The sequence below is a fragment of the Candidatus Amarolinea dominans genome, assembly GCA_016719785.1.
GTDB classification, from domain to species: Bacteria; Chloroflexota; Anaerolineae; order SSC4; family Amarolineaceae; genus Amarolinea; species Amarolinea dominans.
In genome coordinates this window covers 115,344-173,014 of sequence record JADJYJ010000010.1, presented here as the reverse complement: position 1 = coordinate 173,014, position 57,671 = coordinate 115,344, and the positions used below count along the sequence as shown (strand labels likewise).

Sequence of the window (57,671 nt, the reverse complement as noted above, 5' to 3'; positions counted from 1 at the left end):
GAGACGCGGCCAGGGCCAACAAAAACAGCGGGGCCGCCATGCTGGCAATCACATGCACGGGTGGAAACAGCCAGGGCGCCACGTTCGTCTGCAGCACGGCTTCACCCACGGCCAGGGCCAGCAAAAACAGCAAAACGAGCCACCACGGGCTGGGCAGATGCGCCGCGCTGGACGCCGCGCCGCTGTAGCGCCGCCAGCCAACCCAGGCTAACACCGATCCCGCGCCGCCGCTGACTGCCAGCACTGCCATCGCCACCGTGTTGATCTGCAAGAGATCGTAACGGGCATCTGGCGAAACCACCGGCAGCCCCAGGTAGAAAAGCCCGGCCAAAAGCCCCAGCATCGCCAATCCCAGGCCGACTACGATCAGCGCAATGGACACAAATCGCTGCATAAAAAACCCTCACCCTCCGCGCGCCCAAAGTTGGCATCCCCGCTTGCCAGATGCCAACTTCTCGCAAATGAACATCCGCCAGCGTCCAAACTATGGTAGTGTAAGCCTGTGTCTGTGTCAAGTTGTGACGCGTGACCCAATTCTCCGAACTCCAAAACTGGCAACTCAATTGACAGTTACGCCGCGCTGTGTTACACTCTTTTTAGTATCTGCTGGCACACGATGAGGTCCTGCGGGTACACGAATTGAATGAACTGGACCTTCGGGGCAGAGTGAGACCCGACCGGCCCGGCGGCCTGATAGCGGCACGCCCAGGCAGGGTCAATTCTCGACCGGCGGTGGGAGCCAGGCGCCAAAAGCGCATGACTCAAGCCCGCAACCCGCGTAATGCGGTGGATCCGGTGACGGCGTCATGCCAAGTCCGGAGCCGACGGTATAGTCCGGATGGAAGAAGGTCGCGACAAGGCTCGACGGGAACGGGCCAGACCCGCCCGTGTGTGTCACGCGTCCCTGGAGGCAAAAGCGAACAGGGACGTTTTTGTTGCCATTCTTGACGCTTCAGGTGCGCGCGCTTTGGCCGCGGCAAGCAGGCGCCAGGAAAGGCTTGTTCGCGGCATTCAGTCTCCGAAGGCGCCTGCTCTCGGAGATTTTGCTTTGATGATGTTGCTGAACATGCTGCACAAGCACGCCGCACGACTGACCCGGGTCGCCTCCCGCCTGTCCCTGCGCACCTCCAGCCTCACCCTGCAGGCGTTCAGACGCGCCCGCGTCCTGATGACCGCCCTGGGCTTGGCGCTGTTCCTATTGGGCTGGGAGGCGCTGGTGCGCTGGCAGGACTACGCGCCCTACGTGCTGCCCGGCCCCGGCCTGGTGTGGCGAAAATTTGCCATCGTTCTGGCCGATGGCACCCTCCTGTGGCATTCAACCATCACCCTGGGCGAAGTGGTGGCCGGGCTGGCCCTGGGCGTGGGCGTCGCCATCCTGCTCGGCTACGCCATTGCCAAGTCGCACCTCCTTGACCAACTTCTCTCGCCTTACCTGGTGGCCCTGCAAGCAGTGCCCATCGTGGCCCTGGCGCCGCTGCTCATCATCTGGGTGGGCTTCGGGGCCTGGAGCAAAATCCTGGTGTGCGCACTGACGGTCTTCTTCCCCATGCTCATCAACACCGGCGTGGGCATTCGCAGCGTGGAGCCTGACCTGGTGGCGTTGATGCGCTCGCTGCGCGCCAGCCGCTGGCAAATGTTCACCCTGCTCGAAGTGCCCTCCGCGCTGCCGGTCCTGCTGGCCGGGCTGAAGGTCAGCGTCACCCTGGCCGTCATCGGCGCGGTCGTGGGTGAATTCGTCGGCGCCGACCGCGGCCTGGGCTTCCTGGTCAACCTGGGGCGCAATCTACTGGACACCCCCCTCATGTTCGTCGCCCTGCTCACCTTGGTCGCCCTGGCGCTGTGCCTCTACGGCCTGGTGAGCCTGTTGGAGCGCTGGCTCCTGCGCTGGATGAAGGATGAAGGATGAAGGATGAAGGAGAAACGAGGAAAGAAAATGAAAATACAATTTGCGAAGATGACACGAATCATTACGATGCTCACCCTGCTGGCTGCTCTTGCGGGTTGCGTCCCGGTCAGCGCGCCGGCTTCGACCCCTGGTGCATCGGTTGTCACGGCGCCGACCGCGGCTGCTGCCGAAACGATCGAGCTGGCGATGGGCTACATTCCAAGCGTGCAGTTTGCCCCGTTCTACGTCGCCGTGGAAAAGGGCTTCTATCGCGAGGAAGGGCTGGAGGTCAAGTTCCGCTACGGCTTCGAATCGGACCTCATCAAACTGGTGGGCAGCAACGAACTGCAGTTCATGATCGGCAGCGGCGAAGAGGTGATCCTGGGGCGCGCCCAGGGCCTGCCGGTGATCTACGCTATGAGCTGGTACCGCAAGTTCCCGGTCGTGGTCTTTGCCCCCAAAGGCAGCGGGCTGGACTCGCCGGCCAAGCTCATTGGCCACAAGATCGGCATTCCGGGCCTGTTTGGCGCCAGCTATGTCGGCTGGAAGGCGCTGGTCTACGCCACCCAACTGGACGAGAGCAAGGTCAGCCTGCAGAGCATCGGCTTCACGCAGGCCGCGGCCGTGCAGAGCCAGCAGGTGGACGCGGCGCTCGACTATTCGGTCAACGGGCCGGTGCAGATGCGCCTGGCCGGGCAGGAGGTGGATGAGATCTTCGTGGCCGACTACGTTGATTTGCCCTCCAACGGCATCATCACCAACGACAAGACGGTCGCCGAACAGCCAGAACTCGTGCGCAGGTTCGTGCGCGCCACGCTGCGCGGGCTGGAATACACCCTGGTCAACCCGGACGGCGCCTTTGCCCTGAGCCTGCAACAGGTGCCCGAAGCCGGCGCTGACGAGACGGCCCGCAAGACCAATCGCGCCATCTTCGACGAAGTCCTCAAGCTGTGGCAGACCGAAGGCGTCCTGGGCTTTTCTGACCCCGGGCGTTGGGAAACGGCTGCCCGCTTCATGCAAGCGATGGGCCTCATCACCACCGCGGTCAAGCCGGAGACGCTCTACACGAACCAATTCGTGGAAACGAGATAGGTCACGCTGGCGATGCGGGTCACATGTGGGTCACGATGAACGTCGCATGCAGGGTTCTGATTTTATGAGCGACACGTTGATTACAGCCACGCGGCTGAGCAAGAGCTATCTGCAGAACGGTCGCGTGGTGAAGGCGCTGGCCAACGTCAGCTTCGACGTGCATGACGGCGAGTTCGTTGCGCTGGTGGGGCCTTCGGGCTGCGGCAAAAGCACGCTGCTGCGCCTGGTGGGCGGCCTGCTGGCTCCTGACGAGGGCGAAGTCCTGATGAACGGCGCCCCAGTGACCGGCCCACGAACGGAGATCGGCTTCGTCTTCCAGGCCGCCAACCTGATGCCCTGGCGCACCGTGTTGGACAATATCGCCCTGCCGCTCGATGTACTCGGCGCGGCGGCCACCGGTGTCGCGGCCAGCGGCATGACCAGCGCCGACGCGCGGCGCGAGGCCAGGCGCCTGAGCGATCTCGTCGGTCTGCAGGGCTTCGAACAGGCCTACCCGCGGCAGTTGTCGGGCGGCATGCAACAGCGGGTGGTGTTGGCGCGGGCGCTGATTCACCGCCCGCGCCTGCTGCTGCTCGATGAACCGTTTGGTGCGCTGGACGCCCTGACCCGCGAGCGCATGAACTTCGAACTGCTGCGCGTCTGGCAACTGCGACAAGCGACCGTCATCCTGGTCACGCACAGCATCGCCGAAGCCGTCCTCCTGGCCGATCGCGTGATGGTGATGGGGCCGCGTCCCGGCCACGTCACCGCCACCATTCCCATCCCCCTGCCCCGCCCGCGCAGCGCCGACCTGCTGAGCACCGAGCATTTCGGACGCCTGGCCCTGGCCGTGCGTCGCGCCATTGACCAGGCCGGCCAGCCGTGGCCCGGACCGCCGATTCAAACCCTATCCGCATAACTCTGTTGGGGAACCAGCATATCTGATCTCAAACTTTCTCTTGAGTTTTCACGCGCTTCGGGGTATAATACCGTCTTGTGAATAACCTGGCAACACGTCTCTATTGGCACGATGCCTACCTGCGCAACTTCGAGGCCGCGGTGAGCGACCTGACCACGGTCAACGGTCAACCGGCCGTGGCGCTCAGCGCCAGCGCGTTCTATCCCACCGGCGGCGGACAGCCTTGCGACACCGGTCTGCTCAACGGCGTTGCCGTCACCGATGTCATCGCGGACGATGGCGTGGTGTGGCACCTGCTGGAGGCACCCCTGGCGGTCGGCGCGGTGCATGGGCAGATCACCTGGCCGCGGCGTTATGACCACATGCAGCAGCATACCGGGCAGCACATCCTGTCGCAGGCGTTCATCGTGACCTGTGGAGCGGAGACGGTCGGTTTTCACCTCGGCGTGGAGAGCACGACCATTGATCTGAACCAAGCCACGGTGAACCAGGCCGACCTGGAGGCCGCCGAAACCCTGGCAAACCAGATCATCGCCGAAAATCGGCCCGTGACCGGCCGCTTCGTCACCGCAGGGGATCTGCCCACCATTCCCCTGCGCCGACCGCCCAGTGTGCATGAAGCCATTCGTGTGGTCGAAATCGGTGACTTCGACTGGTCGGCCTGCGGTGGCACGCATGTGAGGCAGACGGCAGAAGTTGGACAGATCAAGATACGGCGGTTGGATCGACGCGGCGCGGAGACGCGCATCGAGTTTCTGTGCGGACAGCGCGCCCTGGCCGACTATCGCCGCAAGCAGGATACAGTCCAAGCCCTGGTCAACCGCCTGAGCACCGCGGAGGATGACTTGCCCGCGGCCGTGGATCGCCTGCAGGAGCGGCTGCGCGAGGCGCAGCATCAGTTGCGCGACGCGCAGGCCGAGCTTGTGGAGGCGGAGGCCGCGCGGCTGTGGGCCAACGGTTCCCCCGCCGGCCCCAGGCGCACCGTGCAGGCGTATCTGGACAACCGCCCGCTGGAGACAGTCAAAGCCATTGCCAGCGCGCTGCGCGCCCGGCCTGGCTGCGTGGCCCTGCTGGCCTGCGAGGTTAGCCCGCAGAGCGGGGGCCAGATCTTCTGCGCGGCGGCCGCGGACGTGGCGCTGGACATGGGGCAGATCATGCGCGCCGCCACCGCGGCCGGCGCGCGTGGGGGCGGCCGCGGAACATGGGCACAGGGAGGCGCCGCCAACGGCGCCTTGTTGCGGCAAGCCTTCGACGCCGCTGGTGCGGCCCTGGCGCACCTGGCGGGTTAAGTTTACGATCACGAGGAGTTGTGTATGCAAGAGATTGCACCGGGCGTGTTTGTGGAAACCGGCTATCGCAATGCCAATGTCGGCTGCATCATCACAGAGGATGGCGTCATCCTGGTGGATACGCCCATGGTCCCGGCGCAGGCGCAAGCCTGGCGCAAGCATGTGGCCGAAGCATCCTCCAACGCCCGCATCCTCTACGTCATCAACACCGATCATCATCGGGGACATTCGCTGGGCAATCAGTTCTATTTGCCGGCGCCGGTGGTTGCCCATGAGCGCGCCTGGAAGGAGATGCGCGGCTACACCGATAACTTCAAGCAGCGGGTGCGCGACTCTTTCAAGAAAGAGCCGGACATCCAGGTGCAGTTCAACGATCTGCAGATCATCCGCCCTGAGATCACCTTCAAGAAGCGTCTGACCCTCCTGCGCGGCGGGCGCGAGGTGCGCTTGATCTGGATTGGCGGGCACACGCTGGCCACGGCCGTGGTGTGGCTGCCCGCGGAGCGCGTCCTGTTTTCCGGCGATGCAGTATGGCTGGATCAGCATCCCTACATGGCGCAGGCCAACTCGCGCGACTGGCTGCACGGCCTGGCCTTCATCAAAAAGCTCAATCCGGTGACCATTGTGCCGGGGCATGGCCCGCCGTGCGGCGTCGAAGCCGTGGACCGGGTGACCGAGTATATTCGCTACATGCGCGCCCAGGTCAAGCATATGTTCCGACAGGGCAAATCCAAGCAAGAGACCGGCTCGCTCCTGGTCAAGGACCTGGTTACCTGGTTCCCCATCCCGGCTGGCCGCAAGGCCAAGATCGAATCCCAGATCAAACAGGGTATTGGCCGTGTCTACGAAGAAATACGGCGCACTGCCGTGACCGATTCGTAGGGGCAAGCGACACAGACAATCATGGCCCATGACATCGTTCGTGAAAACAGCACCCCGGCGGACCAGGTGCGCCAGCTGCTTGACCAGGCTGAACGCACGCTGCCCATGCTCCGCGCGCAGGGGACGGCCGCGTCCGCCTTGTTGACGACGTTCGATCAGCTTTGGGCGCAGTTGCCGGCGCTGGAACAGAATGGCATGGACCTGCGTGCGGAGCGCGGGCGCTGGGAGGCCTTGCAACGCGCCCTGCGCGCCCGCACGCGTTGGGTCGTTCCGGCCATTGCCGCGTGGGATGTCGCCCGCCAGCAGGCGCAAGCCGAACCGGCGCGCTGGTGGTGGTATCTGGATCAGACCCTGATGGCTGAGCGACGCCGCACCTGGCGCCGCAGGCTGACCATCGTGGGCGCCGTCACTGTGCTCGGCGTCGTGACCCTACTCCTGCTGCGGCACTTCTTCCCGCAGGATCCCAACGTGGCCGCGGCCGAGGCGCATCGCCTGCAGGCCGAGCGCTACATCCAGGTTGAAGATTGGGCCGGCGCCTTTACGCAGTACGAACAGGCGATTCACCTGACGCCTGCCGAACCCGACCTGCTCATCTGGCTGGGAGTGTTGCGTGAACAGATGGGCGAGCCGCAGGCCGCTGAACCGTGGTATGACCAGGCGCGACTGCTCATCGCCGATCCGGTGCGCTTTTATGTCGAACGCGCCTTCATCTACTTGCAGATTCAGCGCGCGGCAGAGGGCGAACGGGACGCCCGCGCCGCGCTGGCGTTGAACGACCGGTCGCCCCAGGCGTATTACGTCCTGGCCAACGCCGCAGAGATGCAAGAGCGCCTCGACGAAGCGATCGAGGCATACAAGCGCACGGCAGTGCTGGCCGACGAGGATGACCCCAACCTGGCCGCGCTGGCACGGGTGCGCATGGCGATGCTGTTGCAAGCGGCTCAGATGCAGAGCATGCAACCGCCCTCGCCCACACCTTGACTTGAAAACATATCAACGCAAAGGCATTGTTTGTATCTTTTCAATAATCCGGGGTAGGGGCATGGCCTTGCGCCTGCCCGCGTGGGCGACCGCAAGGGTGCGCCCCTACAAATTGAGAAGATACCATTGTCTGATGCATGAAGATTAAGATGAGAGATTAAGATGGAGGTTGAGTTGGCTGGCGAACGTGAATTTTATACTGTCGAAATTGCGGGTCTGACCCGCCGCTTACCCCTGTTCGAGGTGGCGCCGGGGGTACGCATTGCGGTCTTCAACATGCTCGGCGATACCACCGTGGTCAAGGCGACGGCAGCGGTTCTGTCTGAGCGCATCAAACAGCAAGCGGGCGGCGCCGATGTCCTCGTCACCGCGGAGGCCAAGAGCATCCCGCTGATCTACGAGCTGTCCGCGCTCCTGGGTCTGCCCTATATCGTCCTGCGCAAGACGTACAAGCCCTACATGGGCGCGGCCATCTCGGCTGAGACTCTGTCTATGACCACCGGTGCGCCGCAGCAGCTCTTTCTGGATGAAAAAGACCATGCCAGCATCGCAGGCCGCAAGGTCATCCTGGTGGATGATGTGGTCAGCACAGGCAGCACGTTGACAGGAATGAGATCGGTCATCACCAAGGCCGGCGCGACCGCCATTGCCACCGCCGCGGTGTTTACCGAAGGCAACGATGACGGCTGGCAGGATGTCATTGCGCTGGCTAACTTGCCTGTTTTCATAGATCAGAAGTAACAAGCATCATAGTCAGTGGACTGACGACGTAGTATCCTGCACGCGGGAGACGTAGTATCCTGCACGCGGGAGACGTAGTATCCTGCACGCGGGAGACGTAGTATCCTGCACGCGGGAGACGTAGTATCCTGCACGCGGGAGACGTAGTATCCTGCACGCGGGAATGAACTTCACTTTTCCGCCTGAGGAAACAGGCGCAATTCGTGCCTGCTTGCAGTAGTTCATGACCATAAAATACCTTCCTTGCCGCGATCGCCAAGCCGACCGTGGTGGGGGGCAGCGAAGGACGCATGTTCGACAAACTAGATGCAACGGTTGCCCGTTATCATGAGTTGACCCGCCAGCTGGGCGATCCAGCGCTGTTCAACGACAATCAACGCACCGTGATGCGGGAAGCGGCGCAGGAGCACGCGGGTCTGACCGCGTTGGTGGAAACCTACCTGCGCTACCGGCAGGTTGTTACCCACCAGGCTGAGGCCAGCGCGCTGTTGATAGGCGACAATGATCCCGATCTGGTCGCCCTGGTGCGTGAAGAATTGACCGCCCTCGCCCAAGAGCAGACGGCCCTGGCAGAACAGTTGCACCTGCTGCTCGTGCCCAAGGACCCCAACGACGAGCGCAATGTCATTGTGGAAATTCGGGCCGGCACCGGCGGCGACGAGGCCGGCCTGTTTGCAGCCGACCTGTTTCGCATGATCACCCGCTATGCCGAAGCGCACAACTGGAAAGTGGAACTCCTCAGTTCGCATGAATCGGGCATCGGTGGCTTCAAAGAGATCATCTTCGAGGTGCGCGGCCGCGGCGCCTATTCGCGGCTGAAGTACGAGAGCGGCGTGCATCGCGTGCAGCGCGTGCCGTCCACCGAGTCACAGGGACGCATCCACACCTCCACGGCCACCGTAGCCGTGTTACCCGAAATGGATGAAGTGGAAGTGGACATCCGTGCGGAGGACTTGCGCATAGATGTCTTTCGCGCGGGCGGCCCCGGTGGTCAGAGTGTCAACACCACCGACTCGGCCGTGCGCATCACCCACCTGCCATCCGGGCTTGTGGTTTCCAGCCAGGACCAAAAATCGCAGTTGCAGAACAAGATCAAAGGCATGCAGATTCTGCGCGCCCGCCTCTACGATGCGGAACAGCACCGGCAAAACGCAGCCCTGGATGCCACGCGCCGCAGTCAGGTTGGCAGCGGCGAACGCGCCGAAAAAATCCGCACCTACAACTTCCCCCAAAGTCGCGTCACCGATCACCGCATTGGCAAAACCCTCTATCAACTGGAGGCTGTGCTGGCCGGTGATCTGGATGAGTTTATCAACGAGTTGAACACAGCTGACCAGGCTGAACGCCTGCAGGCAGCTGCCGAAAGCAATGAATGAACCCAAGCGATGTTGCCAAGAAGGCGTCATGTTTGACGCCATCGTATCCACACCTGTGCCCTGGATCGCCCGGCAATGGCGCCGGCGCGATCCCACCAATCAGCACGCCAGCGTCGAACATGACGCCTTTGCAGGAGGACTGACGCTATGATGCAGGTCAATGCCAGACCGGCCATGTTCCAACGAGGGAACAGATATACCCCGCCCGTGCCAGAAACCATCAATCCTTCCTTTACATTCGCCTGGCGCCTCGATCCGAGCACGACCGTCGGCCGGACCATGGCCGCCGCCAACCAACGCCTCCGCAGCTCCAATTCCGAGACCCCCCGCCTCGATGTCGAAATTCTGCTGGCCTTTGTACTGCACACCGATCGCGTCGGGCTGTATGCCCACCCTGAACGCCCTCTCAGCGCGACGGAACGCGCCCACTTCGAAGAGCTGATCGAGCGCCGGCGCCGGCATGAGCCGGTGGCCTATCTCATCGGCAGCCGCGGCTTCTACGGGCTGGATTTTCTCATCACGCCCCAAGTGCTGGTGCCGCGACCAGAAACAGAAATCCTGGTTGAACATGCCATCCTGGCGATCGAGTCATTGGACAGTCGCGTGGCGCTTGCGCCGACCGCGGGCAGCCGAACGAACGGCAGCAACGGGCACGGGCCAGGCAATTACCCGCCCTACGCGCAGCTCTACCGGCCGCCGACCCCTGGCAGCGGCGTTCTCATGGCCGATGTCGGCACCGGCAGCGGCGCCATTGCCGTCAGCGTAGCCCGCCATCATCCCCGGGTGACGATCTACGCCAGCGACATTTCCACCGATGCGTTGGCCGTGGCCCAGAAAAACGCAACACGCATGCAGGTGGCCGAGCGCCTGCAATTCTTGGCCGGCAGCCTGCTCAGCCCGCTGCCGCAGCCGGTTGACATCATCACCGCCAATCTGCCCTACGTGGCGACGGCCGACATTCCTAACCTGGCGCCCGACATTGCCAACTACGAACCACGCCTGGCGCTCGATGGCGGACCGAACGGCACGCAACTCATCGAACAACTGCTCAGCCAGGCGCCGTCTTACCTGCGTCCTGGCGGCGTACTCCTGTTGGAAATCGGCAGCGATCAGGGCTTCCGGGTCGCGGCGCTGGCCCGCCATGCCTTCCCCGCCGCTGAGGTGACTGTTTTCCAGGACTTCGCCGGCCTGGACCGATTGGTGCGCGTGCAGTAGAGTTTATGCACTGCTGGGGCGTACACGCCATTTCAACGCACAAGGTCTTTGGGACTTCCCGTGACGAGTCCCTACCCGTAGTGGTGCGCGACCGCCCAATCCACAGGGTGTTTTTTGTCTTCCACGGGAAGTCCCAAAGACCCTTCTTGATGTCAGTGGGGAAAAACCACATTGTGCATAAACTCCAGTGTACCTGAAAGTTCGTAAACCATGTATCGTTTGATCGCTTTCGATGTAGATGGCACCCTCTGCGCCTTTTCCAGGGACGCCGAACCGGGCGCCTCGATGCGTGTCTCCCCACGCTTCCTGGCCGCAGCCACGCAGGTGCAGGCGCGTGGTGTGGCCATCACCCTGGCCACCGGCCGCGGCGTCACGCCCATACTCCCGCTCGCCACCGCCTTGGGCATCAACGTCCCATTGATCTGTTACCAGGGCGGCTGGGTCTATGACCTGCAGACCGCGACCACGCTGCACAGGTCTACCCTGCCGGTCGGCCTCGCACACCAGGTTGTGGCCTGGGTGCAGCCATTCGACTGGGACATCTCGGTCTATCAGGATGGCGAAATCTACCTGCAACGGCTGCACTATCCGGTTGCGTTCTATGACCGCTGGTTCGGCTTGCCCTGGCACCACGTCAGTGACCTGCGCCAGGCCATCACCCACGATCCGGAAAAAATCGTTTTCACCGGCGAGCCGGCCATGTGCGACACCATCCACGCCAAGCTCAACGCGCAGTTTGGGGAGCAGATCCAGGTTCTGCGCACGCACGAACTGTTCGTTGAACTGGTACCGCACGGAACATCCAAAGGCGGGGCGCTGGCCTGGCTGGCTGCACAGATGGGTATCCGCCAGGAGGAGGTGATTGCGGTGGGCGATTCTGAAAACGACCTGAGCATGATCCGTTGGGCAGGGATGGGGATCGCCATGGGCAATGCCACCGCGCAGGTCAAGGCCGCGGCCCGCTGGCAGGCCCCCACCGTTGACGATGACGGCGCTGCCGTCGTCCTGGAGCACTTTGTTCTCGATGCGGATTCGGCCACGAATTTCACGAATTGACACGAAATGACCTGAGAAGATGTCAATGAAAACGCTGGTCATCTCTACCGACATGCCGGACGCCGTGGCGCAAGCGGTGGCGGTCCTGACCGCGGGCGGACTGGTGGCTTTCCCCACCGATACCGTCTACGGCGTCGGCGCGCATGCCCTGCTGCCGGACGCGGTGAAGCGCCTCTTCGCGGCCAAAGTGCGCCCGGAGGGCAAGGCCATTCCGCTTCTGCTCGGCGAGGCGGCCGACCTGGAACGTGTCAGTTGTGACGTGCCGGCGCTGGCGTGGCGGCTGATCGCGGCCTTGTGGCCGGGCGCCCTGACCCTGGTGGTGCCACGCGGCCCCTTGCTGCCGGACATCGTCACCGCGGGCGGGCCGTCGGTGGCCGTGCGTCTGCCAGACCATGCCCTGCCGCGCACCCTGGCGCAGCGCCTGGGCGCGCCGCTGGCCGCCACCAGCGCCAATCTATCGGGCCAGGCCGCAGCCATTACCGCAGACGCGGTGCTGGCGCAGCTCGACGGCCGCATCGAACTGCTGCTGGACGGCGGCCCCTGTGCGGGCGGCGTGGCCTCCACCGTGGTTGACCTCACCGTGCAGCCACCGGCCATTTTACGCCCTGGCGCGCTCGACCTGGCGCGGCTGCGGCGCCTGTTGGCTGCCGACTGATGTTACTGGGCATTGATGCCAGCCGCGCCCTGCGCCCGGCAAGTCAACGCACCGGCACGGAGCTTTACTCCCGCCAGCTCATCGAATCGCTGCTGCGCCTGGCGCCCACGCGGCCCGCGCCGCCATCTCTGCGCCTCTACACCGATGTGGCGCCCGATCAGACCACCCGCCAGGCCTGGGCCGGCGCGGACTGGCGCATCATCCCCAGCCCGCGCCTGTGGACGCACGCCCGCCTTAGCCTGGAGATGCTGCGTCGCCCGCCGGATGTGCTCTTTGTGCCGGCGCACGTGCTGCCCCTATGGCGCCCGCGGCGCACCCTGGTGACGATTCACGACCTGGGCTATCTCTTCTTCCCGCAGGCGCACCCGCTGCGCCAGCGTCTCTACCTGGACCTGACCACCCGCTGGCATGGGCGCGTCGCCACGCACATCCTGGCCGATTCGCACGCCACCGCCCATGATCTGACCCGGCGCCTGGGGGTGGACGCTCGGCGCATCAGCGTGGTTTATCCCGGCTTCACCCCCACCATGCAACGGCCCGCTGATCCGAGCCTGCTGCAGAGGACCGCCGCGGCTTATGGCCTGTCCGCGCCCTACTTCTTCTATGTGGGCACCCTGCAGCCGCGCAAGAACCTGGTGCGCGTGGCGCAGGCCTTTGCCCACCTCCTGACGCGCTGGGCGGCTGAACGCCCGGACGCAGCGCCCCCGCAACTGGTGCTGGCCGGCAAGCCTGGTTGGCTCTCGGACCAGGTGCTGGCGCCGATCCGCGGCCTCGGACTGGGCGACCAGGTGCGCATCCTCGGCTACGTGCCGCAAACGGACTTGCCGGCGCTGCTGTCCGGCGCGGCGGCCCTGGTCTTTCCCTCGCTATACGAAGGCTTCGGCTTCCCGATCCTGGAGGCGCAGGCGTGCGGCGTACCGGTGTTGACATCTTCCACGTCATCGTGTCCGGAAGTGGCCGGCGCGGGCGCGCTGCTTGTGGATCCACACGACACAGACGCCATCGCGGCTGGCCTGTGGCGCCTGCTGACGGAGCCGGCGCTGGCGCAAAGCCTGATCGCGCACGGCCAGCACAACCTGCGCCGATTCCGCTGGGAAATCACCGCCCAACAGGTGTTCGACATACTACAACTGTAACGCAATCTGCCAGATTGCGAATCCTGACTGTAACGCAATCTGCCAGATTGCGAATCCTGACTGTAACGCAATCTGCCGCGCAAATGGGAGCGCAACGATGAACCAAGTACAAAATGTGGTCTTCGACCGGGCGGCCGGCTACTACGACCAGACCCGCAGCCTGCCGCCGCATGAGGCCGCACAGTTGGCCGACGCCCTGTGGCAGGTGTTGGGCGTGACGGCCGCCACTCATGTGCTGGAAATTGGCATCGGCACCGGCCGCATCGCCGGACCGCTGGTGCAGCGTGGCCTGACCATGACCGGCGTTGACCTCTCACGTTCCATGCTGGCGGTCCTGCGCCAAAAATTCCCCGCGCTGCCGGTGGCGCTGGCCGACATGACCCGCCTGCCCTTTGCGCCCGGCACGTTCGACGGCATCCTGGCCTTTCATGTTTTGCACCTGGTCAGCGGCTGGCGTGACGCCCTGGCCGAGGCGGTGCGCGTGCTGCGGCCGGGCGGCAAGTTCATCTACAGTATCCATCATCGCGACCCCAGTGCCATCAACATGCAACTACGCACGCAATGGCGCCAACTGCTGGCCGCACAGGGTACGACGGCCGAGCGACCGGGCACGCGCAACGACGAACAGGTGGATGAGGCCCTGCACCAGCTCGGCTGCCGCGACCATGCCCAGGTGGATGTCATCCGCAGCTCCAAGCCGGTGACCGCGCGCCGCGGTGTTGAACGACATGGAAAAGCGCATCTGGTCGGACACCTGGCTGGTGGCGGATGACGTTTTTGCGACGACGCTGGCCGACCTGCGCGCCTGGGCCGCTGAGCGTTTCGATCTGCAGCAAGTGCAACAGGATGAAACCACCATCGGCTTTCATGTCTACAGCTTCTGACCCGGCAGCGCCGCCGTCCAGCCTGGCGACGGTGACGATTTTGGGCGTGCGCGTCCACGCACTGACCTGGGAAGCCTTCGAGGCGCAGGCGGCTGACTTCGTGCGCAGCGGCCAGGCACACCAGGTGGTCACGATCAACCCGGAGTTCATCATGGCCGCGCAGCATGACCCGGCCTTTGCGCGCGTGCTGGCAGCGGCCGATTTGGCGCTGGCCGATGGCTGGGGGCTGCTGTGGGCTGCGCGGCGTTTTGGCAAGCCGCTACCCACGCGCATCACCGGCTCCGACGGGGTGCCGCGGCTGGCAGCGTTGGCCGCGCGGGAGGGCTGGCGGGTCTTTTTGCTGGGCGCGGGGCCAGGCATCGCAGAGCAGGCCGCCAACGTCCTGCGCGCTCGCCATCCCACCTTGCAGATTGTCGGCTGCTTTGGTGGCAGCCCGCGGCCGGATGAAGAAGAGGCCATCGTCGCGCGCATCACCGCGGCGCGGCCGCACGTCCTTTTTGTCGCGTACGGCGCGCCCAATCAGGACCTGTGGATTGCGCGCACGCAGCCGCGCTTGCAGATTCCGCTGGCCATGGGCGTCGGCGGCTCGCTCGATTTTATTGCCGGTGTGCGACGCCGAGCGCCCGCCTGGCTGCAACGCCTGCACCTGGAGTGGCTGTTTCGGCTGGCGCAGGAGCCGCGGCGCTGGCGCCGGCAGTTGGCCCTCCCCCGCTTCGTGTGGGCGGTGCTGCGGGCATGATGGAGGTGGCATGATGCTGGAGGTAGCTTCCCTGGTCGGCCGGTTGGCCGGGCAGCGCGTGGTCGTCATCGGCGACCTCTGCCTGGATGAGTACGTCATGGGCGTTGCCACGCGCTTGAGCCGTGAGGCGCCGGTGCCGGTGCTTGAACTGCGCCAGCGCCTGAGCGTGCCGGGCGGCGCGGCCAATCCCGCGTCCAACATCGTCGCCCTGGGCAGCCAGGCCACCGTCATCGGGGTCATCGGTGCGGACGCGGCCGGCGACATGCTGACCGGCCATTTGCGCAGCCTGGGCATTGACACCGCCGGCATCGTCACCGATGCGCAGCGGCCCACTACCACCAAGACGCGCATCGTGGCGCAGGGCAGCCTGCGTTTTCCCCAACACCTGGTGCGCGTGGACCATTTGGACCGGCGGCCGCTCAGCCCGGAGTTGGCGCAGCACCTGGATACGCACGTGGAGCGCCTGCTGGCCGGCGCCAGCGCGGTGTTGATTTCCGATTACCGCACCGGCGTCGTCAGCGCGGACTTGATCGCCACGGTGCAGGCGGCCGCACGACAGCACGGCGTGCTGACCACAGTGGATTCCCAGGGCGACCTGGGCAAGTTTCGCGGCTTCGACCTGGTGCGCTGCAATGCGGCCGAGGCCGAGGCGCAGGTGGGTTTTGCGCTGCACGACGATCATGATTTCGAACGGGCGTTGGTGCGCCTGCAGAGGGAGCTTTCCGCCCGGCGCCTGGTCGTCACCCGCGGCGGTGACGGGGTCAGCCTGCTGGCGTGGGGCGATGTGCCGCGGCATCTGCCGGCCTGGAATCGCGAAGAAGTGTTCGATGTCACCGGTGCGGGAGACACGGTAATCGCCGTCTTGACCCTGGCCCTGGCCGGCGGCCTCGATCTGCGCACGGCCGCGCACCTGGCCATGACCGCGGCCGGCCTGGTGGTGCGGCGCCTGGGTAACGCGGTGGTGACGCCCGCGGAACTGGCGGAGGCGCTGGAGAGATAGAGGGGGAAAGTGCATAGTGCAAAGTGCAAAGTGCAGAGGGGAAAGTGTATAGTGCAATGCGTTTTCTCCGAAAACGCAGAGAGTGCAGAGGGCAAAGTGGTAGGGGCAGAGGGGAAAGTGCAAAGTGCAGAGCGGAGACCGAAAATCGAAAATCGAACAGGCCAACGTCCGTGGGTAGGGTGATGGCGCGGGCCAGCGCGCTGGCTCAATGCGACGCGTGGCGCGAGGCCGGCTGGCGCGTGGTGATGACCAACGGCCATTTCGACCTGCTGCACCTGGGGCATGTGGATTATTTGGAGCGGGCGCGTAACCTGGGCCATGCGCTGGTGGTCGGCGTCAACAGCGATGCTTCGACGCGCGCGCTCAAGGGGCCACAGCGGCCGCTGCTGCCGGCCGTGGAACGGGCGCAGATACTGGCCGCGCTGACCAGCGTGGACCTGGTGGTGATTTTCGAGGAACTGACGGCCGAGTCGCTGGTGGCCGCGCTGCGGCCGGCGGTCTACGTCAAAGGCGGCGATTGGGACCCGGCTGCCGGGACTATCGCGCCCGCGGCCGGGCAGACAGCACAACCGCGGCGTGAACCACCCGAAGCCGCCATCGTCAGCGGCTACGGCGGCCAGGTCCGCTACCTGCCCTACCTGGCTGGACATTCGACCCGTGAACTGATTGCGCTGATCGTCGCACGCTTTGCGCCAGGCGAGGCTGCTGACCTATGACAGACGCCACCCCACCTGAGGCCAGCGGTGGCGTCGCCCGTTCGGCCGGCATCCTGGCCTTCGGCAACGTCGCCAGCCGCATCCTGGGTCTGCTGCGCGAGACGATCATTTCCTACTACTTCGGCTCGGCCGGCGAACTGAGCGCCTTCCGCCTGGCCGCACGCGTGCCGACCATGATCTACGATATGCTGGTGGGTGGCCTGCTCAGCGCGGCGCTGGTACCGGTTTTCAGCGATTACGCCCGTACGGAAAGGCGTCGCGAACTGTGGGAAGTAGCCAGCGCCGTACTCACCGCGGTGGGGGCCGGCATGGCCGTGCTCTTCCTGGCGCTGATGGGCCTGGCGCCCTACGTGGCGCGCCTGATCGGCGGCGGCTTCGATGCCCATCTGATCGCGGTCATCACCAATGCGCTGCGCATCATGGCGCCGGCCGTCTTCTTCTTCGGCCTGTCCGGCGTGCTGACCGGCATTCTCTACGCGCTGAAATCATTTTCGTACGCGGCCCTGGGCGCGGCCGTTTTCAACCTGGGCGTGGTCATCTGCGCCCCGCTCTTGACGCCGTGGCTCGGCATCTACAGCCTGCCGGTGGGCATCGCGGTGGGCAGCCTGGGGCAGTTATGTTTGCTCTTGCCTGGCCTGCGCGCCGTCGGCGCGCGTCTGCACCTGGCGTGGGGCCATCCGGCCGTGCGCCAGATTCTACGTCTCTATCTGCCGGTCAGCATCAGTTTGCTCGTCGGCCAGTTCCAGGTGATGGTGGACGCCAACCTGACCTCGCGTACCGGCACACAGAGCGCGGCCTGGATGCAGTACGCCACGACGCTGGTGCAGTTCCCGCTGGGATTGGTGCCGGTGGCGGTGTCGCTGGCCGCGCTGCCCACTCTGTCGCGTCATGCGGCCGCCGGTGAGTGGCTGGCGTACCGTAGCACCCTGGGGCGCGGCCTGCGCCTGGTGCTCGTCCTGCTCATCCCGGCCATCGTGGCCCTCTTTGTCATGGCCGAGCCGATCATCCGCCTGCTGTTCGAGCATGGCAGCTTCGTTGCCGCCGACACGCTGTGGACCGCACGGGCGCTGCGTCTCTATCTGCTGGGCCTGGGCTTTGCCGGGGTTGATTTTCTCTTCAACTACGCGTTCTACGCCCGCCAGGACACGCGCACCCCGGCCATCGTTGGCGTCGTCTCGGTCGTGGTTTACCTGGTTGTGGCGCTCAGCCTGCTGCGGCCGCTGGGTTTCCTGGGCCTGGTGCTGGCCGACTCCACCAAGCACATGAGTCACGCGATCATCATGCTGATCTTGCTGCTGCGTGCCATCGGCGCCTTGCGCGGCCAGGGGATCATGAGCACCGGCTTCAAGGCGTTGCTGGCCGCGCTGGCCATGGGCCTGGCGCTGTCGGTTCTGCGCGGCTGGCTGGGCGGTCTGGCAGGCAGCGGCCTCGTCGGCAAGGTCATCGTCGTGGGAGGCGCCGCCGGCAGTGGCATCGCCATCTACGGCGCGCTGCTGTGGCTGCTCGGCGTGGAAGAAGTCAAAATCGTGTCTCGAATGGTCCTGCGACGCCTTATTCCGCCCACGAAGGGCCTGTAATCGTATCTGACCCAAAAATAGTGGGCGACCGCAAGGGTGCGCCCCTACAAATTGGTGGGCATGGTCTTGCGCCTGCCCGCGTGGGCGACCGCAAGGGTGCGCCCCTACTTTGACGCCCCACGCGGCGTCGGGTATAATCGGACTGGCAATCATCCCAACTGAAGAAAGAGAGATTCACATGGCAAAGAAACAACGTGTCGCGCAACGGGCGCCGCGCAGTGCATCGCCCATGCGCTATTCGCAAGGTATGACATCCATCACGCCGACGGGCGCATCGAATATGGCGGGCGCGGCAAGCCGAGGGTTGGCGGGACGCCGCCCCGGCTCGAAGGCGGCCGTCCAGGTAGATTACGCCAAAGAGTACGGCCACGTCGCCAGCGACCTACGCCGCGTCGGCCTGCTGGCCGCGTCGCTGTTCGCCGTCATCGTCATCCTGAGCTTCGTCATCCGTTAGTAAACCGACAAGATGTTCTGGACTCTGCTCTTAGCGCACTTGATTGCTGACTATCCCCTGCAGTCTAGTTGGATGGTGCGCGCCAAGCGCACCCTGGGGGGCCTGACGCTGCATGTCGCGATTCACATCGTCGTTATGCTGATCCTGGTTGGGCCGGCCCTGCCGCAGGTCTGGCTCCCGCTGGCCGCCATCGCCCTGGTCCACTTTGCCCTGGATGCCGGAAAAATGTCGTCATACGCTGGCGCCCGCACTGGGTCGTCAGCAGCTATCTGGCCGATCAGGCCCTACACATGATCACCCTCTGGCTAGCCAGCGCCTGGATCGCCCAGCACACCCCGGCGGCCACACCGCTCCTGAAGCCCAACCTGGCCATACTTCTCAGCGGCTACCTGTTGGCCACCCATATTTGGTTCATCAGCGAACGCATCTTCACCCATCGCGACGCCACCTACCAGCAAGAACTGAACCGCTTCGCCCTGGTGCGCATGGTCACGCGCGGCCTGCTGTTGACCCTGTTCTTGCTCGCAGGTCGCCCGGCCTCAACCTCCACCGGCTCTGCCCTGGCGCTGAGCCTGGCGCTGCCGTATGTCACGGGCACCTGTCGCCGCCGCGCCGCTCTGACCGATGTCCTGGTCGCCTTAGTCGCGGCCGGCAGCATCCTGCTCCTGAACGCCGGGCAGTAACCCGCGGCAACACCCAAAATAAAAAGTCCTCGACTTGTCGAGGACTCCAAACCGGGAGCGCCGAACTCATTCGGCAAATTTTCAGGTCAGCGCTGCGGCAACCTGCTGACCGGAGATAAACGCGCTCTCCACGGAGCCTACTTTGCTGCCCGCGGCGTCGAAGGCATCACCGGCCAGGGCCAGGCCGGGCAGGCCAGCCGGCAGCAGGAACGGCTGCGGGCAGAGCGTGCTGGCCGTGGCAAAACGCCAGCGCTTGAGCTGTGCCTCGACCAGGCGCCCCTGCGGGTCCAGAAATTCCTGCAGCCCGGCCTGGATGGCAGTCAGGGCGGCCGCATCGTCAGCCTCCCACCAGCGGCGGCTGAAAGCCGCACTGCTCTGCACCGTCAGCAGCGTTGCCTCGGGTGAAATGCCCTTCTGCTGGTTGTCGGCAATCCAAAAAGGATCGTGCTGGCTGCGCAGCAGGGCGCCAACAGGCGGCAGCAGGGCTGCGCCTTGCCACCAAAACAGGCCAACCAGGCACGGATCATACGCGATGACCGCCAGCGCGGCCTGATCGGCGGTGCTCAAGGCCACCTCACCGGCCGCCAACAGGGCCAGGCTCTGCGGCGCCGGCGCGGTCAGTAACAACTGGCTGGCGTGCGTGCTGCCCCCCGCGCTGTCCTCAACCTGCCAACCGTGGGCCAGCCGGCGCACAGCCTGCACGGTCACCGCGGTGCGCACCTCAAGCCCTTGCGCCAACTGTTGCGCCAGGTGATTCATGCCGTTAACCGCGGCGTAACGCGGGTAGAACGTGGCATCGGCGCTGGGGCGCAAACTGCCCCGGGCATAGCCGGCCGTCCAGGGGTAGATCAAGCCGGCGGCCTCCCAGCCTGCCAGCGCCGCGGCGAAGGCGGGGGTGTGGGCGGTGAGAAATTGCGCACCATGATCGGCGCGGCCGGGTCCGATGCGCCGCGTTGCCATACGTCCGCCTGCGCTGCGGGCCTTCTCCAGCACAAGCACACGCCGGCCTTGCTCACGCAGGCGCTGGCCGGCGCTCAAACCGGTCATGCCCGCGCCAATTACCAAGACATCACAATCCATGCTTCTCTCTCCTGTCAACTCAGCCCGGCAGCAACGTCACCGGGTCGGCCACCTGCAGCGTGCCTTCCTGCAGCACGCGTGCATAGAAACGACTCCAGCCGGGATGCACCCAGGCTGCAATACGTTTGACGGCGCCCTGCACGAAAAAGTCAGTCAGGTGGCGACAGGGATTGGCGGTATCGGTCAGTTCGATCAAGACCTCAGCGCCCAGGCGCAGACGCTGTCCGCTGTGCAGCGCGGCCCAATCAAGTCCGCGCACGGTGATATTCTCGCCGGCCGCGCCGGGGAAGATGGTATGGCCTTCGCGCTGCAGGGCCTCGATCAGTTCCAGGGAGTAGAGACAGAGCGCACGATCGGGGCCGCCGTGGTGTACCAGATCGCGCTGGCTATCGCCGTCAAGCCCGGCGCGCGTGATGCGAGCGGATGGCTGTGGCAGCTTGGGCACCCCGCCAGGCGACGCATTGATGTGGGTAATCGTTGCCATCATGGCTGTTGCATCCGTTTATCCCAATGTCGCCCCACCGCCCCCGGCCGCGCCGACGCCGTCCATCCAATCAGGATAGACGCGCTGGCCCTGCAGCTCGTACAGGCGGATGGCCTGCGTGGGACAGTTTTCGGCAGCGAGGATGATCCGGGCGCGGTCGGCGGCGGCCGCATCCACCACAATCGCAATGCCATCCTCATCAATTTCGAACACCCCGGGCGCGGTGCGCATACAGTCGCCCATGGCCGTACAGCAGCGGCGATCAATCTCGATGCGCAGGGAAGGAACTTTGCCGGTGGGGGAAACAATGCTGCCAGGCAAGCCAGCGGCAGGGGTTGGCGTCATCGGCGCCGCAGTGGCGGCGGTTGGTATTTTGACGGGCGGCGCCCCTGCCGTAGCAGGCTTGCCGCCGAGCAATTTGGACAAGAAACTCATGGTCTGATTGAATCCTCCGTGAGACAAATTAAAGTCCCGCTGGCGGGCCAGCAGGACTTTGAGCAGAGCGCCGGAACTGAAGCTCAGGCCGCTGCTTACGACTGGCTGGATGCCATGTGCAGGGACTGGGCGACTTCAGCCAGCTTTTCGGTTGTACGCTCAGCCATCGGGACATACGGCTGATAATCGGGGCCGATGTACTGTGCCCGAGGGCGGATCAAGCGGTTATCCGCGTATTGCTCGATCAGATGCGCGGTCCAGCCCACGATGCGGCTCATCGCGAAGATGGTCGTGAAGAGATCGAGCGGAATCCCGGCATAGTAGAGCACCGTGGCCGAATAGTAGTCCACGTTGGGCGCCAGCTTACGTTCGAGAAAGTGGGGGTGCGCGATCGCGCGCTGTTCGATGCGCAGGGCCATCTCATGCAGGTCGTGCTGGCCGACCGCGTGCCCCATCTCATCGGAGACGCGGCGCAGCACACGTGCGCGTGGGTCTTCGGTCTTGTAGACACGGTGCCCCATGCCCATAATGCGGCGATGTCCGGACATGGTGGCATCGAACCAGGCATCCACATGGGCCAGGCTGCCGATCTCGTCCAACATATCCATCACACCCTGGTTGGCGCCGCCGTGCAAAGGCCCCTTGAGCGCGCCCAGGGCGCCGGTCACGGCCGCGTACATGTCGGCTTCGGTGCCGGCAATGACCCTGGCCGTGAACGTGGACGCGTTGAGACCGTGGTCAGCCAGCAAAACCAGGTACAAATCAACGCCTTTGACCCTCACCGGGTCGGGCTTGGCGCCGGTCAGCATATAGAGGAAATTCTCGGCGTGGCCCAGGGTCGGATTGGGCGCAATGATGTCAAGCCCGTTACGTACACGATGGAAACCGGCGATGATGGAAGGAAACAGAGCCATCAGGCGCAGCGCCTTGCGCCGGTTAGCGCCCGGGGAATTGTTCTCTTCTTCGGGATCGCTCACAGAGAGGAGCGAAATCACCGTGCGCAGCATATCCATGCCAGAGGAAGTCGTAGGGAAGATCTTGAGAGCTGCCACGATATTATCAGGCAGCTTGCGCATCAAGGCCAGGTCGGCCATGAACTGCTCCAGCTGGGTCCGCGTGGGCAACTGACCATTCCACAGGAAATAGGCAACCTCCTCGTAGAACGAGTTGGCGGCCAGGTCCTCGATGGGAATGCCACGATAAGTCAGACGGCCGGCGGTTCCGTCAATGGAACTAATCGAAGTTGCCGCGGCAATAACACCTTCGAGGCCCTTGGCAACGGCTGCAACAACCGCAGCATCTTTTTCCGGCATACAGTCGCTCCTTTCATGAGTATGGGCACGGGGTGGGACAGGATGGGGATCAGGCACAATCATTATACCCGGCTGCTTGCGCGCTGTCAATTCGTTCTTTTGTGTCGTACCCTGAAAGCGTAGGTCGGGTGGCTGCAGGTGGTTGTCACGATCACGCACGCCGCGATCATGGGCTGAAGTTCGACCCTGTGGTGTGGCTGTCACCGGCGTAAAATTTGCTGTGACCGTGGAATGATGGTATACTGGCGGCCATTACGGGCGAGTAGCTCAGTCGGTCAGAGCGCACGGTTCACATCCGTGAGGTCTAGGGTTCGAGCCCCTACCCGCCCACAGAAAACCTCACAGGCAGACTGCCTGTGAGGTTTTTGATTGCCGGCTACACTTCTCCATACTTCTCCATACCGATACGTCGGCCAATCCAGCCAACCTTCCCGAGCATTCGATACACCTCCGCCGACCTGGCCGCGGCGACAGCCTGGGTGAAGCGGGCCGCGGCCAGGTGACGGCCGGCCGCGGCGTAGCGGTCGGCGGCCGCGGGGTCTCGCAGAAGGCGCAGGAGGGCGGCCGCAAGAGCCTCCGGATCACGCGCGGGCACGCGCAGGCCGTTAATGCCATCCTCGACCAGGTGTTCGGTGCCGCCAATGGTGGTGGTGACGACAGGAACGCCCGCGGCCAGGGCTTGCGCCAGGGCCACCGGCGAACTTTCGACCCACGAGGGCAGGGTGAATAGCGCGGCGCGGCCGTAAGCCGCCAGCAGCTCGGCGTGACCCAGGTAGCCGGGCAGGCTGATGTGCGCACGCAGGCCGAGGTCGTCAATGGTCTGCTGCACCTGCTGCCCGTAGGCTTGATAGATCGGCGTGACACCGCCGGCGATGACCAGGTGCGCGTCCGGGAGCTGACCGACCACGGCGCGCATGGCCTGCACCAGTTCCAACACCCCTTTGCGATGGATGACCGAGCCGACGAACAGGATGCGGTGCGACTGCGGCTGGCGATCGAGCGCGAAAAAGTCGTCGTGTACCGGATTTTCGATCAGGTGCAGCCGCGCCGGCGAGTGCGGGCGCACGAACTGCTCGACCCAGGGGCAGATGATGACCAGATCGGTGGCGCGGCGCAGGACGGCCAGTTCGGTGGCCCGCCAAATGGCCGTGCGCAGCCAGGCTTTCAGACGCCCGCCGCGCGCCTCGGCCGCAGCCTCGTGCGTGTTGATGCCATGTACCGTCACCACCGTCGGCGCGCCTGTGTCGAACGCGGCCAGCGGATAGGCCGCGGCCTGACCATGCGCATGAATGACATCCGGGGCGATCTCCTGCAAGCGCCGACGCAGCGCCCAGCGGTCCACGGTGCGCATGGAAAGGGTGTGGGGAATACGCGACGCTGAGGGCAGATAGTGGATCGTCAACGGCCCGTCGCGCACAACCGCGCCGCGGGCCGCCGTGCCCTTGAACCACTTCTCACAGGTGACGACGTGCAACTCCAGGTCGGAATGCTGCTTGAGCGCGGCCAACGTGTAATACATCACCGCCTGGATGCCGCCCACCAGGTTCGGGGGATTCTCCGGATAATCGCCAATCACCGCCACCCGTAGGGGCGATCCCTTGCGGTCGCCCCTGCCGTCGCCCGGCCGCGCAGGCGTCGGCCCTGTCTCTGGTGTCATCGTCATGCCGCTCCTTGTCCGGGCTGCATCGAGCCGGCGCAGGCCGGCTTCGCAAGGGTTGCCGCGGTTTCAACCGCCGGCACATCCACAAACGCCAGCGCGGCCAACACCCAAACGTACCACTGCACCGAGGTGTACTGCACAAAGTTGTCGGTGAGGCTGACGACGAGTCCGCCGACCACCACCGAGGCCAGCGCCAGTGCGTATGGATTGGTCGCGGCGCGGCGGGCGGCGGCGCCCAGCCAGCGCAGTTGCCAGCCGGCCCAGGCCAGCGCGCCCAGCGGCCCGGTTTCGATCAGCACCTTGAGATAATCGTTGTGCGGCGGAGCCACGTAGCGCGGGGGCAACACCTGTTCCACATAGATCGGAAAGGTGGACAGGCCGCGGCCGATGACCCGCGTCAGATCAATCAAACTCAGGCCCACCTGCCACAACTCCCAGCGCCAGGCCACAGAATCTTGTGCGTCCGCCGAAGTGAGGCGCTGGCGGACGGGCGGCAGGGCCAGCAGCAGCAGGGGCAGAACGATCGCCAACCACAGCCAGCGCGGACGGCGGAAGGCCAATAGGACGATCACCACGGCCCATAATCCCAGCCACTGCGCGCGCGCCAGGGTCATCAGCAGGCCGCTGGCGGTCAGGGCCAGCATGAAGAAGGCAAACGGCCGCGCCGGCTGGCGAATGGCGGCAGGAGCGGCAGGAGCGGGCGCGGGCGTCAACCACAGGGCGCCGGCCAGGGCAACCACCACCAGCAGGAATGAGGCCAGGATGGCGGGATGGCCGAAGGTGCCCTGGGCACGGTAGGCGTAGGCGGTGTCGGCCAGGCCGACGAAGAAATAGCCGGCGCCGGTGGTCAGTTGGTAGAACTCCAGGGCGATGGGCGCCAGGCTGGACAGAAAAATCGCCCACACCAGGGCCGGACGACGGGCAGGGTTGGCCGCCAACGGCCGCGCCAGCACGAAGAGCGCCAGCCCACTCGCCAGGCGCACCCATTCTTTCAGGGTTTCAAGCGGCGCCAGCGACACGGCCACGCCGGCCAGGGCGACCAGGAGCCAGGCGATGTACCAGCCGGCGCCGGGGATGCCCAGGATGATGTGGCCGCGGCCGGCGCGGTCGGCGATCAGCCAGCGGCGCAGGGCGTAGGCCAGTCCCAGGCCCAGGGTGAAGGAATTGAGCGCGCCGGCCAGGTTCATCTCCAGCGGCGTGCCACTGAACAGGGTGAACAGATCCATGATGCTGTCAGCGGCGGAGCGGATGATGAGTAGGGGCAGCACCAGGGCAGCCACGTCAACCGACACGGCCAGCCACACGCCAACCAGGGCTGCCAGCATGACTACGGCCAGCGGGGGAAGCACGATGCTGACCACGCCGGCCAGGACGAAGAGGAGTACGGCGACGATCCAAAAGCGCCCGCCGAATGAATTCGGGCCGCCGAATGAATTCGGGGCGAAGGGCCCCGGCACCCGCCGAATGAATTCGGGGCGAAGGGGCGTTCCGCCGCCAGGTCGGCCTGCGCCGACCGGCCGCGCGTCCACGCTCGTCTGCGGCCTGGCCGGCTCACAGGTACCCAAGCCCGCGCAGGCGTTCCTGCAGATCGGCGGTTTCAGCGTCGTTGAGCGCAGCCTGGCCGGCTGACTCAGCGGCGGGCGCGGGTGCTTGCCGGCGCACCGGGGCCGTACTTTGCAGCAGTTCGGTGAGCGCCCGGCCCTGCATGGTTTCCGGCACGGCCAGGCCCAGGCTGTGCAGCACGGTGGGCGCGATGTCAATCAACCGCGGGGTGGGGCTGAGCGGGCGCGCCGCCCCGGCCTGCGCGGCGATGCCGGCGCCCCAGGCCAGCAGCATGCCGGTCAGGGCATGATCGCCGCTGGCCCAGCCGGTGCGCGTGAAGAGGCCCGGGGTCTGCAGGTTGCCGGCAAAGGGCGGGTTGAGCCAGAAGAGCAGGTCGGGCAGCAGATCGGGTTGGGCGAGCGAGGTCTGCCCGGCCATCTGTTCGGCCAGGCGCACCACGCCGCCCACCAGCGGCTGCCCGTCGAAGCGGGCCGCGACCAGCGCCTGTTCGATCTCGGTCAGCAGGCGCTCCGCGGCCGGGCCGGGGGTCACGATGCCGTGCGGGTCGCGGCCGGCCAGGTTGAGGCGGATGCCCTGTTGAGTGTTCCACGGGCAGAAGGCCAGCGTGTGCGCCCAATCGGTGGCGCCGCCGGGCGTCATGAAGCCGGCAAAGCGCGAAACATCCTTGACCAGGCGGCGGCGCCAGTGCTGCACGAGCGGCGTGTCCAGGCGGCGCAGCAGGCCAGTCAAGCGACCGCGGCCGGCCTGGCTGCGATACCAACCGTGCTGCGCCAGCCATTCGTTGACGCGGAACTGCCAGACCGCGGCCTGAAAGCCGTGATCGGACAGGATGAAGACGGTGGTGTCAGCCCCGGCCAGGGCGATGGTGCGGGCCACGGCCTGGTCGAGCGTGCGCCAGTAGGCCTCCCAGGCCGGCTGCAACTGCGCGGCCAGCCCTGCATCCGCCGCAGGGTGCGTGGGATCGAGCATCCACCACAGCGCGTGCAGCAGGCGATCAGGCGAGATGTAGGCCACGGCCAGCACGTCGAGCGCGTGACGAGCCGTCAGGCGCTCCACCAGGCGCACGCGGGCCTGCGTCATCTGGGTCAGTTCGGCCAGCAGGGCGTCCGGGCGACCCGCGTACAGTTGCCATTCCAGGTCGAGGCGGTAATCGGGCACGGCCTGGCGGATTTCTGCGGCCAGCGCCGGCGGGTGCGTGAAGGGCGGCTGCTCCAGGCTCAACATGCCGCTGACCTGGAACGGCTGCACCGGGTCAGGCGGGTAGGTGACGGGAAAATTGATCGCGCCCACGGCCAGGCCGCCGCGGTTGAGCCAGGCCCACAGGGTGCTGCCGGGCGCGGGTTTGGCATGGCGATAGCGGCCATCGGGCTGGCGGGCCAGGAAATCGAACACGCCATGCACCGCGGGCTGCTGCCCCGTCATGAACGAGGCCCAGGCCGCGGCCGATTGCGTGGGCAGCACGGAGAGCAGCGGCGCGGGAACGCCCTCACGCCGCAGCCGCGCCAGCGTGGGCAGCAGCCCCGCGGCCAGCAGAGGCTCCAGCAAGGGCCAATTCAGGCCATCGAGGCCGATGATGAGTGTGTGCATGGGTGGTTATGCCATTCCTGGCTGTTGGGATTAAATAGAGGTGTGACGTCGCCGCTCAGTGGATCACGCGCTTCGGTTCGTGCGCCCTTGAACTCGTTGCAGCGATAGCAAGCCAGGCAGAGGTTGGTGCTGTCCGATGCCCCACCGGCCGCCAGGGGGATGATGTGGTCCATCACCATGGCGACGCCAGCCCATGCTGGGCTGCGACAGTAGCTGCAGCGATGGCCGGATCGCGCAGCGACGGCCCGGCGCAGCGCAGAGGAAAGCTTACGGCGCGTCGGCACGGGTGGGCATCATAGGGGAAATTGGCAGCGTATGGCCGCGCCACTTCAGCAAGGCGAGGGCGTAGGAGCGCCGCACGACGAACCGGTCGGTTGCGGCCCGCAGGCGCGCCAGTTCTTCGCGTTCAGCATCGGTCAACGTGTTGGCTTCATTCTTGCGCAAAAGGCGCCGATGTCGCCGCCACTGATCGGGCGGCAGTGAATCCAGCGCGATCCTCCAGAGTTGCTCGTCGCTCAAATTCGACCAGGCGGCCAGTTCGTCTTGGAACTCGGCCGGCAGATCGTCCACGGCCGGAGGCAGATTGCCGCGTATCGTTTGGGATGCGACTTCTTCCAGCGGACGTCGCAGCGCGGTTGCCATTCCCTGCAGCCGCCGGTAGGATTCCTCAGGCAGGCGAAGTGTAATCGTCTGTAATGTCATCCAAACCTCATTTCTGAACCACCCGCACCCCGAAAAAGTTAAGCCTAGTATCGCGCCGTGTGGGACGCGTGTCAAGAACCGTGCAGAGATCAGAGATTCGAGATCAGAGATCAGAGATCAGAGATCGGGTACGTGGGTGACGAGAATTCGCCGCTCTCCAATCTCCGGTCTCCGGTCTCTGGTCTCAGGGCAGAGACTCGAGATCAGAGATCAGAGATCGGGTCCGTGGAAGACGAGAATTCGCCGCTCTCCGCTCTCCGCTCTCCGCTCTCCCCTTCTCCCCTTCTCCCCTTCTCCCCTTCTCCCTTCTCCCCTTCTCCCCTTCTCCCCTTCTCCCCTTCTCCCCTTCTCCCCTTCTCCCCTCTCCGGTCTCCACTCCCCCCTCCTCCCCATCAGTTTCACGAAGTCCTGCGCGAGGGTGGGATCGGCGGGGGGGTAGAAGATCCAGATGCCGTCGAGCTCGGTTGCCAGGGGCACAAGCGCGGTCACGAACGCGTCCACGGAATCGCTGCAGCGGTCTTCGGCGCAGCCGATCATGGCCCAGACCTGAACGGCTGGGTTGATGGCCTGCGCGGCCGGTCTCGCCTGGCGCAGCAGGCTGGCGAAGGAGGCGGGGTCGTCCACCGACTTCTGCGCTTCGACAATCAGGATGTCGGCATAACGAGCCGCGTCCACGCCCGACCCCGGCTTGAGATTGCGACGGCCGCCGATGTTGCCGAGATTGTCCACAAAGCGATAGGCGGGCGCCGCCACCATCAGTTTTTTGCCGAAATGATCGGCCAACGTGCGCACGCGGCCAAGAAAGGCCGACGGATCAGGGACGTCCGCCTCCGGCAGAGCATGGGCTTCGATGCTCAGCGTGAAGAACGCGCAGCGATCCAGATCGGCCTGCGGGACCACAGCCAGCAGTTCGTCCGGCGTGTAGGCGTCCAGCCGCGGCAGGTGCAAGGCGCACTGCGCCTGCCCCGCCTGCGCCGCCAGTCCCACGTTGGCCGCCGTGACTTTGATGATGTCCTGCGCCTGCAGGAGCGGCGCCAGGCCGGCCACCGTGGCCGGATTGACGGCCAGGCCGATGGGCAAATGCTGCAAGGGCGTCAGATCAACGGCAGCCGTTGGCGTTGACTCATCCGCAGGCTGGGGCGATGGCCCGACCTGGGCGGTGGGGCGCAATTCGGCGGATGGCGGCACAGGAGTCACTCTCGGCGGCCGCGGCATGGCCCGGCACGCGCTCAGCGTCAGCACCAAAACCGCCAGCACCCAAAGCGAAATCCCCAACACCCCCAACGATAAATGGCGAACGGAGGTCTGCCGTTTTGCACTCTCAGCGTACCCTCCGGGTACGCATTGCGCTTTCTGCGTACCCTCCGGGTACGCATTGAACTTTTTACTTCCTCCCCTTTTCACTTTCTCCCCTTCTCCCCTTCTCCCCTTCTCCCCTTCTCCGCCTCTCCGCCTCTCCGCCTCTCCGCCTCTCCCCCTCTCCGCCTCTCCCCTTCTCCGCCTCTCCCCCCTCTCCCCCTCTCCGCCTCCCGGTCTCCGGGGCCTCTCCGCCCCCCCCCCCCCCCCCCCCCCCCCCCCCCCCCCCCCCCCCCCCCCCCCCCCCCCCCCCGCAGGGGGGGGGCGGGAAATTGCCGGTGATGTCCACCGCGGTCAGGCGCAGGGTGTAGACGCCCGGGGCCAGGCCCGCGGTGTTCCAGGTTGCCAACAGCCCGCGGTTGACCGGGGTCGGTGCATTGACCAGCAGATTCCAGTCGGTTGGCGCCTCGCCGGCGCCCCACTCGATCTTGTAATACTGGAAGTTCTCGATGGCGGCCGTGCCAATGATGCGAATGGAGGCGATCTGTCCGCTGACGCGCGCGCCGGCCGCGGGCGATTCGATCGTCACCAGGTTCAACCGCTGCAGCGAAGCCTCCGCCTCCAGCCGCGCGTCGCTGGCCGTTTGGGCCATCAACGCCAGGTAGTGCTGCCAGGCCGCGGTTGCGGCCTGACCGTCGCCGCGGCGTTGATAGTAACGCGCCAGGGCAAAATAGGGATCGGCGTACTCCGGGTAGCCCACCAGCAGCGCTTCGTTATGTCGAATCGCCGGCTCGATCTGATCGAGCGCCTGGTAGATGCCGGCCAGAATGGCGTGAATCCAGGCCGGCTGACCTTCCTGCGCCAACTGCGCCTCGTAGCGGGCGGCGTAATCGGGCAGGGCGCGCCAGCCCTTGAAGATGGCAACCAGGGCATTGACCGCATTCATGCGCCGCGGGTCGCGCTGCAGGGCCTGTTCGTAGAGGCTGACGGCTTCCTCCAGCTTACGCTGCTGGCGCAGGACATTGCCGGCCGCCTCCCAGGGCCAGCCTGCGCCGGGGTTGAGCTGCTGCGCCTGCTCGAACTGCGCCAGCGCGTCGTCGTAGCGCTTGTCCTGGCGATAGAGGTTGCCCAGGGCGATGTAACCTGCGACGTTGCCCGGTTCGGCCTGAATCGCTGCCTGGAACGCGGACATGGCCGCGGCCGGGTCGTTTTCAGCCAGGTAGGTGTTGCCGCTCAACACCAGGGGTACGGCCGCGCTGCGATTGAGCGCGGCGGCGCGTGCGTAGACCGCGCGTGCGCCGGTGTAGTCGCCGCCCTGCGCCAACGCCTGCCCCAGTTGGATGGCCCCCACCAGGTTGAGCGGATCCGCCTTCACCGCGGCCTGGAACAAGGTCAACGCCTCGGCCGGCCGGCCCTGCAACTGCGCCAGGACGCCCAGGCGAGCCAGGGGTGTGGCCTGCCCGGCGTCCAGGGCCAACGCTTGCTCGAAGCGCGCCTGTGCGCCGGCCGCGTCGCCGGCCGCCCAACGCACATCTCCCCAGGCGATGTAAAGGCTGGCATTGCCCGGTCGCAACGCGGCCGCGCGGCGCAGGGTGGCCTCGGCCGCGGCCAATTGGCCGTCGGCCTGCTGGGCGCCGGCCAGGCCCACGAGCGCGGCCTGGTTCCCCGGCTGTAGATCGAGGCCGGCCTGGTACGCCGCGAGGGCTTCCGCCAGGCGGCCGCGGCGGCGGTAGGCATCGCCCAACGCGACGCGTGCCGCGGAGGAGGTGGGCTGTCGGGCGACGGCGTCCAGATGGGCGGCCAGCCCCTCATCGCCGCGCCCCAGGGCGAGCAGGGTCTGATCCCGCCCGGTCAGCGCCGGGGCGTAGATGTCGCGATTTTCGGCCAGGACACCGGCAATGGCCTGGCCGTAGAGCGAGAGCGCCTGTTCCATCTCGCCGCGCCCGCGCTGCACGTTGGCCTGCGCGGTCAAGCCAGCGGCGGCGGCGGATGGCAGGCGGGCCGCGGCCTGATAGGACGCGAGCGCGGCCGGCGCATTGCCCTGCGCTTCGAACCATTGCCCCAGGGCCAGCAGGCCGCTGGCGTTGCCGGCATCGGCGGCGATGGCGGCTTCATAGGCCGCCTTGGCGCGGCGGGCCGCGGCGGCTTGATCCTGACGCCGCAGCAGGTTGCCCTGGCTGACCAGCAGCGCCGGCGTGTTCGGCGCCAAGCGCAGGCCCTGCTGCAAGGTGGACGACGCGGCCGCGGGTTGGCCCTGCGCCAGTTGCAGGCTGCTCAGGCTGACGTAGTTCCCGCTGTAAAGCGGATCGGCGCCGATACCGGTGCGGTAGAGGCGCGCCGCCTCGTCCAATTTGCCCTGGTTGCGCATCAGATCGCCCAACGTGGCCCAGGCCCAACCAGAGGCTGGGCCGCGTGCGGCGGCCGCGCGACCGGAGCGCAGCGCCGCGTCGGCCTGTCCGGCCATCTCTGCGGTGCGCGCCTGGGCAATGAGCGGCGCGGGGTCGCTGGCATCGAGCGCGGCGGCTGTCTGCAGCAGCGCCTGGGCCTCGTCGAAGCGGCCCTGCTCAGCCAGGAGCGCGGCCAGGGCCGTGTACGCGCCGAGGTAGGTCGGTTCCACCGTGATGGCGGCGCGATAGACGGCCTGGGCCTGGGGGATGTCACCCTGGCTGCGGTAGGCGTTGCCCAGGCTGGTGCGTACCCAGCCGGAGGCCGGCGCGGCGAGGGCGGCCGCGGCCAGGTGCGCCTGGGCGGCGGCCGTTTGCCCCTGGCGTTCGGCTACCTGCGCGAGGGCAATGTAGGCGGCGGGGCCGGTGGGGTTGAGGGCCAGGCTGCGCGTGAAGGCGGCCGCGGCTGCGGGTAAATCGCCCTGGGTCAGCTCGAATTGACCGGCGGCCAGGGGCGCGGCGCTGTCAGCAGGGTCAGCGGCCGCGGCGCGGGCGAAGGCGGCGCGGATGGCAGGGGCCGAGGTTTCCAGTTGGGCAAGCGCCAGCCAGGGCGCGGCCGACAGCGGCGCGATGGCGGTCGCCTGCGTGAGCGTCTGCCGGGCCTCTTCCGCCTGACCCTGCTGCCGGTAGAGGGAGGCCAGCGCCAGCGCCGCGCTGACGTTGCCCGGTTGCCGGCCGCGGATGTCCCCCAGCACAGCCGCGGCCGCGGCCGGTTGGGCCAACGTTTGGTAGAGATCGGCCAACGCGACGGCGACGATCACATCGCCGGGCCGGTGGTTCAACGCCGCGGCTAGGCGGGTCAACGCGGCGGTTGGCTGCCCGGCGCGTGACTCGGCCTGGGCCAGGGCAACAATGGCCGGCGCGTAACCAGGCGCGAGGGTCAACGCCTGGGTAATGAGGGCAATGTAGGCGGCGGGGCGATTTTCGGCGGGTACGCCGGTGGACTGCGTGATGTCGGCCAGGGCAATCAGCACATCCACCGCGCCCGGCGTGGTTTGCAGGGTCTGGGTGAGGACGGTGACGGCCAGGTCGGGCCGATTTTGCTGGCGCCAGGCTGCGGCGCGCGCCAGGGCGATGGCGGTGTTCGCGGGTTCGCGGGCCGCCGCCTGCTCGAGCGCGGTCAGCACCTGCGGCCAGGCGCCCTGACGTTGGTAGAGCGCGGCCAGCCCCAGGTAGGGCGCGGCGCGCGCACGGTCGAGCGTTGCGGCATGAGCGTAGACCGCGGCCGGTTCGGCCGGGACATCGGCCAACGGGGGCAAGCGGCCCGCGGCCAGGCCCTGCGCGTAGGCCAGCCAGGGCGCAGGGTCGGTGGGATCGGCCTGCATGGCCTGGCTCAACGCCTGGGCGGCCAATGTGCGCTCGCCCGCGGCCAGCCACGCCTGCGCCAGCCCCATCCAGCCGTCAGCGCGGCTCTGATCCAGCGTCAGCGCCTGCGAAAAGGCGGCGCGGGCGTTGATGGTGTCAGCGCCGCCCAGGTACCATTGCCCGACGGCCAGTTGCAGGCCCAGGTCGTTGGGGGTCTGCGCCTGCCCCTGCTGCAGCGTTTGCCAGGCGTGCGCTCTCTCCCCCTGCGCCAGATACCAGTTTGCCAGGGCGATGTAGGCGTCCGCATTCTGTGGCGCCCGCGCTATTGCCAGCGTGTAGGCGGAGGTTGGAGACCGGAGACCGGAGACCGGAGATTGGAGATCATCCGCCTTCCACAAATGGTCTTGCAGGAAGTTGCCGAGGGCGATGAGGGAGACGGCGGCGGCAGGGTTGTTGGCGATGGTTTCTTGCAGGAGGGTCAACGTTTCGGTGATGCGGCCCTGACGGGTCAGGAGGTCGGCCAGGGTCACGGCGACCGCGGCGTTGGTGGCATCGAAGGCGAGCGCGCCGCGTAACACCGTTTCGGCGTCGGCGCTCTGCCCTTGCCGCTGCAGGGCCTGGCCGAGCACGAGCGCGGCGCCGCCGAATGCAGGGTTGACCTGGAGGGCCTGGCGCAGATGGGCTTCGGCCGCGCTCGTTTCACCCTCGCTCAACTCGCGGCCGGCCAGGGCGGTCAGCGGCCAACCGAGGCTGGGGTTGCGGCGGACAGCCTCTTGCAACCGCGCCTGGGCGGCCTGTGGATCGCGCCGGCCTTCCAGGTTGGCAAGCGCAATCAGAAGGCCAGGGTTGGCGGGGTCGAGCTGCACCGCGGTCTGCAAGCGAGCGATGGCCTGCGGCAGATGGCCGGCCCGGCGATCCAGCTCGGCCAGCGCCAGCCTGGCGGCCGAACTGGCCGGGTTGAGGGCCAGGGCCTGTTCGAGCAGGGCGCGGGGGGAGGAGATATCTGAGACCGGAGACCGGAGATTGGAGAGCGGCGAATTCTCGTCACCCACGTACCCGATCTCTGATCTCTGATCTCCAATCTCTACCCTCAGCCCAGCCAATGCGACGAGCAGGTCGGGGGAGCCGGGCAGGCGCTGGTGCGCGTCGAGCAGCAGGGTGAGGGCCGGGGTGATCTGGCCCTGGGCCTGGAGAGCTTCGGCCTGGGCGATGATGACGGTCGGATTCTGGGGTTCGAGGTCGGCGGCCTGGGCGAAGGCGGCCTGTGCGCCTTCGGGGTCGGCGCTGCGTTGGCGCCAGGCGGCCAGGGCCAGCCAGGGCGCGGCCTGCGAGGCGTCGCGCTGGCTGGCCTGCTGGTAGGCGGCGGCCGGGTCAAGAACGACATTGCCGATGGGGAGAGATGCCGTCAGGGGAACTGTGCTGGCAGGCCGATTTTCGGTGCGAACGTCGGCCGGGAGCGCTTCGAGCAGGTTGCCAGCCAGGAGCCAGACGGCGCTGCTGGTGGGGATGGCCTGGGAGGCTTCGGTCAGCACGGCCAGGGCCTGGCTGCGGTTGCCGGCGGCCAGCCAGGCTTGGGCCAGGCCCAGGGGTGCGCTTTCCAGGGTGTGATCGAGCTGCTGCGCCTGGATGAAGGCGTCCTGCGCTTCGTCATAGCGGCCGCCGTGTAGAAACCACTGCCCCAGCGCGCTCTGCACGGCGGCGTCGGCCGGCGCAATCTGCGCCGCGGCCTGTAAAACGGCCCATGCGGCCTCACGCTCGCCGCGGGCCAAATAAGCGGCAGCCAGGGCGGTGTAGCCGGCGCTGTAGAACGGCTCGACGACCAGCGCCTGCTTGAACGCGGCTTCGGCCTCAGACCACGCGCCCTGGCTGCGCAATGCGCCCGCCAGCGCGACGCGTGCCCAGGCCGAGGCCGGGTTGAGCGCCACGGCGCGTTCCTCGTCACCCACGTACCCGATCTCTGATCTCTGATCTCGAATCTCTGTCCTGATCCCGGAGACCGACGCCAGGCCGATGTACGCGGGGATGAAGGTTCGATCGGACGCGAGCGCGGCGGCGAACTGTTCGGCCGCGGTGGGCCGGGGATCGCGCTGGCGGGCGGCCAGGTTGCCCAGGGCTACGTAAAGCTCCGGGCCAGGTGCGGCCTGCAAGCCCTGCGCCAGAACCGCGGCCGCCTCTGCGGGCTGTCCGCTGACGATCAGAGCGTCGGCCAACGCCAGGTAGCCGTCCTGAAAGCCGCCGGCCACACCGATGGCCTGGCGATAGGCGGCCAGGGCGCCTGGCAGGTCGCCTTGACCACGGCGCACGTTGCCGAGCAGAACCCAACCCCCACCGGAGAGGGGCGCGGCGTTGACCGCGGCCTGGGCTACGGCCAGGGCCTGTGTCCGATCACCGCGCTGGGTGAAGAGCAAGGCCAGGTTGGTCGCCGCGCCGGACGCAGTCGGATCGAGGGCCAGGGCAGCCTGGTAGGTGGCTTGCGCGGCCTGGAAATCGCCGCGACTGCGCTCCAGGTCGCCGCGCGCGCTGAGCAGGGCTGCGGAGGCGGGATTGGCCTGCAGACCAGCGGCCAGCAGGGCGATGGCGGCGTCCGCGTCGCCCTGGGAGGCAAGAAGCTGCGCCAGGGCGATGAAGGCGCCGACATAGGTTCGATCTGCGGCGATGGCGCGGCGGTAATGAGTCTGTGCGGCGCTGGTGTCGCCGGCGCGGGCATGGGCCGAGGCCAGGGCGGAAAGCGCCCAGGCGGAATAAGGCGCAGCGCGTACGGCCGACTGGTATTCGGCCAGGGCGCGGGCCGGCTCTCCTTGCCGGATGAAGACGCGTGCCAGGTTGACATGCGCGCCGACGTTGCGGCTGTTGATCTCGATGGCCCGCCTGTAGGAAACCACGGCCTGCGCAAGCTGGCCGGCTGCCTGCTGCATGTCACCCAGGGTCTGGAAAGCCTCATCCGCGCCGGGCGCGGCGACCGCGCTGGCGTCTACGCCCTGCTGCGCGGTGGTGAGCGCGTCGGCCAGGCGACCTTGATTCTGAAGGAAACGGGCCAGGGCAGCAAAGCCATCCGGCGCGTGCGGAGCCGCGACTACGGCCCGGCGATACCAATTTTCGGCTTCCTGCGTCGAGGCCAGGCTGACGGTGAGCGTCGAGGTGAGCGAAATGGCAGGCGCTGGATAGGCCGCGCCAGACGTCGGCGCGGCATCGGCGCCCTGCAAGGCCAGGTTGCCCAGGGCGATGTAGGCGCGGGCATCTTGCGGCGCGAGACGGATCACCTCCTGGAAATGCGCCCTGGCCTGCTCGGGTTGACCTTGCGTTTGGGCGAGTTGACCCCAGGCCAGCAGGGTGTCCACCGGGCTGACGAGGCGCGCCTGCTGGACGTTGACCGCGCGGCGGTACCAGGTCTCCGCCTCGGCGTAGCGACCCTGGCGATGGTAGACCACAGCCAGGCCGCTGTAGCCGTCTGGCTCGGTGGGGTCAATCGCCAGCGCACGCCGAAAGATGGCTTCGGCCTCAGTCAGGCGGCCGCGATCGCGCAGCAGGTTGCCCAACGGGGTCAGAAGATCGAGATCGTCCGGCGAGAGGCGCAGCGCGCTCTCATACGCCTGCACGGCCGGCTCGGTCAGGCCTTTGCTGCCCAGCAGCGGCGCCAATTGGTTGAAATAGGTGAGGGTGCCTGGCGGGACCGCGGCCCCGATCGCGCTGGCATAGGCCGCGGCGGCTGCGTCCGGCCGGTCGAGCAGCAGCGCCAGATCGCCCATCTCCTGAAACCACTCGCCGTGCGTGCTGTCGGCGGCGACCGCGCGGGTGTAGAGGGCCAGGGCATCCTCCGGTTTGGCCTGGGCCGCGGCGATGCGGGCCAGGTTGGCGAGGATGATCGGAGATTGGAGACCGGAGACCGGAGAAGGGGAGAAGGGGAGAAGGGGAGAAGGGGAGAGCGGGGAGAAGGGGAGACCGGAGAGCGGAGAAGGGGAGAAGGGGAGAAGGGGAGACCGGAGAGCGGAGAATTCTCGTCTTCCGAGTACCCGGTCTCTGATCTCTGATCTCGAATCTCTGTCCCCAGACCGGCGGCCTGAACGAGGGCGTCGCGCGCCGCGTCGAGGTCGGAGAGGGCGAACAGGGCTTGGCCGAGTCCGTACCAGGCGATGGCGGAGTTTTCTGCGGCCAGGGCGCGGTGGAAAGTGGCGGCGGCTTCGGGCCAGCGCTGCTCAGCGAGCAGGGTGTTGCCGGTGATGACGAGCGACGGCGCGGTGGGGGAGATGACGCGGTAAAGCTCGAAACCGTCGCCGGCAAAGAGGCGCGTGACCTGCAAGTCCGGGGCGGCGGGACTGCTGGCGGCCAGGGTGCGCAGTTGCCAGGCCAGTGTACGCCCGTCACGCAGCAGGATGAGGTCGGTATGATAGCGGGCCAGCGTGTCGAGCAGCGGCCCGTCCACGAAGCGGGCGCGGGTGAAGGCGTCCACATCCTGGGCGCGCTGAATGGCTTCGGCCTGACGTGCGGCCGGGAATTCTTCGCTCGTGGTGGTGTAACGGTGGGCGACGACGTAGCGGCGACTGACCGCAGCCGGGATGACCTGGTTGGTCGCATAGTCGCTGAGGATGACGGTATCATTGGGCAATTGCCGCAGCGCGGTCACGACCGAGGCCGGCAGGTTACGCGGCACGTCGAGCGTCGCCGCAAAGGTCTGCATGCGTCCCTGGATGGCCGGCAGGCTGAGGAGGGTCAGGAGGATGAGGAGGGCGGAGGGAAGGAGACGGGAGATTGGGGACCGGAGACGGGAGACCGGAGATTGGAGGCCAAAGAACAGCGCGCTGCCCAGGATGAGGGCGATGGGCAAGGGCCAGGTGAAGCGGTAGAGCATCCAGGGCGTCACCACGCGGCCGACGAGGGGCGCCAGCCAGGGGGTGAAGGCGATCAGCAGAAAGGGGACGGTGGTGGCCAGGATGAAGCGCGCCAGGGGGCTGCGGCGCACGCGCAGGAGAGCCAGCGGCGCGAGGAGCAGCGCCAGGAGGGTGCCGGCGTCCCAGAGCAGGTCGGGGTGGCTCATGTAGCTTTGCGGGCTGAAGATCAGGAGGCCCTGGCCGTTGATCTGGCTCCACAGACGGTAGAGCAAGAAGGGGTTGGGCGCGCCCGGCGGCGGGGTGACGATGGACGGCTGCGGGCCAGGCATCTGCAGGGCATCCTGCCAGACGAACGGCAGGACGAGTTCGGGCGCCTGTTGCAGCGGCAGGTTGGCAAACGACGCAGGGAAGAGATAGGCGGAACGGGTTTCTGCGACCTGTTGGCGCAGCAGGAAGGGGACGATCAACAGGGCCAGGACGATGGCGCCCACGCCGAGGCTGCGGCGCAGGCTGGCCCAACTGGGACGCACCAACCAGGTCAGGCCGGCCAGCGTGCTGGCAGCCACCGCAAAGAACGCGGTATCAATGGGGTGGATGATGAGGGGCAGGCTGCCGAGCGCGGCCAGGAGCAGGTCGCGCGGGGGGGAGAGATGATTCAACGCAAAGGCGCGAAGGCGCGAAGACGCAGAGGAGTTCAACGCAAAGGCGCGAAGGCGCGAAGGCGCAGAGACGGATTGGTCTCCGTCAACCTGCTTTAGCAGGTTTGGCGTATCAGACGCCGAATTCATTCGGCGGGTATCAGACGCCGAATTCATTCGGCGGTTCTGCAAGGCGCGGTGGACGAGGGCCAATGCCACGGGCAAGACCACGAACAGGAGCATGAACTTATCGGAGACGATGCGGCGGAAGAAGGCGTAGGCCAGGTTGCCGTGGCGGTGAAAGGGCGCGGCCAGGAAGAAGAGCACCTGGAAGCTGGTGAGAAACAGGGCCAGGTCCTGGCGCCGGGTCAGTTGTTTGACCAGGGTGTAGAGCGAGGCCAGGGCGCTCAGGACGAGAAGCGCAGGCAGATAACGGCCCAGGGTGTCGCCCAGGTCAGCGCCGCTGAGACGGGCCAGGAAGGCCGGAATGATGCCCCAGGGGTTGAGCGCGGCGCGCGGCGGCACGGGCAGGCCTGTGCCAAAGAGAGGATCGAGGCCGGTCAGCGGCTGATCGTCGAAAACGGGGCGCGTGAAGCCCAGGTAAGCGATCTGATCACCGTCCAAACCGCCGCGGCTGGCGATCAACGCCGCGGCGACGAGGGCCGCGAGGAGGAGGAGAGATTGGAGGCCGGAGACCGGAGAAGGGGAGAAGGGGAGAAGGGGAGAAGGGGAGAGGGGGAGAGGAGGAGAAGGGGAGAAGGGGAGATTGGAGGCTAAAAAGCGGCGAATTCTCGCCTTCCACGTACCCGATCTCTGATCTCCGATCTCAGATCCCTGACCTCTGGAAAGCATCACCAGAACGAGGGTCAGTCCGCTGAAGATCCATTGAAATGCGCTGAGGTTGAGATGAAGGGCCAGGGTGGCGCTGGCCGGGAGGATGAGAAGCGCCAGGCTGAAGGGAAAGGCCAGGCCCAGGCGTTCCAACGGATCAAGCGTTGAGTCAGGAAGCAGCCGGCGCGTCAACAGCCAGCCGGGGAAAAGCAAAACCAGCCCATAGGCCAAGCCAACGGCAACCGCGGGCGGCAGCCATGTGAGCATGTGCGCAAGGGTTGAGAGAAGCAGCAAAAGGGTCAGGATAGCGCTCACAGGCGGCGTTTAGCCTTCCTCTGCTTCCTGTCCGATCAGTGCCCGGCGCAGGGTGGTGGCCAACGCCTCGAAGTTGAAGGGCTTTTGCAGCCAGGCGGTCATGCCCAGGGTCAGCAGGGACTGCCCCTCGGCTTCGACGGGATAGCCGGTCATGGCAACCACTTTGATGCCCGGACGCACGGCCCGCACGGCCTGAAGCAGCTCAACCCCGCCCATCCTGGGCATGACCAGGTCGGTCAGCACGAGTGCGATCTGGGCCGGGTCGCGAGTGAAAATTTCCAGCGCGGCCTGGCCGTTGGCTGCTTCCAGGACGTTGTAGCCCAGGGCATCCAGGGTGTCGCTTATGACCTCGCGCGCAGTCGCTTCATCTTCGACGAGCAGGATGGTTTCATGGCCCCCGACCAGCGGCTCCTGCGCGGCGCTGTCAGCGGCCGGTGCGGCCAGCGTGACCACGAGCGGCAGGTAGATGACAAACGTGGCGCCCTGACCGGGCCGGCTTTCCACGGTGATGAAGCCATCGTGCTGGGCCACGATCCCGTAAGCCTGGGCCAATCCAAGCCCGGTTCCTTTTCCACGCTCTTTGGTGGTGAAAAACGGCTCGAAGATGTGCGGCAGAGCCGCGGCCGGAATGCCGGGGCCGGTGTCGCTGATCGCCAGGCGTAACCATGCGCCCGGGGTCAGTTCGGGCAACGGCGGCGGCGCGCCGGCCGCCACGTCCACGTGACTGAGCTTGAGACGCAGCACGCCGCCCTGGGGCATGGCGTCGCGTGCGTTGATGGCCAGGTTCATCAGGACCTGCTGCAAGCGTGTGGGATCGCCGTTGACGATGTACTCCGGGCCATCGTAGTTCAGCCTGATCTGGATGTTCTCCGGCAAGGTGCGTTCCCACAGGTTGACCAGTTCTTTCATGAACGGCAGCAGGTCCACCGCGCTGCGTTCCATGGCCGAGCGCCGGCTGAAGTCCAAAATCTGCTGGATGAGCCTGGACGCGTGGTTGGCCTGTTGGCTCATGGTAACGAGCCGCTGGCGGTCACGTTCGGCCAGGGGGGCACGCATCAGTATCTGTGAGTAGAGGGTGATGACGCTGATGATGTTCTTGAAATCGTGCGCAATGCCCGCGGCCAGTTGGCCGATGGCGGCCAGGTGTTCCTGCTGCTGCACGCGGCTGAGAACGGCGCGTTCCTGCGTGACGTCGCGCAGGATCAAGACCCAACCGTCAGCGCCGGGCGTGGCGTCGCCTGGCGCGCTGTGCAGCGGGCAGGCCATGACCTCGAAAACGTGATCGGCGTGGGTCAGTTCGTGGGCCAGTCCGCTGTCGGGCGTCTGCAGCAGGGCTTCGATGGACTGTCCGGCCAGGGCCAGCAAACGCTGCTCGGGCAGCCACGACGCCAGCAGCGCCAACGCCTTGTCCGCGCCGGGGTTGGACAACACCACGCGCAGGTTGGTGTCCAGCAGGAGGATACCATCGGGCACGGTGTTCATGATGGCCCGCACCCGCGCGGCGTAGGCTGCCAACTGATCGTTCAAGGTGACGCGCTGCAAGGCGCGGGCTACCATATCGGCAATGGCAACAAGGGTGCGCAGGTCGGCCGAGCCGATGGGTGCGGCGCGGCCAATGCTCAAGACGCCAACCGGCGCTTCGTCGGCGATGAGCGGCACGGATGCGACCCACTCTGGCTCTACCACCAGGTCGGGACAAGCCAGGCGGCTGTCGGTGCGCACATCGGGGCTGACGTAGGGCTGCCCGCTCGCCAGCACCTGCCCGCTGATGCCCGCGCCGGGCGCCAACTGCATCCCCGTGGCCGCGGCCCAGGTTCCGGCCGCCAGCTCCACCGTCAGACTCTTGGTGCCCGGGTCATAGATCGAAAGGGATGCGCCGCGGGCCTGGAAGAGCGCCGGGGCTTCGCCCACCACGATTTCGATCATCTCGGCGCGGGTGCGCGCACCTCGCAGCACGGTGCTCATGCTGGCAATGGCGGCCAACTCTCGTTCGCGCTGTTTGGCCTGGGTCACATCGCGGCCAATGCCGATGTAGGCGATGGGCCGACCTTGCTCGTCGCGCACCGTGGAGATGGACTGATAGGAATGCCACAGGTCGCCATTCTTGCGCCGATTGACGATCTCGCCGGTCCACGAGCCTTGCGCCAAAATGTCGCGCCACATGTTTTCGTAGAAGGATGGCGTGGAGTGCGGTGAGCGCAGCAGACTGGGTTTTTGCCCGATGGCTTCTGCGCGCGTGTAGCCGGTCAGGGTCTCGAAGGCCGGGTTGACATCCAGGACGATGGTGCGCAGGTCGGTGATGACCATGGCATCGGACGCGCTGACGAACATGTCGCGATAGAGCCGCACCTGCTGGAATAACGAGATGCGGCGCAGCGCGTTGCTGGCCAGGTTGGCAATGCCGCTCAGCAGGCGCAAGTCGTCCCCATTCAGTACGGTGGAGCGCCGGACGCCCACTTGCAGCGTGCCGATGATGCGTGCGCCGTCATACATGGGAATGCAGGCCACCTGCACCTGCGGGTCCAGGAAAGGCAGCAGCGGACAGCCGGGCTGACCGCTGCAAATGCCGCCGACGTGCAGGCTGCAGAACGACGGCATCTCCTCCAGGGCAAAGCGGTGACCGACCAGGGATTCGGCCTGGCCGCGGCCTTGCTTGACAACCAGGTCATCGGTCACGTCGCGCACCATGATGACAACGCTGTCCGCGCCCAGGGCCGTTTCGGCATGGCGAGCCAGGGTGGCGGTCATCTTATCGGTGGAGAGTTCCAACTGGAGAGCAGCCGACAAATCAACCAGCGCGGTCACTTCGTGCAACCGCTGCGCTTGGGCCGCCTCAGCCTGCTTGCGGCGCAGCACCTCGCCGAGCTGTGCAGCCACCGCGGCCACCAGTTCGATCTGACGGGCATTGCGCGGGCGCTCCTCTCTGGAGAACAGGGCGATCACGGTCATCACCTGGTCGTCGGCCAGCACAGGCACGGCCAGGGCCGTCTTCAGGCCCGCCCGTTCGGCCAGGGCGCGCCGCGCGAAGTTCTCATCCTGTGTGACATCGTGTTTCCAGACCGGGGCGGCCGATTGCCAGGCCACGCCGGGCAGTCCCAATCCCGGTGCAAAGGCAACATCCGCACTGGCTGTGGCAAACGCGGCCAGTGCGTCATCGTCAGAGTGCCAGACCGGACCGCGCACCAGCACAGTCTTGTCTTCAGCGAACAGCCAGGCTTCGCCAAGGCGCCAATCGCCCACCTCACAGATGCGCTGCAGCACCAGGCTGAGAGCGCTCTCCAGATCAGCCGCCCGGGCAATGTCCAGGGTAATGGTCTGCAGGAGACGCTGTTCGGCCTCGGCGCGTTTCTGTTCGGTGGTGTCCAGGACGACCGAGAGCATACAGGATTCACCGCCCCAGGTAATGAGTTGGAGGGAGACCAGGGCCTGGCGCAGTTCGCCGGTGCGGGCGCGAAAGGAAATTTCCAGATTGCGCAGCGTCCCGACCGCGGCCAACTGCTGCACGATGGCCGGGCGCTCGCCCAAGTTGGCCCAGATGTTGAGTTCGCTCGTGCGGCGGCCGATCACCTCGTCGCGGCGATAGCCGAACATCTCCAGGAAAGAGGTGTTCACCGCGATGACGCGGCCATCCGCCAGGGTGGTGATCCCCATTGCCACGGGGACGGTATCGAAAATGGTGATCAGGCGATCGTCGGTCTCGCCCGCACTTGCTGCAAAAAGAGTGGTCATCTTCAGCCTTGCCCGTCACGGTTAGAGCGGGATAGTAGCATAGGGGGGGAGAGAGCGCAAATGCCGAGCAGGCACAGGGCGGCGCCAACGGCCAGGGCCAACGGGGCGCTCCATACGCTGGCGCCGGCGCCGATGAGCAGGCCGCCCAAACGGCCGCTGCCGATGCTGAGCAGGGCGTAGAAGCTGAGGACGCGGCCGCGCAACTCGCCCGGCGTGTGCAACTGGAGCAGCGAATTGGTGAGCGATTGTGACACGACAAACGCGGCGCCGCCCACTGCCAGCAGCAGGGCCGAAAGGGCAAACGCTGACGAGAGGGCAAAGGCGATCTGACCCAGGCCGAAGACCAGGCTGGCGCCGATCAGCCAGGCCAGGCGCCGCGTCCCCTGGTAGCCAGCCGCCAGCAGGCCGCCGACGACCGCGCCTACGCCCACGGCCGCCATCAACAGGCCCAGGCCCGTCGCGTCCACGTGCAAAACGTCACGCGCAAACACCGGCACGACCACATACGGGGCAAACACCAGGCTGCACAGGCTGAGGATGCCGATCATGCGCAGGAGGTTCGGCTGGCCCCGCAGATAGGTAACACCGGCCAGGACACTCCCTCCCAGGCTGCCACGGCGGTCGAGCGTCGCGGGGAAGGGCAAGCGCAAGAAGATGAGCGTCACAATGACGATGCTGAAGCTGGCGGCGTTGATGCCAAAGCAGCCCGCTTCGCCCACGCGGGCGATGAGGATGCCGGCCAGCGCGGGGCCGATGACGCGGGCGGCGTTGAACGCGGCCGCGTTCAGCCCCACCGCGTTGGGCAGATCGGCCGGCCCGACCATTTCCAGCAGCAGCGACTGCCGGGCCGGCACGTCCAGCGCGCCCAGCGCGCCCAGGAAGAACTCCAGCACCATGATGTGCCAGACCTGGATCAGCCCCAGCGCAGTGAGCATGGTCAGGAGCAGGGCCTGCAGCAGCAGCCCGCTCTGCGTCAGGATGATCAGGCGCCGGCGGGGCATGCGGTCGGCCAGCGCGCCGCCCAGCAGGGTGAGGGGGATCACCGGCAGCAGCGGCAGGAACCAGGTGGCGCCCAGGGCCAGCGCGGAGCCGGTCAGCCGATAAACCAGCCAGCTCTGCGCGGTGGTCTGCATCCACGCGCCGCTCTGCGAGAGCATCTGCGCCGCCCAGTAGCGCCGGAACTCCCGATTGTGCAGGGCGCTGAAGAGATGAGTCACGAACACCTATCCTGATTTCTTTTCGTGTCAATTCGTGCAATTCGTGACAGAGGAATCTGGTTTTTTTTGCCACGAATGACACGAATTTTCACGAATTTCTTTTCGTGTCAATTCGTGCAATTCGTGGCAGAACAATTCATCGTCGTCGTCTGGTCTCTGGTCTCTGGTCTCCGACTAATCGCGCCATGTCGTTGTTCATTATCACGCGGAACGCCCGATAAGTCAACCAGAAGGCCGCTGTATCAGCCATCCTACCCCAGGTACCCCAACCCGGTGAGGCGGGAGGCCACTTCGGCGTCGTAGCCCGCGTCGGCGCTGTGGTCCGGGCCGGCCGCGGCGGTCAGGCTGGGCTGATAGCGCAGCGGCCGCTGCGCCAGCGTGGAGCCAGGTTCGAACGCATCGCCAAGCACGCGGCCGTCGAGATCATCGGGCAGGGGGACATCCGCCAGGTGCAGGATGGTCGGCGCCAGGTCAACGATGCGCGCGCCGCTGATTTCAGCCTGCTGGCGGATGCCAGGGCCGTGCAGGATGCACATGCCAAAACGGCGGTTATTGCCCTTCCACTGCCAGTGCGCCTGGAACGGATCGGGCTGCGCCAGGCCGGCCCGGTTGTGGTATTCGTCCGCGTTGAGGGCCAGCAGATCAGGCCCGTCCGCGGCATAGGGGCCGTGAAACGCCTCGTCGCGGCGGTAAACCTTGACGAAGACGCGGGCGCCGGTCTCCGGATCACGTATGGCCTCGATGGCCTGGATCAGTTCAGCGCACAGGGCCTGGTAGGCCGCTTCGGTCGGCACCAGGTCGCGGTTAATGCGGTTAATGTAGATTGGCCCCTGGGCCAGGGCAAAGGCGCGGGTGCGCGTCCAGTCCACGCGCTGCACCACGGCCTGATTGCCAAACTCGCCAAAGACGCCGGTGCTGCTGGGCAACAGATACGCGATGCGGCGCATCAGCTCGAACGGAAAGAGGCGCTTGAGGTGCAGCACATCGAGCAGGCGGCTGATGGTGGTGCGGTTGAGGCCCAGCCGGAAGAGCAGATCGGCCGGCCGCGTGCGGGTGAAGAGGTAGCCCTGCTGTTTCAGCCAGGCGTTGAGGAAGAAGACTTTGGCGACTTTGGCCGTGCCGTGATCGGACATGACCAGGGTGTAGTCGAACTGCGGCGCCAACTCGCCCAGCCATTTGTCCACGATCTGCCAGGCCCACAGGGTCGGCGCCTCGTCGAAGAAGAAGTGCTGCAGGCGATTCAGATCGAACGTGGTGATGTGCAGGAAATCCACGGGGTCCTTGCGGTGCAGATACGCGCCCGCGGCGAAGGTCTTGTCAATGACAGCCAGTGCCTCCTGCACCACCGGGCTGTCCTGGGTGGCGTCGAAGAAATCGCCCTTGATGTTCAGTTCGTAGTCCAGCGCCTGCTCCAGCTCGGCCGCCAACTCCGGCGGGGAGGTGTAGCCGGTCTGGCTGACATCCGGCCCGCCGCAGACCATGAAGCCGTTCAGCGCTTTGGGCGGATAGGTGCGCGGCACGCCGATGACGCCGGTGCGCAGGCCGGCCTGGTTCAGATAATCCCACACCTCCGCGCTCTTGAAGCTGAGCGAGGTGGGGGTGATGACCTCACGCGTGCGCGGGTCGAGCTGCTGCCACCAGAAGACGCCCAGCTTGCCGGCGTATTTGCCCGCGGCGTAGCATTTCCAGGCCGGCGAGGTGACAGGCGGCAGGCTGCTCTCCAGTTCCCCGGCCGTCCCCTGCGCCACGAGCCGCGCCAGGTTGGGCAGTTTGCCGTCGGCCAGCCAACCGCTGATAAAATTGAACGAGCCTCCGTCGAGGCCAAAAACAAGAATGCGTGGTTTGGACATAGGTTTCTCCTCAGAGATCAGGGATCAGAGATCGGAGATCGGAGATCGGGTATCGGGTGCGTGGAAGACGAGAATTCGCCGCTTCCCCTTCTCCGCTTCTCCCCTTCTCCCCCTCTCCTCACTTTGTACTCTGCACTTTGCCCTTTGCACTTCTGCCCTTCCCCCCTTCTCCCCTTCTCCCCTTCTCTGGTCTCCAATCTCCATCCTCACTAGCGCAAGATCGCTCTCCCGCATGTACGGATGGGTGGGGAGGGTGAGCAGGCGTTGGGCGATTTCGGTCGCGCCAGGGAAATCATCGCCCAGGTTGACGGCGGTTGGCCCCGACAACGCAGCGGGGAATGGGCGCCGGAGGATTTCCGCCAGGGTGTGGCCGTACAGGCGGCCGGCGCCGATGCCAGCACGGCGCAGGCGGGCGATCAGATCAGCGCGCTGCGCCGGGCTGCGGGCCAGCAGCGGCAGGCGCAGGTAGATGGGCTGGCTGCCGGCCGCGGCCGCGATGGGGGTCAGGCCGGCCTGCGCGGGCAGGTCTGCCAGCAGGCGCTGCGCGTTGGCCTGCCGTTGCGCGTTCCAGCCGGCCAGTTGCGGCAGCAGGCGTTGGCCCAGTGCGGCCGCGGGCGCGTTGAGCGGTTGGCGGGCAAACTGCCAGGTGCGCGGATCATCGCCGGCCGCATCGAGGCCCAGCCGCGCCACCCACCACCAGCCCCTCGGGTGAAACGCGGCCGCCAGCGCCGCGATTCTGGCCCAGGCCAGGAGTTGTGACGCCAGGCGCGGCCGCGGCCAGGCGGCGAAAATTTCCGCGGCGGCCGCGGCCAGGCTGGCGTCGTTGAAAAGCGCCGCGCCCCCGCCCCCCGCGCTCAGCGGCTTGCCCGGCCCGAAGCTGAACAGCCCGGCGTCGCCCTGCGCACCCGTACAGGTCGCTGGCTCAGGGCCGCGTGCGCCGAAGGCCTGCGCGGCGTCGTCCACGAAGAAGGCGCCGGCGGCGTGGGCGCGGGCGCGCACGCCGTCCAACGGCCGCGGCAGGCCCAACGGGTGTACGCTGACCACGGCCAATGTCTGCGGCCCGATCGCGCGCTCCAGCGCGGCGCGGTCGTAGTCCAACGTCAGCGGGTCCATGTCCACCAGGCGCACGCGCAGCCCCGCGGCGTGCGCGGCATAGGCCAGGACCGGGCAGGTGTATGCGGGCAGCACCACCTCCCGGCGGTCAGGGCGCAGACGCTTGCCTGCTTCCAGGATCAGGAAAAAGGCCGCGCGGCCGCTGGCCGTCAGATGAACGGATGGACAGCCGGTCAGCGCGGCCAGATCGCGGGCAAACGCAGCCTCAGCGCCGCCGCGCGCCGCCGCGGCCAGGCTGGCAGCTAGGTCAGCAGCCGTATGCGGTGTGGCGCTCGGCGGCAGAAAGCGCCCCCGCGCCCAGGGCAAAACAGGATTCGTAATAACAATTCCTCCGAAAGGCATCATCCGTGTCAATCCGTGTACCCGTTCCCTTCCCCCTACCCGAACGGAATGCGACGGCGCACGATGGCGCTGAGGGCTTCCGCCACGGCCGGGGGCAGGCGCTGCCACAGGCGCTGGGCCAGGCTCAGGCTGCCCGCGGGCCGCGCCTGCGCAATCAGCCCGGGCAGCGTGCGCTGACGATGCAGCCAGACGTGCTGATAGAGCGGCTGCTGCTGCCCGAAGCGCCGCTTGAACGCGGCATGGCCGGAATCGGTCGCGCTGCGCCCAAAATCCACTGCGGCCCAGCCCAGCCCGGCGAAGTGCGCCATGATCTCCCAGTACATCAGATAGGTGGCATGTTGGCGCAGGAACGGCGGCCGGATCGCGCCCCAGGTACACCAAACCGTCTGCCCCAGCAGGAACTGGCAGCCGCCGCCCACCAATTCGTCGTTGTGACGCATGACCAGCAGCGTGAAGCGTTCCGGGAAGTGGGCCTGCGCCCGGTGGAAGAAGCGCCGGCTGTGTACGGGCGTCCCCTTGCGCTGCGCCGTCTCCGCGAAGGCCGGATACCAGGCGTCCAGTTGATCGGCGTCCCAGCTCAGCTCGAAACCGGCCCGCTGCCCGCGGCGCAGCAGGTTGCGCAGATCGTGCGAAAAGCCCTGCCACAGCGCGTCCGCGCCCGCGTGCAGGCTTTGGCGCACGGTGACATGACGCGCCACCGTGTGCCAGCCGTCCGCGCCGGGCGCCGATTCGCCGGCCCAGGGCAGCGGATCAGGACTGTCGCGCAGCACCAGGTAGGCCGCGTCCAGGCGGCGCGTGAGCGCGGTCGCGGCCTCGATCAGCGCGGCGGCCGCGGACGGGCTGGCCGCGCACCACCCGCCTGGCAGCGAAGTGACATGCACCCTGGCCGGCCAGGCATGGACGGCGCACAACGGCAGCACGCCCACAACGGCGCCCGCGTCCTGCGCGACCAGGGCAAAGAGGCGCAGACCGTAGACCTCACGGTAGATGTTTTGCCACGCGGCCAGGTGAAAATAACTGGCCTGCGGCGCGGCGAGGACGAATTCATCCCAGGCCGCGGCGTCCTGTCCCTCATGCACCTCGATCATGCCAGGCTCCAGAGCGGCAGACGCTCAGCCAGCGCCAGATGATCGGCCAGCGGCCCCCAGGGGGAGTCAGTCAGCAGGCGGCGCCAGGTTGACCAGAGCCTGGCCCGGCCGGCGCGGTGGGTGATGCGCTCACGTGCGGTCAGACGGGTTGGCGCAGGCTGGTTGGTGTCGAACTCCCACGGATGCACATAGGCCACGATGGCGCCCTGCGCCTGGGCGCGGCGCACCAGCGCCCGAATGACCGGATAGGGCAGCACGCGCCAGGCAAAGCCGCCGCAGGGCAGACGCCAGCGCCCCACCCCCAGGGTCGTCACCGGAAATTCGGTCAGCGCGCCGGCCCCGCCAGGTTGCAGGCGCACCGGCCGCAGGGGCGCCTGCGCAAAGCCGTACAGCGGGTTGCGCGTGCGGATCAGGCTCGAATCGTAGACGAACCCTTCGTCCGCCAGCACGTCGAGCGCCCACAGGCACGAGCCGTTGATCGAAAAGTAGGGCGCGCGGTGGCCCAGGATGGGAACATCCCCGGCCGCGCGGCGGATGGCGTGTACGGTGCGGCGCAGCTCAGCCCGGAACTGGGCCGGGGTCAGTTCATGCACGAAACGGTGATCGTAGCCATGCACGGCCAGTTCATGGCCGGCGGCCGCGATGCGGGCGATCAGCGCCGGTTCGGCCGCGGCCAGCGCGCCAACCACGAAAAAGGTGGCGCGCACCCCGTGGCCGGCGAGCAGTTCGAGCAGGCGGTCGGTCAACCCGGCCGCGCGGGCCGGCCATTCCGGCCAGCGCGCCACCTGGCGATTGGTGCTGGTCAGGCCCTGGAACCATTCTTCCAGGTCAATGGTCAGCGCGTGGCTGGGCGGATTTTGGTTCGGCGCCACCGATGATCCGTTCAACCGACGTACCCCAACCCGCGCAGGCGCTCGCTGATCGCGGCTTCGTCCTCGGCGGAGAGGGTGAAGGCGCCGGTTGTGCTGACCGGCGCGGGCGTGTCAACCACCTGCGGCGTCTGTGCAGCTAACGGGCCGCGCAGCGCCTGGATGAGAACGCGGCCATCCATGGCGGCCGGAATCGGCTGACCCAGCAGGTGCAGCACGGTCGGCGCCAGGTCCGCCAGGGTCGCGCCGCTGATCTCGACGCCTGGCTGCACCGGCTCGCCCAGCGCCGCGAAGATGCCGTTCATGCGGTGCGTGCCGGAGATGCCGCGGCGCATGGCCTCGATCACCCGGTGCGAGCCAAACTCATATTCGCCAAAGCCAAAATACTCCAGGCGTTTGGGCAGGAAGACAATGTCGGGCGCGTCCTCCAGGTACGGCCCGCGGTACAGTTCTTCACGCGGGTAAATTTCATCCACCACCGCCTCGCCCGTGGCCGGATCGGTCAACAGGCGCAGGCGGGCCATGATCTCTTCGCGCACCTGCTCGTACTCCCGCCCAGGCGCCACGCAACCTTGCGGCTCGCGCCCGGTCACATTGAGCCGAATCTGGCCGATGTTGCCGAGCGAGTAGGCGCGGGTCGCGGGCCAGTCCACATCATCGAACGAAAGAAAGAGGGTGCGCAGCAGACCCTGACCCTGCCCGCGCACCACCTCACGCTTGAGGCTGCCCAGTCCCAGGCGCATGAGCAGGTCATAGACGGCCATCGGGCTGAAGCCGGCCCGGAACGCAGCGTATTTGAGCCGGGCGCGCCAGGCGGGCTTGATCGCCAGAAAGCCCTGCTCACGCAGCCAGTTGTTGACATGGATGAACTTGTGGAACGGGCCGAAGCCGTGATCGGACATCAGCATGAGCACGGTGTCCGGCGGCAGGCTCGCGATTTGGGTCGCCAGCCAGCGGTCGAGGAACTGGTAGAAGGTCAAGATGGCGTCGCCGTATTTAGCCGCTTTGGTCGGATCGTGCAGCGGATGCGCGGGGCTCATGAACTTCCACATGGCGTGCTGCACGGTGTCGGTGCCGTTGAAGACGACCATGAAGAAATCCCAGGCCTCGCGGCCGCGCAGATTCTCCACCAGCTTGATGCGCGTCTCGGTGGTCTGGTACAGGCGGGCCAGGAAGGCATCCACGCCTGCGTCGGAATAGGCCTGCCCCGGGTCGGGGTAGAGGATGTAGTTGCCGGTGATGCGCTCGATCTCCTGCGCCAGTTCCGGCGGGTGCGTGAAGGTGACCTGCTTCGACGGCGTGGGCAGGCCGGAGATCAACAGGCCGTTGACCGGCTCCGGCGGAAAGGTCATCGGCACGTTGACCACGGCCACGCGGCGGCCGGCCGCGCTCAGCAGGCTCCACAGGCTGGGCAGGCGCCGGTTGGCCGCGGTGGCCGGAACGAAGTTGTAGGTGCCAGGCTCGCGGTAGACCCAATCGTAAATGCTGTGGCGAGCCGGGTTGGCGCCGGTGGCGAACGTGGTCCAGGCCGGGCCGGTCATGGGCGGCACGGTGCTGCGCAGTTGGCCCCAGGCCCCGCGCGCCAAAACCTGGGCCATCGCGGGCAGCTTGCCCTGCGCCACCCAGGGCAGGATCAAGTCGAACGTGGCCCCATCGAGGCCGATCACGAAACAACGGTAGGTCATAGAAATGGATTCAAATCCTCAATCAGATTCATCAGCAGCGCTGGTTGAGCCTTCGGCCTGACCCGCCTGTTGCAGTTGCTGCACCTCCCAGGCGAGCAGCGCCACGTCCTGCGCCAGTTCCTTGTTCTGCGCCTGCAAACGCGAGATGGTGATGCCCTGGAAGAGCAGAATCAGCACCGCGAACAGCATACCGACGCCGAACAGGATGGACGGCGCGTAGACCACGCCGATCAGATCGGCCACGAAGCGCAGCGCCCCCTCGAAAATCGAAAAGAGCAGCAGCGCCACGCCGGTCAGCAGCCAGAGCAGCGCATGATCTTCACGCAGTCGCCCGCGGCGCACCAGTTCCAGGATCAGGCCGAGCCAGCCCAGGCTCACGGCAATGGCAATCAGTTTCAGAATCGGTTGTGGCATGAAACCATCCATGGGAAGTGCAAAGTACAAAGTACAAAGTGCAAAACATCGTCCACTCTCGATTTGCGATTTGCGATTGCCGATTTGCGATTGCCGCTCTCGCACACGAATCTCCGCTCTCCGCTCTCGCACACGAATCTCCGCTCTCCGTTCTGCACTCTCTGCGTTTTCGGAGAAAACGCATTGCATTTTGCACTTTCCGCTCTCCGCTCTCCGCTCTCGCACACGAATCTCCGCTCTCCGCTCTGCACTTTGCACTCTGCACTTTGCACTTTGCACTCTGCACTCTGCACTTGCACTTGCACCCCCGCACTCGCACCGCACCTGCACCGCACTTACGCCGGCAGGGTGGGGATTTTTTTGACGGCGGTGATGAGCACGGCGAGCAGCACTTTGACCATGTAGTACGCGCCGCGCCAGTGGTTGATGGAGGAGACGCCCCCGCGCCGCGGAGCCATCACCGCCGGCAGTTCGATGGCGGTCAGCCCGGCGCGGTGCAGCAGGATGCGCGCCTCGATCTCCGGGTAGTCCTGCGGATACGCGCGCGCCAGGAACTCGATGGCGCGGCGGTTGACCGCCTGCAAGCCGGAGGTGGGGTCGGTGACGCGGCGCCGCGTCAGCAGGGAGACCAGGCCGGCGAACAGGCGGATGCCCAGGCGCCGGGCCAGCGGCACGCGGTAGGAGACCGGGCCACCGTGAAAGCGTGAACCGATCGCCACATCAGCCTGGCCGGTCAGAATGGCTTGCAGCAGACGGCGCAGATCGGCCGGATCGTGCTGCCCGTCTCCGTCCATACGGCCGGCAAAGGCATAGCCGCGGCGGCAGGCGAACTTGAAACCGGCCTGCACCGCGCCGCCAATGCCCAGGTTGTAGGGCAAGCGCAGCACCAGGGCGCCGGCCGCCCGCGCCACGTCCGCCGTGTCATCGGTCGAGCCATCGTCAATCACCAGCACAGCGGCCGCGGACAAAGGCCAGCCCTCAGCGCCGCCCAGAGCAGCCCGAATCCCCCGCACCACCTGCGCGATGTTTGCCTCCTCATTGAACGCCGGTACGATCACCAGAAGCGAATTATTTGCCACTACCCACCTCCCCTAACCGCCGCGCCGCCCACGGGTTGTCGGGAAAGCGCCGCGCCTGTGTACGCCAGGTCTCGATGGCGGCCTCGCGCTGACCCGCGGCCAGCAGCGCTTCGCCCAGCCACAGGCCGGTGAACGGCAGGGTGGGGTCGAGACGCCGGGAGATTTGCAGGGCGGTGACGGCGGCGGCTGGGTCGGCCTGCGCCAGGGCCACACGGCCCGTGTAGTAGTAATCAATGGCTGTTGGCGGTCGGGTCGCCAGGGCCGAGCCGGCCTGCCACTGCGTCACCGCGGCCGGCTGCTCGCCCTGCGCCCACAGCGCCTCGCCCCACAGGTAAAAGGCTTCGGGACGGGTGGGTTCCAGCGCAGCCGCCTGTCTCGCCAATTTCAGCGCGTCGCCGGTCGCGCCCTGGCTCAACGCGGCCTCGGCCTGGCGGCGCAGACTCATGTAGGCCGGCCAACCGGCTGCGCGGAAGTGCGCCAGCGCCTGCTCATCCTGCCCCAGGCGAGCGAGCGTGCGGGCCAGTTCCAGGTGAGTCAGGCTGTCGCCGGGCAGATGGTCCAGCGACTGCTGCAGGGAGGTTTGCGCGTCCGCTGGCTGCGCCTGCGCCAACTGCACACGGCCCAGACCGCGCCAGGCCGCGCCGGAGACGGGCAGGCGCCGGACGGCCGTTTGCAGCACGGCCGCCGCCCGCTGGAGGTCCGCCCCTCGCCAGGCGGTCAGGCCCTGGTTCAGCGCCAGCCATCCCGGCAGGTGCATGCCCACGCGCCAGGCGATCAGCAGGGCGCAGAGCAGCAGCGCCAGGCGGCGTCGCGTCATCTGCCAGCGCAACATCCCCATGATTCGTACACCCTGCCTGCTCGAGCGGATGGATCGGGGGCGGTCGTCATTCTAGCACAGGCAAGAGGCTCGGACAAATGAACCGCAGCTATGACAAATGACCTGGTGTGTGTTATACTGCGCCCGCTGAACCAATTTTCGCCGCCGGATCAACTCGAGGTGGGGATGGAATTCGTTGCCGATCTACACATTCACTCTCACTTCTCCCGCGCCACCAGCAGGGACCTGACGTTCGAACATCTCGCGCGCTGGGCGCAGCTCAAGGGCGTCACCGTCGTGGGCAGCGGCGACATTGCCCACCCCGGTTGGCTGCAGGAGATGCGCGACCGGCTTGAACCGGCCGAAGATGGGCTTTTTCGCCTGAAGGACGATCTGGCTGCCGCTGTCCAACAGACGGTGCCGCCGGCCTGTCAGGCCCCGGTGCGCTTCCTGCTGGCCGGCGAAATCAGCAACATCTACAAGCGCCACGGTCAAACGCGCAAAGTTCACAACGTCGTCTGCGCGCCCGATTTCGACACCGTGGCGAAAATCCAGGCTGCGCTGGAAAGAATCGGCAACATTCGTTCAGACGGCCGCCCCATCCTGGGCCTGGACTCGCACGATCTGCTGGAGATCATCCTGACCATCAGCCCGCAGTGCCATCTCATCCCGGCCCACATCTGGACGCCCTGGTTCGCCATGCTCGGCTCCAAGTCCGGCTTCGACTCGGTGGAGGAATGCTTTGGCGACCTGACGCCCGCCATCTTCGCGCTCGAAACCGGGCTTTCCTCCGACCCGCCCATGAACTGGCGCATCTCCAACCTCGATCGCTACACCCTGGTTTCCAACTCTGATGCCCATTCGCCGCCAAAGCTGGCGCGCGAGGCCACCCTGTTCGACACCGAGCTTTCCTACCCCGCCATCTTCCGCGCCCTGCAGAGCGGCGACCCGGCCGTGTTCAAGGGCACGGTGGAGTTTTTCCCCGAAGAAGGCAAATATCACCTCGACGGCCAGTCTACCGCCTGCTGGTGGCAGACAGGGATGCCGCAGACCCCGATGCGTGACGCCTGACCACGCAGCCAGGCCGGTCGGATAGTAGCGCCTTTTTCAGCGCAGGCGCCATCCGATCCACGGTAGAAAGGCGCGTTGCGATCCATACCAACGCAGGACAAGCAACCCACCCTGTTCGTCGGCTACAACGACAACGTCTGCCACTACAGCGATATCCCAGGCAAAACCGAGCGTATCGTAAGCATCCATCTCTACGGGGTGCAGCGGATTGGACACGTCCAGGATGCATACACCGGCGGTTCCATTGGCTAAAAAGACGTAGGAACCGACCGGGGCCACAGCCCATACCTCTCCTGACGTGTGATACGTGGATAGCGCCAGGGGGTGCGCGGGATCAGACACGTCTATGATGTAAAGGCCATCCTCACGGCCCGCGACAAAGGCCAGGTGGCCTGCAATATGTACGTCTACCGCCACACCAGGCGTGGTCAGAGCACCAATTTCACGTGGTTCGTCGGGTTTGGAGACGTCAAGGATACGCAAACCGGCGACGCCGTCGGCGATATAGGCAAGCGTGCCGTCAAGGGCCACGTCGTACGCGCCACCGGGTGTTGCAAAAATACTCGTCAGCACGGGGTAAGCCGGATCGGCCACGTTGATCGTGTAGAGCGCGCCGTAGGTACGATCAGTCACGTAAACATAATCACCGACTGCGGCTACGGCGCGTGCGTAGGGGAGCGGATAGACGCCGGCTGCCACAGGGTGTGCCGGATCGGTGGTGTCCACGATGCGCAGGCCTGCGTCACCGGCTGCTACATAGGCGTGGTGTCCGACCAGCGTCACACGCCAGGCGCTGCTCGGGATATCGTGGGCGGTGAGTTGAACAGGTTGAGTCGGTTGAGAGATGGCGATGACGTGCAGACCGCCGTCGCGGTCGGTGACGTAGGCGTAGGTGCCGTCTACTCGTCGTTCGAGCGCCACACCATAGGCGTTGCCGGGCAGGTCGAACCAGCCTATGCGATGGGGCTGCTGCGGGTCGAAGCCGCTAACGATCTGCAAGCCGCGACTGCCGCTCGCGATATAGGCCAAAGGGATCTCTTGGCCGAGCGGCGGCGGACCGGCAGCAACGTTCAAGGACTCACCACGTGTGTCGTACCGCCTGCTTACAAAAGGGTTCCTGGGATCGGCCACGTTGATGATACGGAAGTCGCCGGGGTCGCCGTAGGCGAAAAGATAATGGCCCGTCGCCACGAGTCTCGCCACTAAGTGTTCTGTGGTCAACGTATACCAGATCTCGCGCGGCCGCTCTGGATTGGTTACGTCCAAGATAAAGACTTTGCTTATAGTGCCCACATAAGCATAGCCGTTTGCGACTGCGATGCCGCCCGCCCGGAGACCGTCAGCGAATCCACTATATGTCGCCGCGCGCACGGGGTGGTTCGGGTCGGTCACGTCAACAATGTAGAGGTAGTGAAGCCTATCGGTCACATACGCGTATGTTCGACCGGGCACTGTCGTGGCATCTACCGCCACACGCCAGGCAACGCCTGGCGTGTCGAAGGCGCTGGCCGTCACAGGATGGATTGGGTCGGTCACATCAATAATGTATAGTCCCTGCATGCCGGCTGCCGTGTAAGCATAGATACGCCCCGTCGTGACAACACGCGCCACGACGATGTCTTCAGCTACAGCAGGCAAACGGAAGGAACCCACTGGCATAGGATAGGTCGGATTGTTCAGTGCAAGAACATGAAGATCAGTACCACTGAGTGCGTAAAGGTGGGTGGGCGCCAATCCTTCCGTAGTTGACGCTAACGCCAAACCGGTCACCGCACCAGACAAGGGGTCCGAACGGCCAAGGATCCACGGCGTTGCAGGGTGCGAGATGTCCAGTACCACGACGCGTAGTCCCAGGCCGAGGTAAGCACGGGGACCATGTACGGCCACCGCAACCACATCGCCAGTCAGTTGGCCGGCTAACACCAGTGACTGTGGCTGCGACTGTGGTGGTTCATCACGGTGGAATGTGACGCCGTTTGCGACTGGAATGGCAGGATTCAAGAATAGAACGACGAGCAGAATCATGCAACACTTCAACATGAGCAATGTCCCTAAGGGCTGTCTAAGTCATGGCAATCCAACTAACTCCTGATTTCTACGGCGGCAGCAGGCAACGCCACGTCAAACCACCATCATCCGAGCGATAAAAACGATCGAACTCACGCGAGAGAAACAAACTCAAAGGACGAGGGTGTACACCGATTGTGCCGGCCAGCGGCAGGTAAAGATAGTTCTGACTGGCAGGCCCAGGAGTTGGCACCGAAATCGGTGCTCGTCGGTTAGTGGGCTGTTCCGTGAATGAGCGCAGTTGCCGTCGCACGTCAAGGGTTGGTTGATGTACGTCCACAATGGCATACCAATTAGTTCCATCATCGTAAGAAACGAGCAACGCATTCTCGATTGATAGAAAAAGAGTGAGATCGTTCACGTAATCCGGCGAGATGTCGAGATCCCGGATTCCAAAACCACCTTCGATGCGGGCAATTGGTTGCCAGTTCAAGCCGACATCCTGACTTCTAAAGAGTGTATGGGATTCAGCAACAAATAACGTGTGGTCAGAAGCAAACCCTGGCGAGAAAACAAGTTCGACCGTCTCCCCATTCAGGCCAGCATCTCGGCGCTGCCAAGTGATGCCGCCATCTGAAGAGGCAATCAGGGC

The 57,671-nt window shown here is 66.2% G+C and carries 46 protein-coding genes and 1 tRNA gene (2 of these 47 cut by a window edge); 23 read left to right on the top strand and 24 right to left on the bottom strand.

Going from position 1 to position 57,671, the window contains the following annotated elements; translation table 11 throughout:
- Positions 1 to 394: the beginning of a PrsW family intramembrane metalloprotease gene (locus IPM84_13580; GenBank protein ID MBK9093774.1), read on the bottom strand. 827 nt of this gene lie to the left of the window's left edge; 394 of the gene's 1,221 nt are visible here — the first part of the coding sequence; the start codon lies at positions 392 to 394; its stop codon lies off the left edge, out of view.
- 774 nt (positions 395 to 1,168) lie between these two features.
- On the opposite strand from IPM84_13580, the gene IPM84_13575 reads away from it, so the two are divergent.
- The 21 genes from IPM84_13575 to IPM84_13475 all read left to right on the top strand — a co-directional run bounded on the left by IPM84_13575 (position 1,169) and on the right by IPM84_13475 (position 19,259).
- Positions 1,169 to 1,906 (top strand): ABC transporter permease, encoded by a 738-nt coding sequence (locus tag IPM84_13575; protein MBK9093773.1) that lies wholly within the window; start codon positions 1,169 to 1,171, stop codon positions 1,904 to 1,906.
- Between the two features lie 27 nt (positions 1,907 to 1,933).
- Positions 1,934 to 2,977: an ABC transporter substrate-binding protein gene (locus tag IPM84_13570; protein ID MBK9093772.1), complete on the top strand. Its 1,044-nt coding sequence runs from the start codon at positions 1,934 to 1,936 to the stop codon at positions 2,975 to 2,977.
- Positions 2,978 to 3,041: 64 nt separating this feature from the next.
- Complete coding sequence (locus IPM84_13565; GenBank protein ID MBK9093771.1) at positions 3,042 to 3,875, top strand: ABC transporter ATP-binding protein; 834 nt, start codon at positions 3,042 to 3,044, stop codon at positions 3,873 to 3,875.
- Between the two features lie 77 nt (positions 3,876 to 3,952).
- Positions 3,953 to 5,164, top strand: coding sequence for an alanyl-tRNA editing protein (locus IPM84_13560; GenBank protein ID MBK9093770.1), 1,212 nt, complete (start codon positions 3,953 to 3,955; stop codon positions 5,162 to 5,164).
- Between the two features lie 24 nt (positions 5,165 to 5,188).
- Positions 5,189 to 6,046, top strand: a complete 858-nt coding sequence (locus IPM84_13555) for an MBL fold metallo-hydrolase (protein MBK9093769.1) — start codon at positions 5,189 to 5,191, stop codon at positions 6,044 to 6,046.
- A 21-nt stretch (positions 6,047 to 6,067) separates the two neighbouring features.
- Positions 6,068 to 7,027, top strand: coding sequence for a tetratricopeptide repeat protein (locus tag IPM84_13550; GenBank protein ID MBK9093768.1), 960 nt, complete (start codon positions 6,068 to 6,070; stop codon positions 7,025 to 7,027).
- A 162-nt stretch (positions 7,028 to 7,189) separates the two neighbouring features.
- Positions 7,190 to 7,768, top strand: a complete 579-nt coding sequence (locus tag IPM84_13545; protein MBK9093767.1) for an adenine phosphoribosyltransferase — start codon at positions 7,190 to 7,192, stop codon at positions 7,766 to 7,768.
- A 290-nt stretch (positions 7,769 to 8,058) separates the two neighbouring features.
- Positions 8,059 to 9,144: a peptide chain release factor 1 gene (prfA, locus tag IPM84_13540; protein MBK9093766.1), complete on the top strand. Its 1,086-nt coding sequence runs from the start codon at positions 8,059 to 8,061 to the stop codon at positions 9,142 to 9,144.
- Between the two features lie 147 nt (positions 9,145 to 9,291).
- A complete protein-coding gene (locus tag IPM84_13535) occupies positions 9,292 to 10,359 on the top strand; it encodes a peptide chain release factor N(5)-glutamine methyltransferase (protein MBK9093765.1) in 1,068 nt (355 codons plus the stop codon).
- A gap of 210 nt (positions 10,360 to 10,569) precedes the next feature.
- Entirely contained in the window at positions 10,570 to 11,415 is an 846-nt protein-coding gene (locus IPM84_13530) for an HAD family phosphatase (GenBank protein MBK9093764.1), read from the top strand.
- A gap of 25 nt (positions 11,416 to 11,440) precedes the next feature.
- Complete coding sequence (locus tag IPM84_13525; protein ID MBK9093763.1) at positions 11,441 to 12,070, top strand: threonylcarbamoyl-AMP synthase; 630 nt, start codon at positions 11,441 to 11,443, stop codon at positions 12,068 to 12,070.
- On the top strand, positions 12,070 to 13,206 hold the full coding sequence (locus IPM84_13520; protein MBK9093762.1) for a glycosyltransferase family 4 protein: 1,137 nt from the start codon (positions 12,070 to 12,072) through the stop codon (positions 13,204 to 13,206). Before IPM84_13525 ends, IPM84_13520 begins: the two co-directional genes overlap by 1 nt.
- Positions 13,207 to 13,303: 97 nt before the next feature.
- On the top strand, positions 13,304 to 13,978 hold the full coding sequence (locus tag IPM84_13515) for a methyltransferase domain-containing protein (protein MBK9093761.1): 675 nt from the start codon (positions 13,304 to 13,306) through the stop codon (positions 13,976 to 13,978).
- Positions 13,935 to 14,090: a hypothetical protein gene (locus tag IPM84_13510; GenBank protein ID MBK9093760.1), complete on the top strand. Its 156-nt coding sequence runs from the start codon at positions 13,935 to 13,937 to the stop codon at positions 14,088 to 14,090. Before IPM84_13515 ends, IPM84_13510 begins: the two co-directional genes overlap by 44 nt.
- Positions 14,074 to 14,829 (top strand): WecB/TagA/CpsF family glycosyltransferase, encoded by a 756-nt coding sequence (locus tag IPM84_13505; protein MBK9093759.1) that lies wholly within the window; start codon positions 14,074 to 14,076, stop codon positions 14,827 to 14,829. Before IPM84_13510 ends, IPM84_13505 begins: the two co-directional genes overlap by 17 nt.
- Before the next feature lie 10 nt (positions 14,830 to 14,839).
- Positions 14,840 to 15,829: a ribokinase gene (locus IPM84_13500; protein MBK9093758.1), complete on the top strand. Its 990-nt coding sequence runs from the start codon at positions 14,840 to 14,842 to the stop codon at positions 15,827 to 15,829.
- Positions 15,830 to 16,011: 182 nt separating this feature from the next.
- Entirely contained in the window at positions 16,012 to 16,545 is a 534-nt protein-coding gene (locus IPM84_13495) for an adenylyltransferase/cytidyltransferase family protein (protein MBK9093757.1), read from the top strand.
- Entirely contained in the window at positions 16,542 to 18,122 is a 1,581-nt protein-coding gene (murJ, locus tag IPM84_13490) for a murein biosynthesis integral membrane protein MurJ (GenBank protein ID MBK9093756.1), read from the top strand. The genes IPM84_13495 and murJ overlap by 4 nt, the downstream gene beginning before the upstream one ends.
- 178 nt (positions 18,123 to 18,300) lie before the next feature.
- The gene (locus IPM84_13485) at positions 18,301 to 18,576 is read left to right on the top strand and encodes a hypothetical protein (protein ID MBK9093755.1); all 276 of its coding nucleotides are present in this window, start codon (positions 18,301 to 18,303) and stop codon (positions 18,574 to 18,576) included.
- A gap of 12 nt (positions 18,577 to 18,588) precedes the next feature.
- On the top strand, positions 18,589 to 18,870 hold the full coding sequence (locus IPM84_13480) for a DUF3307 domain-containing protein (protein MBK9093754.1): 282 nt from the start codon (positions 18,589 to 18,591) through the stop codon (positions 18,868 to 18,870).
- Positions 18,867 to 19,259: a hypothetical protein gene (locus tag IPM84_13475; GenBank protein ID MBK9093753.1), complete on the top strand. Its 393-nt coding sequence runs from the start codon at positions 18,867 to 18,869 to the stop codon at positions 19,257 to 19,259. The genes IPM84_13480 and IPM84_13475 overlap by 4 nt, the downstream gene beginning before the upstream one ends.
- Positions 19,260 to 19,340: 81 nt before the next feature.
- On the opposite strand, the gene IPM84_13470 is transcribed toward IPM84_13475, so the two are convergent.
- The 4 genes from IPM84_13470 to IPM84_13455 all read right to left on the bottom strand — a co-directional run bounded on the left by IPM84_13470 (position 19,341) and on the right by IPM84_13455 (position 22,571).
- Positions 19,341 to 20,339 carry an FAD-dependent oxidoreductase gene (locus IPM84_13470; protein MBK9093752.1) on the bottom strand — a complete coding sequence of 333 codons (999 nt, stop codon included), beginning with the start codon at positions 20,337 to 20,339 and terminating at the stop codon, positions 19,341 to 19,343.
- A gap of 19 nt (positions 20,340 to 20,358) precedes the next feature.
- Positions 20,359 to 20,826 carry an MOSC domain-containing protein gene (locus tag IPM84_13465; protein ID MBK9093751.1) on the bottom strand — a complete coding sequence of 156 codons (468 nt, stop codon included), beginning with the start codon at positions 20,824 to 20,826 and terminating at the stop codon, positions 20,359 to 20,361.
- Positions 20,827 to 20,841: 15 nt separating this feature from the next.
- Entirely contained in the window at positions 20,842 to 21,102 is a 261-nt protein-coding gene (locus tag IPM84_13460; GenBank protein MBK9093750.1) for a ferredoxin, read from the bottom strand.
- Positions 21,103 to 21,353: 251 nt separating this feature from the next.
- On the bottom strand, positions 21,354 to 22,571 hold the full coding sequence (locus tag IPM84_13455; GenBank protein ID MBK9093749.1) for a citrate synthase: 1,218 nt from the start codon (positions 22,569 to 22,571) through the stop codon (positions 21,354 to 21,356).
- Between the two features lie 256 nt (positions 22,572 to 22,827).
- Between IPM84_13455 and IPM84_13450 the strand changes: the two genes are divergently transcribed.
- Positions 22,828 to 22,901: transfer RNA gene (locus tag IPM84_13450), tRNA-Val, on the top strand.
- Between the two features lie 46 nt (positions 22,902 to 22,947).
- On the opposite strand, the gene IPM84_13445 is transcribed toward IPM84_13450, so the two are convergent.
- From IPM84_13445 to IPM84_13365, 17 genes are all read right to left on the bottom strand, one after another.
- Positions 22,948 to 24,228, bottom strand: a complete 1,281-nt coding sequence (locus IPM84_13445) for a glycosyltransferase family 4 protein (GenBank protein MBK9093748.1) — start codon at positions 24,226 to 24,228, stop codon at positions 22,948 to 22,950.
- 2 nt (positions 24,229 to 24,230) lie between these two features.
- Positions 24,231 to 25,796, bottom strand: a complete 1,566-nt coding sequence (locus IPM84_13440; GenBank protein ID MBK9093747.1) for an O-antigen ligase family protein — start codon at positions 25,794 to 25,796, stop codon at positions 24,231 to 24,233.
- Complete coding sequence (locus IPM84_13435; protein ID MBK9093746.1) at positions 25,783 to 27,381, bottom strand: alkaline phosphatase family protein; 1,599 nt, start codon at positions 27,379 to 27,381, stop codon at positions 25,783 to 25,785. Before IPM84_13435 ends, IPM84_13440 begins: the two co-directional genes overlap by 14 nt.
- Positions 27,348 to 27,560 carry an HNH endonuclease gene (locus IPM84_13430; GenBank protein ID MBK9093745.1) on the bottom strand — a complete coding sequence of 71 codons (213 nt, stop codon included), beginning with the start codon at positions 27,558 to 27,560 and terminating at the stop codon, positions 27,348 to 27,350. The genes IPM84_13435 and IPM84_13430 overlap by 34 nt, the downstream gene beginning before the upstream one ends.
- An 88-nt stretch (positions 27,561 to 27,648) precedes the next feature.
- Positions 27,649 to 28,083 carry a hypothetical protein gene (locus IPM84_13425; GenBank protein ID MBK9093744.1) on the bottom strand — a complete coding sequence of 145 codons (435 nt, stop codon included), beginning with the start codon at positions 28,081 to 28,083 and terminating at the stop codon, positions 27,649 to 27,651.
- A 210-nt stretch (positions 28,084 to 28,293) separates the two neighbouring features.
- A complete protein-coding gene (locus IPM84_13420) occupies positions 28,294 to 29,340 on the bottom strand; it encodes a hypothetical protein (protein MBK9093743.1) in 1,047 nt (348 codons plus the stop codon).
- 127 nt (positions 29,341 to 29,467) lie between these two features.
- Positions 29,468 to 36,874: a tetratricopeptide repeat protein gene (locus IPM84_13415; protein ID MBK9093742.1), complete on the bottom strand. Its 7,407-nt coding sequence runs from the start codon at positions 36,872 to 36,874 to the stop codon at positions 29,468 to 29,470.
- A 2,873-nt stretch (positions 36,875 to 39,747) separates the two neighbouring features.
- Positions 39,748 to 43,467, bottom strand: coding sequence for a PAS domain S-box protein (locus tag IPM84_13410; protein ID MBK9093741.1), 3,720 nt, complete (start codon positions 43,465 to 43,467; stop codon positions 39,748 to 39,750).
- Between the two features lie 2 nt (positions 43,468 to 43,469).
- Positions 43,470 to 44,684, bottom strand: coding sequence for an MFS transporter (locus IPM84_13405; GenBank protein ID MBK9093740.1), 1,215 nt, complete (start codon positions 44,682 to 44,684; stop codon positions 43,470 to 43,472).
- 251 nt (positions 44,685 to 44,935) lie between these two features.
- Positions 44,936 to 46,534, bottom strand: a complete 1,599-nt coding sequence (locus tag IPM84_13400) for an alkaline phosphatase family protein (GenBank protein ID MBK9093739.1) — start codon at positions 46,532 to 46,534, stop codon at positions 44,936 to 44,938.
- Positions 46,535 to 46,558: 24 nt separating this feature from the next.
- Complete coding sequence (locus IPM84_13395) at positions 46,559 to 47,992, bottom strand: DegT/DnrJ/EryC1/StrS family aminotransferase (GenBank protein ID MBK9093738.1); 1,434 nt, start codon at positions 47,990 to 47,992, stop codon at positions 46,559 to 46,561.
- 32 nt (positions 47,993 to 48,024) lie between these two features.
- A complete protein-coding gene (locus IPM84_13390) occupies positions 48,025 to 49,077 on the bottom strand; it encodes a GNAT family N-acetyltransferase (protein ID MBK9093737.1) in 1,053 nt (350 codons plus the stop codon).
- Complete coding sequence (locus IPM84_13385; GenBank protein ID MBK9093736.1) at positions 49,074 to 49,964, bottom strand: polysaccharide deacetylase family protein; 891 nt, start codon at positions 49,962 to 49,964, stop codon at positions 49,074 to 49,076. Before IPM84_13385 ends, IPM84_13390 begins: the two co-directional genes overlap by 4 nt.
- A complete protein-coding gene (locus IPM84_13380) occupies positions 49,961 to 51,631 on the bottom strand; it encodes an alkaline phosphatase family protein (GenBank protein ID MBK9093735.1) in 1,671 nt (556 codons plus the stop codon). Before IPM84_13380 ends, IPM84_13385 begins: the two co-directional genes overlap by 4 nt.
- A gap of 18 nt (positions 51,632 to 51,649) precedes the next feature.
- A complete protein-coding gene (locus IPM84_13375; protein MBK9093734.1) occupies positions 51,650 to 52,045 on the bottom strand; it encodes a DUF2304 domain-containing protein in 396 nt (131 codons plus the stop codon).
- 335 nt (positions 52,046 to 52,380) lie between these two features.
- Positions 52,381 to 53,124, bottom strand: a complete 744-nt coding sequence (locus tag IPM84_13370) for a glycosyltransferase family 2 protein (GenBank protein MBK9093733.1) — start codon at positions 53,122 to 53,124, stop codon at positions 52,381 to 52,383.
- Positions 53,114 to 53,962: a tetratricopeptide repeat protein gene (locus IPM84_13365; protein ID MBK9093732.1), complete on the bottom strand. Its 849-nt coding sequence runs from the start codon at positions 53,960 to 53,962 to the stop codon at positions 53,114 to 53,116. Before IPM84_13365 ends, IPM84_13370 begins: the two co-directional genes overlap by 11 nt.
- Positions 53,963 to 54,052: 90 nt before the next feature.
- On the opposite strand from IPM84_13365, the gene IPM84_13360 reads away from it, so the two are divergent.
- Positions 54,053 to 55,012, top strand: a complete 960-nt coding sequence (locus IPM84_13360; GenBank protein MBK9093731.1) for a hypothetical protein — start codon at positions 54,053 to 54,055, stop codon at positions 55,010 to 55,012.
- A gap of 36 nt (positions 55,013 to 55,048) precedes the next feature.
- On the opposite strand, the gene IPM84_13355 is transcribed toward IPM84_13360, so the two are convergent.
- Both IPM84_13355 and IPM84_13350 read right to left on the bottom strand, forming a co-directional pair.
- Positions 55,049 to 57,037 carry a hypothetical protein gene (locus tag IPM84_13355; protein ID MBK9093730.1) on the bottom strand — a complete coding sequence of 663 codons (1,989 nt, stop codon included), beginning with the start codon at positions 57,035 to 57,037 and terminating at the stop codon, positions 55,049 to 55,051.
- Between the two features lie 70 nt (positions 57,038 to 57,107).
- On the bottom strand, positions 57,108 to 57,671 hold the end of the coding sequence (locus tag IPM84_13350) for an exo-alpha-sialidase (protein ID MBK9093729.1). It continues 651 nt past the right edge of the window; only the last 564 of its 1,215 coding nucleotides appear in the window; its start codon lies off the right edge, out of view — the gene reads right to left on this strand; the stop codon is at positions 57,108 to 57,110.

Excerpts from the sequence above, each read along its gene's own strand:
- IPM84_13525 (MBK9093763.1), top strand. The coding sequence starts at position 11,441 with ATGAAAACGCTGGTCATCTCTACCGACATGCCGGACGCCGTGGCGCAA.
- IPM84_13390 (MBK9093737.1), bottom strand. The coding sequence starts at position 49,077 with ATGATCGAGGTGCATGAGGGACAGGACGCCGCGGCCTGGGATGAATTC.
- IPM84_13530 (MBK9093764.1), top strand. The coding sequence starts at position 10,570 with ATGTATCGTTTGATCGCTTTCGATGTAGATGGCACCCTCTGCGCCTTT.
- IPM84_13500 (MBK9093758.1), top strand. The coding sequence starts at position 14,840 with ATGATGCTGGAGGTAGCTTCCCTGGTCGGCCGGTTGGCCGGGCAGCGC.
- IPM84_13575 (MBK9093773.1), top strand. The coding sequence starts at position 1,169 with ATGACCGCCCTGGGCTTGGCGCTGTTCCTATTGGGCTGGGAGGCGCTG.
- IPM84_13435 (MBK9093746.1), bottom strand. The coding sequence starts at position 27,381 with ATGCACACACTCATCATCGGCCTCGATGGCCTGAATTGGCCCTTGCTG.
- IPM84_13485 (MBK9093755.1), top strand. The coding sequence starts at position 18,301 with ATGGCAAAGAAACAACGTGTCGCGCAACGGGCGCCGCGCAGTGCATCG.
- IPM84_13425 (MBK9093744.1), bottom strand. The coding sequence starts at position 28,083 with ATGACATTACAGACGATTACACTTCGCCTGCCTGAGGAATCCTACCGG.
- IPM84_13520 (MBK9093762.1), top strand. The coding sequence starts at position 12,070 with ATGTTACTGGGCATTGATGCCAGCCGCGCCCTGCGCCCGGCAAGTCAA.
- IPM84_13475 (MBK9093753.1), top strand. The coding sequence starts at position 18,867 with ATGATCACCCTCTGGCTAGCCAGCGCCTGGATCGCCCAGCACACCCCG.
- IPM84_13545 (MBK9093767.1), top strand. The coding sequence starts at position 7,190 with ATGGAGGTTGAGTTGGCTGGCGAACGTGAATTTTATACTGTCGAAATT.
- prfA (MBK9093766.1), top strand. The coding sequence starts at position 8,059 with ATGTTCGACAAACTAGATGCAACGGTTGCCCGTTATCATGAGTTGACC.
- IPM84_13380 (MBK9093735.1), bottom strand. The coding sequence starts at position 51,631 with ATGACCTACCGTTGTTTCGTGATCGGCCTCGATGGGGCCACGTTCGAC.
- IPM84_13505 (MBK9093759.1), top strand. The coding sequence starts at position 14,074 with ATGTCTACAGCTTCTGACCCGGCAGCGCCGCCGTCCAGCCTGGCGACG.
- IPM84_13410 (MBK9093741.1), bottom strand. The coding sequence starts at position 43,467 with ATGACCACTCTTTTTGCAGCAAGTGCGGGCGAGACCGACGATCGCCTG.
- IPM84_13470 (MBK9093752.1), bottom strand. The coding sequence starts at position 20,339 with ATGGATTGTGATGTCTTGGTAATTGGCGCGGGCATGACCGGTTTGAGC.
- IPM84_13360 (MBK9093731.1), top strand. The coding sequence starts at position 54,053 with ATGACAAATGACCTGGTGTGTGTTATACTGCGCCCGCTGAACCAATTT.
- IPM84_13555 (MBK9093769.1), top strand. The coding sequence starts at position 5,189 with ATGCAAGAGATTGCACCGGGCGTGTTTGTGGAAACCGGCTATCGCAAT.
- IPM84_13365 (MBK9093732.1), bottom strand. The coding sequence starts at position 53,962 with ATGGGGATGTTGCGCTGGCAGATGACGCGACGCCGCCTGGCGCTGCTG.
- IPM84_13445 (MBK9093748.1), bottom strand. The coding sequence starts at position 24,228 with ATGACACCAGAGACAGGGCCGACGCCTGCGCGGCCGGGCGACGGCAGG.
- IPM84_13510 (MBK9093760.1), top strand. The coding sequence starts at position 13,935 with ATGGAAAAGCGCATCTGGTCGGACACCTGGCTGGTGGCGGATGACGTT.
- IPM84_13550 (MBK9093768.1), top strand. The coding sequence starts at position 6,068 with ATGGCCCATGACATCGTTCGTGAAAACAGCACCCCGGCGGACCAGGTG.
- IPM84_13565 (MBK9093771.1), top strand. The coding sequence starts at position 3,042 with ATGAGCGACACGTTGATTACAGCCACGCGGCTGAGCAAGAGCTATCTG.
- IPM84_13395 (MBK9093738.1), bottom strand. The coding sequence starts at position 47,992 with ATGATGCCTTTCGGAGGAATTGTTATTACGAATCCTGTTTTGCCCTGG.
- IPM84_13455 (MBK9093749.1), bottom strand. The coding sequence starts at position 22,571 with ATGCCGGAAAAAGATGCTGCGGTTGTTGCAGCCGTTGCCAAGGGCCTC.
- IPM84_13400 (MBK9093739.1), bottom strand. The coding sequence starts at position 46,534 with ATGTCCAAACCACGCATTCTTGTTTTTGGCCTCGACGGAGGCTCGTTC.
- murJ (MBK9093756.1), top strand. The coding sequence starts at position 16,542 with ATGACAGACGCCACCCCACCTGAGGCCAGCGGTGGCGTCGCCCGTTCG.
- IPM84_13480 (MBK9093754.1), top strand. The coding sequence starts at position 18,589 with ATGTTCTGGACTCTGCTCTTAGCGCACTTGATTGCTGACTATCCCCTG.
- IPM84_13430 (MBK9093745.1), bottom strand. The coding sequence starts at position 27,560 with ATGGTGATGGACCACATCATCCCCCTGGCGGCCGGTGGGGCATCGGAC.
- IPM84_13465 (MBK9093751.1), bottom strand. The coding sequence starts at position 20,826 with ATGATGGCAACGATTACCCACATCAATGCGTCGCCTGGCGGGGTGCCC.
- IPM84_13415 (MBK9093742.1), bottom strand. The coding sequence starts at position 36,874 with ATGGGCGATCTGGCGCTGCTGCTCGACCGGCCGGACGCAGCCGCCGCG.
- IPM84_13375 (MBK9093734.1), bottom strand. The coding sequence starts at position 52,045 with ATGCCACAACCGATTCTGAAACTGATTGCCATTGCCGTGAGCCTGGGC.
- IPM84_13355 (MBK9093730.1), bottom strand. The coding sequence starts at position 57,037 with ATGATTCTGCTCGTCGTTCTATTCTTGAATCCTGCCATTCCAGTCGCA.
- IPM84_13495 (MBK9093757.1), top strand. The coding sequence starts at position 16,012 with ATGGCGCGGGCCAGCGCGCTGGCTCAATGCGACGCGTGGCGCGAGGCC.
- IPM84_13535 (MBK9093765.1), top strand. The coding sequence starts at position 9,292 with ATGATGCAGGTCAATGCCAGACCGGCCATGTTCCAACGAGGGAACAGA.
- IPM84_13570 (MBK9093772.1), top strand. The coding sequence starts at position 1,934 with ATGAAAATACAATTTGCGAAGATGACACGAATCATTACGATGCTCACC.
- IPM84_13515 (MBK9093761.1), top strand. The coding sequence starts at position 13,304 with ATGAACCAAGTACAAAATGTGGTCTTCGACCGGGCGGCCGGCTACTAC.